At 66.5% G+C, this 55,578-nt stretch carries 57 protein-coding genes, 1 tRNA gene and 2 pseudogenes (2 of these 60 running past the window's edge); 21 read left to right on the forward strand and 39 right to left on the reverse strand.

Annotation, left to right across the window (positions count from 1 at the left end):
• Positions 1 to 602, forward strand: partial view of a hypothetical protein gene (locus F1640_RS05150; protein ID WP_194918078.1) — the 3' portion only. The gene continues 175 nt to the left of window position 1, outside the view; only the last 602 of its 777 coding nucleotides appear in the window; its start codon lies off the left edge, out of view; its stop codon occupies positions 600 to 602.
• Here the strand turns inward: F1640_RS05150 and F1640_RS05155 are convergent.
• The 8 genes from F1640_RS05155 to F1640_RS05190 all read right to left on the reverse strand — a co-directional run bounded on the left by F1640_RS05155 (position 599) and on the right by F1640_RS05190 (position 6,481).
• A complete protein-coding gene (locus F1640_RS05155) occupies positions 599 to 1,030 on the reverse strand; it encodes an META domain-containing protein (protein ID WP_124808418.1) in 432 nt (143 codons plus the stop codon). The two genes, F1640_RS05150 and F1640_RS05155, sit on opposite strands and share 4 nt — an antisense overlap.
• A gap of 56 nt (positions 1,031 to 1,086) precedes the next feature.
• Positions 1,087 to 1,887 (reverse strand): RNA methyltransferase, encoded by an 801-nt coding sequence (locus tag F1640_RS05160; protein WP_194918080.1) that lies wholly within the window; start codon positions 1,885 to 1,887, stop codon positions 1,087 to 1,089.
• 7 nt (positions 1,888 to 1,894) lie between these two features.
• Entirely contained in the window at positions 1,895 to 2,191 is a 297-nt protein-coding gene (locus F1640_RS05165) for an HPr family phosphocarrier protein (RefSeq protein WP_194918082.1), read from the reverse strand.
• Between the two features lie 3 nt (positions 2,192 to 2,194).
• Positions 2,195 to 2,599 carry a PTS sugar transporter subunit IIA gene (locus F1640_RS05170; protein WP_194921160.1) on the reverse strand — a complete coding sequence of 135 codons (405 nt, stop codon included), beginning with the start codon at positions 2,597 to 2,599 and terminating at the stop codon, positions 2,195 to 2,197.
• A gap of 123 nt (positions 2,600 to 2,722) precedes the next feature.
• Positions 2,723 to 3,655 carry an RNase adapter RapZ gene (rapZ, locus tag F1640_RS05175; RefSeq protein ID WP_194918084.1) on the reverse strand — a complete coding sequence of 311 codons (933 nt, stop codon included), beginning with the start codon at positions 3,653 to 3,655 and terminating at the stop codon, positions 2,723 to 2,725.
• A gap of 57 nt (positions 3,656 to 3,712) precedes the next feature.
• Positions 3,713 to 4,150 carry an HPr kinase/phosphorylase gene (locus F1640_RS05180; RefSeq protein WP_194918086.1) on the reverse strand — a complete coding sequence of 146 codons (438 nt, stop codon included), beginning with the start codon at positions 4,148 to 4,150 and terminating at the stop codon, positions 3,713 to 3,715.
• On the reverse strand, positions 4,147 to 5,745 hold the full coding sequence (locus F1640_RS05185) for an ATP-binding protein (RefSeq protein WP_255530265.1): 1,599 nt from the start codon (positions 5,743 to 5,745) through the stop codon (positions 4,147 to 4,149). The genes F1640_RS05180 and F1640_RS05185 overlap by 4 nt, the downstream gene beginning before the upstream one ends.
• Complete coding sequence (locus F1640_RS05190; RefSeq protein ID WP_190287166.1) at positions 5,738 to 6,481, reverse strand: response regulator transcription factor; 744 nt, start codon at positions 6,479 to 6,481, stop codon at positions 5,738 to 5,740. Before F1640_RS05190 ends, F1640_RS05185 begins: the two co-directional genes overlap by 8 nt.
• 293 nt (positions 6,482 to 6,774) lie before the next feature.
• Here F1640_RS05190 and F1640_RS05195 point away from each other — a divergent pair, with 293 nt between their 5' ends.
• The 3 genes from F1640_RS05195 to F1640_RS05205 all read left to right on the forward strand — a co-directional run bounded on the left by F1640_RS05195 (position 6,775) and on the right by F1640_RS05205 (position 10,089).
• Positions 6,775 to 8,391, forward strand: coding sequence for a phosphoenolpyruvate carboxykinase (locus tag F1640_RS05195; RefSeq protein WP_223806499.1), 1,617 nt, complete (start codon positions 6,775 to 6,777; stop codon positions 8,389 to 8,391).
• 84 nt (positions 8,392 to 8,475) lie between these two features.
• Complete coding sequence (locus tag F1640_RS05200; RefSeq protein ID WP_194918090.1) at positions 8,476 to 8,922, forward strand: hypothetical protein; 447 nt, start codon at positions 8,476 to 8,478, stop codon at positions 8,920 to 8,922.
• Between the two features lie 147 nt (positions 8,923 to 9,069).
• Positions 9,070 to 10,089, forward strand: coding sequence for an MlaA family lipoprotein (locus tag F1640_RS05205; protein WP_194918092.1), 1,020 nt, complete (start codon positions 9,070 to 9,072; stop codon positions 10,087 to 10,089).
• 6 nt (positions 10,090 to 10,095) lie between these two features.
• On the opposite strand, the gene F1640_RS05210 is transcribed toward F1640_RS05205, so the two are convergent.
• Positions 10,096 to 10,686, reverse strand: coding sequence for a J domain-containing protein (locus F1640_RS05210; protein ID WP_124808408.1), 591 nt, complete (start codon positions 10,684 to 10,686; stop codon positions 10,096 to 10,098).
• Positions 10,687 to 10,726: 40 nt separating this feature from the next.
• Between F1640_RS05210 and F1640_RS05215 the strand changes: the two genes are divergently transcribed.
• Genes F1640_RS05215 through F1640_RS05235 form a run of 5 tightly spaced genes read left to right on the forward strand, consistent with a single transcriptional unit; the run spans position 10,727 to position 14,478 of the window.
• On the forward strand, positions 10,727 to 10,999 hold the full coding sequence (locus F1640_RS05215) for a BolA family transcriptional regulator (protein ID WP_124808407.1): 273 nt from the start codon (positions 10,727 to 10,729) through the stop codon (positions 10,997 to 10,999).
• Positions 10,996 to 11,466 carry an NUDIX hydrolase gene (locus F1640_RS05220; RefSeq protein WP_124808406.1) on the forward strand — a complete coding sequence of 157 codons (471 nt, stop codon included), beginning with the start codon at positions 10,996 to 10,998 and terminating at the stop codon, positions 11,464 to 11,466. The genes F1640_RS05215 and F1640_RS05220 overlap by 4 nt, the downstream gene beginning before the upstream one ends.
• Before the next feature lie 54 nt (positions 11,467 to 11,520).
• Positions 11,521 to 12,345, forward strand: a complete 825-nt coding sequence (locus tag F1640_RS05225) for an SDR family NAD(P)-dependent oxidoreductase (RefSeq protein ID WP_194918094.1) — start codon at positions 11,521 to 11,523, stop codon at positions 12,343 to 12,345.
• A gap of 5 nt (positions 12,346 to 12,350) precedes the next feature.
• Entirely contained in the window at positions 12,351 to 13,262 is a 912-nt protein-coding gene (locus tag F1640_RS05230) for an alpha/beta fold hydrolase (RefSeq protein ID WP_194918096.1), read from the forward strand.
• Positions 13,255 to 14,478, forward strand: a complete 1,224-nt coding sequence (locus tag F1640_RS05235) for a low temperature requirement protein A (RefSeq protein WP_206694634.1) — start codon at positions 13,255 to 13,257, stop codon at positions 14,476 to 14,478. The genes F1640_RS05230 and F1640_RS05235 overlap by 8 nt, the downstream gene beginning before the upstream one ends.
• A gap of 28 nt (positions 14,479 to 14,506) precedes the next feature.
• Here the strand turns inward: F1640_RS05235 and F1640_RS05240 are convergent, their stop codons facing one another.
• On the reverse strand, positions 14,507 to 15,589 hold the full coding sequence (locus F1640_RS05240) for a DUF2332 domain-containing protein (protein WP_194918097.1): 1,083 nt from the start codon (positions 15,587 to 15,589) through the stop codon (positions 14,507 to 14,509).
• Between the two features lie 50 nt (positions 15,590 to 15,639).
• Between F1640_RS05240 and hisG the strand changes: the two genes are divergently transcribed.
• Genes hisG through nusB form a run of 3 tightly spaced genes read left to right on the forward strand, consistent with a single transcriptional unit; the run spans position 15,640 to position 18,070 of the window.
• A complete protein-coding gene (gene hisG, locus F1640_RS05245) occupies positions 15,640 to 16,323 on the forward strand; it encodes an ATP phosphoribosyltransferase (protein WP_125956671.1) in 684 nt (227 codons plus the stop codon).
• Positions 16,323 to 17,612, forward strand: coding sequence for a histidinol dehydrogenase (gene hisD, locus F1640_RS05250; RefSeq protein WP_194918099.1), 1,290 nt, complete (start codon positions 16,323 to 16,325; stop codon positions 17,610 to 17,612). The genes hisG and hisD overlap by 1 nt, the downstream gene beginning before the upstream one ends.
• Complete coding sequence (gene nusB, locus F1640_RS05255; protein WP_124808399.1) at positions 17,609 to 18,070, forward strand: transcription antitermination factor NusB; 462 nt, start codon at positions 17,609 to 17,611, stop codon at positions 18,068 to 18,070. Before hisD ends, nusB begins: the two co-directional genes overlap by 4 nt.
• 54 nt (positions 18,071 to 18,124) lie before the next feature.
• Here the strand turns inward: nusB and fghA are convergent, their stop codons facing one another.
• The 8 genes from fghA to F1640_RS05295 form a co-directional block, all read right to left on the reverse strand.
• Positions 18,125 to 18,976, reverse strand: a complete 852-nt coding sequence (gene fghA, locus F1640_RS05260) for an S-formylglutathione hydrolase (protein WP_194918101.1) — start codon at positions 18,974 to 18,976, stop codon at positions 18,125 to 18,127.
• 4 nt (positions 18,977 to 18,980) lie between these two features.
• Entirely contained in the window at positions 18,981 to 19,352 is a 372-nt protein-coding gene (locus tag F1640_RS05265; RefSeq protein ID WP_124808397.1) for a VOC family protein, read from the reverse strand.
• Positions 19,353 to 19,454: 102 nt separating this feature from the next.
• Positions 19,455 to 20,906 (reverse strand): D-alanyl-D-alanine carboxypeptidase/D-alanyl-D-alanine-endopeptidase, encoded by a 1,452-nt coding sequence (dacB, locus tag F1640_RS05270; RefSeq protein WP_194918103.1) that lies wholly within the window; start codon positions 20,904 to 20,906, stop codon positions 19,455 to 19,457.
• Positions 20,907 to 21,054: 148 nt separating this feature from the next.
• Positions 21,055 to 22,590 (reverse strand): SulP family inorganic anion transporter, encoded by a 1,536-nt coding sequence (locus tag F1640_RS05275; protein ID WP_124808396.1) that lies wholly within the window; start codon positions 22,588 to 22,590, stop codon positions 21,055 to 21,057.
• A complete protein-coding gene (locus F1640_RS05280) occupies positions 22,587 to 23,282 on the reverse strand; it encodes a carbonic anhydrase (protein ID WP_124808395.1) in 696 nt (231 codons plus the stop codon). Before F1640_RS05280 ends, F1640_RS05275 begins: the two co-directional genes overlap by 4 nt.
• Before the next feature lie 126 nt (positions 23,283 to 23,408).
• Complete coding sequence (locus F1640_RS05285) at positions 23,409 to 24,743, reverse strand: ATP-binding protein (RefSeq protein ID WP_233497838.1); 1,335 nt, start codon at positions 24,741 to 24,743, stop codon at positions 23,409 to 23,411.
• Entirely contained in the window at positions 24,740 to 25,453 is a 714-nt protein-coding gene (locus tag F1640_RS05290; RefSeq protein WP_124808394.1) for a response regulator transcription factor, read from the reverse strand. Before F1640_RS05290 ends, F1640_RS05285 begins: the two co-directional genes overlap by 4 nt.
• A gap of 146 nt (positions 25,454 to 25,599) precedes the next feature.
• A complete protein-coding gene (locus F1640_RS05295) occupies positions 25,600 to 25,875 on the reverse strand; it encodes a hypothetical protein (RefSeq protein ID WP_194918105.1) in 276 nt (91 codons plus the stop codon).
• A 161-nt stretch (positions 25,876 to 26,036) separates the two neighbouring features.
• Here F1640_RS05295 and F1640_RS05300 point away from each other — a divergent pair, with 161 nt between their 5' ends.
• A complete protein-coding gene (locus tag F1640_RS05300; protein WP_255530269.1) occupies positions 26,037 to 26,996 on the forward strand; it encodes an alpha/beta fold hydrolase in 960 nt (319 codons plus the stop codon).
• A 6-nt stretch (positions 26,997 to 27,002) separates the two neighbouring features.
• Here F1640_RS05300 and F1640_RS05305 read toward each other — a convergent pair whose 3' ends face one another.
• The 7 genes from F1640_RS05305 to F1640_RS05335 all read right to left on the reverse strand — a co-directional run bounded on the left by F1640_RS05305 (position 27,003) and on the right by F1640_RS05335 (position 36,073).
• Entirely contained in the window at positions 27,003 to 28,601 is a 1,599-nt protein-coding gene (locus F1640_RS05305; protein ID WP_255530463.1) for a sulfotransferase, read from the reverse strand.
• A gap of 304 nt (positions 28,602 to 28,905) precedes the next feature.
• A complete protein-coding gene (locus tag F1640_RS05310) occupies positions 28,906 to 30,516 on the reverse strand; it encodes an NAD(P)/FAD-dependent oxidoreductase (RefSeq protein ID WP_194918109.1) in 1,611 nt (536 codons plus the stop codon).
• A gap of 139 nt (positions 30,517 to 30,655) precedes the next feature.
• Complete coding sequence (locus tag F1640_RS05315) at positions 30,656 to 31,291, reverse strand: TetR family transcriptional regulator C-terminal domain-containing protein (RefSeq protein WP_158454022.1); 636 nt, start codon at positions 31,289 to 31,291, stop codon at positions 30,656 to 30,658.
• Between the two features lie 46 nt (positions 31,292 to 31,337).
• Positions 31,338 to 32,408 (reverse strand): APC family permease, encoded by a 1,071-nt coding sequence (locus F1640_RS05320; protein WP_194918111.1) that lies wholly within the window; start codon positions 32,406 to 32,408, stop codon positions 31,338 to 31,340.
• Positions 32,409 to 32,490: 82 nt separating this feature from the next.
• A complete protein-coding gene (locus tag F1640_RS05325) occupies positions 32,491 to 34,053 on the reverse strand; it encodes an ISL3 family transposase (RefSeq protein WP_194917272.1) in 1,563 nt (520 codons plus the stop codon).
• Between the two features lie 56 nt (positions 34,054 to 34,109).
• Positions 34,110 to 34,460, reverse strand: coding sequence for an amino acid permease (locus tag F1640_RS05330; RefSeq protein WP_194918113.1), 351 nt, complete (start codon positions 34,458 to 34,460; stop codon positions 34,110 to 34,112).
• Positions 34,460 to 36,073, reverse strand: coding sequence for an NAD(P)/FAD-dependent oxidoreductase (locus tag F1640_RS05335; RefSeq protein ID WP_194918115.1), 1,614 nt, complete (start codon positions 36,071 to 36,073; stop codon positions 34,460 to 34,462). The genes F1640_RS05330 and F1640_RS05335 overlap by 1 nt, the downstream gene beginning before the upstream one ends.
• 121 nt (positions 36,074 to 36,194) lie before the next feature.
• Here F1640_RS05335 and F1640_RS05340 point away from each other — a divergent pair, with 121 nt between their 5' ends.
• The 7 genes and pseudogenes from F1640_RS05340 (at position 36,195) to F1640_RS05370 (ending at position 42,200) form a co-directional block, all read left to right on the forward strand.
• A complete protein-coding gene (locus F1640_RS05340; protein WP_206694635.1) occupies positions 36,195 to 37,343 on the forward strand; it encodes an aromatic ring-hydroxylating dioxygenase subunit alpha in 1,149 nt (382 codons plus the stop codon).
• Positions 37,340 to 38,599, forward strand: a complete 1,260-nt coding sequence (locus tag F1640_RS05345) for a sarcosine oxidase subunit beta family protein (RefSeq protein ID WP_194918116.1) — start codon at positions 37,340 to 37,342, stop codon at positions 38,597 to 38,599. The genes F1640_RS05340 and F1640_RS05345 overlap by 4 nt, the downstream gene beginning before the upstream one ends.
• Positions 38,599 to 38,880, forward strand: coding sequence for a sarcosine oxidase subunit delta (locus F1640_RS05350; RefSeq protein WP_124808386.1), 282 nt, complete (start codon positions 38,599 to 38,601; stop codon positions 38,878 to 38,880). The genes F1640_RS05345 and F1640_RS05350 overlap by 1 nt, the downstream gene beginning before the upstream one ends.
• Positions 38,877 to 40,730 (forward strand): 2Fe-2S iron-sulfur cluster-binding protein, encoded by a 1,854-nt coding sequence (locus F1640_RS25125; RefSeq protein ID WP_255530270.1) that lies wholly within the window; start codon positions 38,877 to 38,879, stop codon positions 40,728 to 40,730. The genes F1640_RS05350 and F1640_RS25125 overlap by 4 nt, the downstream gene beginning before the upstream one ends.
• Positions 40,628 to 41,281 (forward strand): annotated as a pseudogene (locus tag F1640_RS25130) (aminomethyltransferase family protein); the annotation flags it as partial. The gene F1640_RS25125 and the pseudogene F1640_RS25130, both read left to right, overlap by 103 nt.
• 105 nt (positions 41,282 to 41,386) lie before the next feature.
• On the forward strand, positions 41,387 to 41,692 hold the full coding sequence (locus tag F1640_RS25135; protein ID WP_255530464.1) for a glycine cleavage T C-terminal barrel domain-containing protein: 306 nt from the start codon (positions 41,387 to 41,389) through the stop codon (positions 41,690 to 41,692).
• Positions 41,685 to 42,200 carry a hypothetical protein gene (locus tag F1640_RS05370; RefSeq protein WP_194918120.1) on the forward strand — a complete coding sequence of 172 codons (516 nt, stop codon included), beginning with the start codon at positions 41,685 to 41,687 and terminating at the stop codon, positions 42,198 to 42,200. Before F1640_RS25135 ends, F1640_RS05370 begins: the two co-directional genes overlap by 8 nt.
• Positions 42,201 to 42,246: 46 nt before the next feature.
• Here F1640_RS05370 and F1640_RS05375 read toward each other — a convergent pair whose 3' ends face one another.
• The 9 genes from F1640_RS05375 to F1640_RS05415 all read right to left on the reverse strand — a co-directional run bounded on the left by F1640_RS05375 (position 42,247) and on the right by F1640_RS05415 (position 51,787).
• On the reverse strand, positions 42,247 to 44,268 hold the full coding sequence (locus F1640_RS05375; protein WP_194918122.1) for a TonB-dependent receptor: 2,022 nt from the start codon (positions 44,266 to 44,268) through the stop codon (positions 42,247 to 42,249).
• 142 nt (positions 44,269 to 44,410) lie between these two features.
• Positions 44,411 to 45,250: an IS21-like element helper ATPase IstB gene (gene istB / locus F1640_RS05380; RefSeq protein ID WP_066770779.1), complete on the reverse strand. Its 840-nt coding sequence runs from the start codon at positions 45,248 to 45,250 to the stop codon at positions 44,411 to 44,413.
• On the reverse strand, positions 45,247 to 46,758 hold the full coding sequence (gene istA, locus F1640_RS05385; protein ID WP_066770782.1) for an IS21 family transposase: 1,512 nt from the start codon (positions 46,756 to 46,758) through the stop codon (positions 45,247 to 45,249). Before istA ends, istB begins: the two co-directional genes overlap by 4 nt.
• Before the next feature lie 42 nt (positions 46,759 to 46,800).
• Positions 46,801 to 47,241, reverse strand: coding sequence for a Plug domain-containing protein (locus tag F1640_RS05390; RefSeq protein WP_194918124.1), 441 nt, complete (start codon positions 47,239 to 47,241; stop codon positions 46,801 to 46,803).
• Between the two features lie 179 nt (positions 47,242 to 47,420).
• A complete protein-coding gene (locus tag F1640_RS05395; RefSeq protein ID WP_194918126.1) occupies positions 47,421 to 47,906 on the reverse strand; it encodes a MarR family winged helix-turn-helix transcriptional regulator in 486 nt (161 codons plus the stop codon).
• Between the two features lie 95 nt (positions 47,907 to 48,001).
• The gene (locus F1640_RS05400) at positions 48,002 to 49,096 is read right to left on the reverse strand and encodes a glycoside hydrolase family 76 protein (protein ID WP_194918128.1); all 1,095 of its coding nucleotides are present in this window, start codon (positions 49,094 to 49,096) and stop codon (positions 48,002 to 48,004) included.
• The gene (locus tag F1640_RS05405; protein WP_194918129.1) at positions 49,097 to 49,666 is read right to left on the reverse strand and encodes a GNAT family N-acetyltransferase; all 570 of its coding nucleotides are present in this window, start codon (positions 49,664 to 49,666) and stop codon (positions 49,097 to 49,099) included.
• Positions 49,653 to 50,825, reverse strand: a complete 1,173-nt coding sequence (locus F1640_RS05410) for an amino acid aminotransferase (RefSeq protein ID WP_125956702.1) — start codon at positions 50,823 to 50,825, stop codon at positions 49,653 to 49,655. Before F1640_RS05410 ends, F1640_RS05405 begins: the two co-directional genes overlap by 14 nt.
• 158 nt (positions 50,826 to 50,983) lie before the next feature.
• Positions 50,984 to 51,787, reverse strand: coding sequence for a DUF1134 domain-containing protein (locus tag F1640_RS05415; RefSeq protein ID WP_124808378.1), 804 nt, complete (start codon positions 51,785 to 51,787; stop codon positions 50,984 to 50,986).
• Positions 51,788 to 52,039: 252 nt separating this feature from the next.
• Between F1640_RS05415 and F1640_RS05420 the strand changes: the two genes are divergently transcribed.
• A tRNA-Ser gene (locus F1640_RS05420) sits at positions 52,040 to 52,132 on the forward strand.
• Between the two features lie 281 nt (positions 52,133 to 52,413).
• Here F1640_RS05420 and F1640_RS05425 read toward each other — a convergent pair.
• From F1640_RS05425 to F1640_RS05445, 5 genes and pseudogenes are all read right to left on the reverse strand, one after another.
• Entirely contained in the window at positions 52,414 to 52,782 is a 369-nt protein-coding gene (locus F1640_RS05425) for a PRC-barrel domain-containing protein (protein WP_124811141.1), read from the reverse strand.
• A gap of 763 nt (positions 52,783 to 53,545) precedes the next feature.
• Positions 53,546 to 53,701: pseudogene (locus F1640_RS05430) on the reverse strand (plasmid stabilization protein); the annotation flags it as partial.
• A 39-nt stretch (positions 53,702 to 53,740) separates the two neighbouring features.
• A complete protein-coding gene (locus F1640_RS05435; RefSeq protein ID WP_194918134.1) occupies positions 53,741 to 54,310 on the reverse strand; it encodes a DUF4142 domain-containing protein in 570 nt (189 codons plus the stop codon).
• 262 nt (positions 54,311 to 54,572) lie between these two features.
• Positions 54,573 to 54,983 carry a low affinity iron permease family protein gene (locus F1640_RS05440; RefSeq protein WP_124811325.1) on the reverse strand — a complete coding sequence of 137 codons (411 nt, stop codon included), beginning with the start codon at positions 54,981 to 54,983 and terminating at the stop codon, positions 54,573 to 54,575.
• Positions 54,980 to 55,578, reverse strand: the 3' portion of a protein-coding gene (locus F1640_RS05445; protein WP_194918137.1) for a PRC-barrel domain-containing protein. It continues 34 nt past the right edge of the window; only the last 599 of its 633 coding nucleotides appear in the window; the start codon falls outside the window, past its right edge — the gene reads right to left on this strand; its stop codon occupies positions 54,980 to 54,982. The genes F1640_RS05440 and F1640_RS05445 overlap by 4 nt, the downstream gene beginning before the upstream one ends.

Raw genomic sequence — 55,578 nt, forward strand, 5'->3', positions numbered from 1 at the left:
CCCCCACGCCCAGCCCGACGCCGAAAGAGGCGCGCTATGCCCCGCGCGAGGACTGCGACAAGGCGCCTGGGTGGAAAGCGTTTCGCGGCCGGCTGGCGACAGCGGTCACCGCGCGGGATGCTGGCGCACTGGCCGCGCTGGCCGATCCCAACATCCGGCTCGACTACGGCGGCGGCAGCGGCGCCGACGAATTGAAGAAGCGGCTGGCCGATCCCAAGGCGGGTCTGTGGCAGGAGCTGGACCGCATCCTGCCGCTCGGCTGTTCGATCGAAGGCGGGCTGGCGGCGATGCCCTGGTACTTCTGGAACGTGCCCGACGACGGCGATCCCTATACCACGATGCTGGCAACCGGCCCGGACGTGCCGCTGCGCGCCACGCCTTCGGCTGCCGGAGAAACCCGTGCCACGCTCGACTGGGCCATGGTGTCGATCGCGTCCGAAAGCTTCGATCCCAAGGCGCGCTTCACCCGGGTCAAGCTGATGGCCTCAGGGCAGAACGGCTATGTCGAAACAGCGAAGCTGCGCAGCGTGATTTCCTATCGCCTGATCGCGGAGCCACACGATGGCGGCTGGAAAATCACCGCGCTTATTTCGGGCGACTAGCCTTTGGATTTGGCCGTGGGCGCACCGTGCAGTTCCAGCGTGTGCCCGCCGGATTCGATCCACAGGCGATCGCCGTTGCGCCGGAAGCGCGGGGCACCGGACAGGAGAGCGTTCACCGCTTCCTCCTGCTGCCCCACCAGTCCTTCGCAGAACATCCGCGTCGAAATCAGCGGACCGGCAATCAGCCGATCCCCCTCCACCCGGTATTCGCCACCGATGCCATTGCAGCCGACGCTGGCGGAAAGGCGCGTTTCCGCAAAGCCCATCCGCGCCCGATCTGGCGCGGCGGGGGCCTTTCCGTCGATGCTGGCGATAGTCCATTGCGTGCCGACAAGGCCGGGCGCGCCACCGGCCGCCGGCGTCGTGCAGCCTCCGGCCAGCAGGCTGGCCGAAAGCGCGAAGGCGGCAAGGATCGGAACGTTGCGCATGATACCGTCTTATAGAACGGCGCGATGATCATACGATTAACGCCGATGGCGCCGTTTCACCCCTCGAGCGACGCCAACACCTCGTAGGCCAGCACTGCCCCGGCCACCGCCGCGTTCAAACTGTCGGCCCGCCCCTTCATCGGCATGGTCACGCGCAGATCGCAGGCCATTTCGTAGTCCTCGGGCAGCCCGCGCGATTCGTTCCCGACCATTACGAAGCAAGGGGCAGCGTAAGGCGCGCCGCGATAGGGCACCGCCTCCCGCAGCGACGCCGCCACGAGCTGCCCCTCACCCGCGCGCAGCCAGCCGATGAAATCGTCCCAACGCGCCTGGGCAAGCCGCTGGGTGAAGATCGCCCCCATGCTGGCGCGCACCGCTTCGACCGAGAAGGGATCGGTGCAATCGTCGAGCAGGATCAGCCCGCCCGCGCCCACCGCGTCGGCCGTGCGCAGCATGGTGCCAAGGTTGCCCGGATCGCGCATGGCCTGCGCCACCAGCCAGATCGGCGCGGCGTGGCGGTCGATCGTGGCAAGGCCGGTATCCCATTCGGCGAAGACGCCGGCCACAGCCTGCGGATTGTCCTTGCCCGTCACCTTGGCAAGCAGGTCTTCGGGCAGTTCGAGAACATCGCCCCCGGCAGCGGCGACGGTCTGTTCCAGCACATCGAGCAAGGGGTGCGGCTCGCGTCCCTGCGCCATCAGCAGGATTTCCGGCACGCGGCCGCCCTCGCGCGCGTCGGTCAGCAGGCGCAACCCCTCGGCCAGAAAGCGCTGCTCGCGCTTGCGGTGCTTCTTGTCGCGCAAGGAGCGGACGAACTTGACGGTCGGGTTGGAGAACCCGGTGATAACCTTGCGCACCGGCCGGTCAGTCCTCGCCGAAGCCGTCCTTGATCAGGCCGGACAGCTTCATCAGTACGTTGTCCGCCTCACCTTCCGGGCCGGAGACGATCACGTCGACCGTGTCTCCCTTGGCCGCGCCCAGCATCATCAGCCCCAGGATCGAGCCGCCTGCCGCCTCGGTGCCGTCCTTCGCCACCTTCACGTCCACCCCGGCGGGCAGCTTGGCCACCGCGTTCACGAACTTGGCGCTGGCGCGGGCATGAAGGCCGCGCTGGTTGACGATGGTAACGGTTTCTCGGGCGACGTAGCTCGATTCAGCCATGCTTCACGCGTCCTGTCCCAGAAATTCGGATGCGATCGTTATGTAGTTGCGGCCCGCTTCCCGCGCAGCCACCGTCGCTTCCCGAAGCCCCATGCACACCCGCGCCTTGGCAAGGCGGATCAGCATGGGAAGGTTGATGCCGGCAATCACTTCCACCTTGCCCGCCTGCATCAGCGAGATGGCCAGGTTGGACGGCGTGCCGCCGAACAGGTCGGTGAGGATGATCACGCCATCCCCGCTGTCCACTCGCCGAATCGCATCGGCGATTTCCCTGCGGCGCTTTTCCATGTCGTCATTGGGGCCGATGCATACACCGATGACATCGGATTGCCTGCCGACCACATGCTCCATGGCATGGATGAATTCCTCGGCAAGAGCGCCGTGCGTTACGAGAATCAGACCAATCATGAAACAGGATGGCTCCGAAAGACGGCCGAGCATCTTATCCTGCCCATGCTTAACGCAGGCTTTGCAGGATCACGCGATACGCGAAACCGTTGGCAATTCCATTGCACGTCTTCCAGAGCGACCTCACCCAGTCTCTCGCCGGTCGTCTTCGAGCAGGTCAGCCGCCCGTGACGCCAGATTTCTGTGCTGCAATGTGGGAGAAAATCCGGCGTCGCGCAAGGCGGAAGCGATCTGTTCGGCCATGAACACCGAACGATGGCGGCCTCCGGTGCAGCCGAAAGCAATGTTAACGTACGCTTTTCCGTGCTCCTCGAAGCGCGGAAGCAACAGCAGCAGCAGGTCGCGAATGCGGGCAAACGCCTCGTCGAACGCCGGGTCCTGGCGGATATAGTCGCCCACCGGCGCGTCCTGCCCCGTCATCGGACGCAGATCGTCGATCCAGTGCGGATTGGCCAGAAAGCGCATGTCGAAGATCAGGTCGGCCAGCGGGGGCATCCCGCGCGAAAAGCCGAAGCTTGTAATGGTCACCGTGGTCCGCGCCGGCCCCTGATCGCCGAACCGTTCGCGGATCGTGCGTTGCAGGTCGTTGGTGGTGAAGCTGGTGGTGGAAATGACCACGTCCGCCCAGCGCCGCAGCGGCTCCAGCAACTCGCGTTCGGCCGCGATGCCGGTCGCGGCCGGCTTGCCCTCGCTCATCGGATGGCGGCGGCGCGTCTCGTTGTAGCGGCGCTCCAGTTCGGTGCCGGCGCAATCGAGGAACAGGGTCGTGATCAACAGGCCGGGCCGTTCGGACAGACCCTTGACCAGTTCGATGGTCTTGGCGGGATCGAACCCGCGCGTGCGGGTATCGAAACCGATCGCCAGCGGCGTGCCGGAATCGAGCGCCGCCGAACCGCGTTCGGTTTCCAGCAGCCGGTCGAGCAGGCGGATGGGGAAATTGTCCACCGCTTCCCAGCCCATGTCCTCCAGCGTGCGCAGCGCCGTGGTCTTGCCCGCGCCAAGAACACCGGTCACCAGCAGGATGCGTTGGGGGTTATCCTCGGATTCGCGCGCCATGCCAGCCTTCTGCGCTTTCCCGGGCACTAAGGAAAGAACTCTCGAAAATCGGTTGTTTCAGAAATCGGGAAGGCCGAATTGCCGCAGCGCCACTTCGGCACGCAGCGCCAGCACCGGCGTATCGGGATAGAGCCGGATCATCGGCAGAGCGCACCCCGCCAGCACCGCGCTGTCGGCCGCCGCGACGAACCGCGGCGCGGCCGCATCGAGTCGCACCACCAGCGCCAGAGGCACGCCTCCCACCGCCGGCATCTCGACGAGGCCGAGGTTGCGGATTTCGAGCTTGCCCGCGATCCGGGGATGCGGGCTGGCGATGACACGGCCGTTCCGCGCCTCGATCAGCACGCCGTCATCGCCCACCAGCGTCGCGCCGCGATCGATCAGCGCCAGCGCCAGGCTGGATTTGCCTGCCCCCGGCGGCCCTTCGATCAACAGCCCCTGTGTTCCGATCATCACGCATGTGCCCTGATGCGTGATGGGCTGCGCATCGCTCATGCTGTTTCCTCCCGGTCGAGCGGCATTTCCAGCAGCAGACAGGCCCCGGCCGCTCCGTCAGGCCTGTCGGTGATCGTCAGGGCGCCATCGTGCGCTTCCGCGATCGTGCGGGCAATGGCCAAACCCAACCCGCTGTGCGAACCGAATGCCTCGTCGGCCGGGCGCACCGAATGGAACCGCTCGAACACTTTTTCCCGTTCGCTTTCCGGAATGCCCGGCCCTTGATCGGATACGGAAAGCCAAACGTTCGCACCTTCCCCCCCGACCGCGACATCGACCACGCCTTCGGGCGGCGAGAACGACACCGCATTGTCCAGCAGGTTTTCCAGCACACGTTCCAGCCGCACGGCATCGCCCCGTACCAGGGTTGCCCCCTCCCCGCGCGCGAAGCGGATGCGCACCGCCGCCCGGTCCGGTCTGGCGTCGCGCGCGCCCACCACCTGCGCCGCCAGATCGGCCAGGTCGAGCTGCGTGAAGGTCGCGCGGCTCAGTTCCGCGTCGATCCTGCTCGCATCGGCGATTTCCGTGATCAGGCGATCGATACGCTGGACGTCATGCGCGGCGATCGCGGCCAACTGGCGGCGCAGGTCCGGGTCCTCGATCCTTTCCATTGCCTCGATCGCGCTGCCGAGCGACGCCAGCGGATTCTTCAATTCGTGCGCCACATCGGCAGCGAAGCTCTCCACCGCGTCGATCTTCTGCCGCAAGGCGGCCGTCATGTCGGATACGGCGCGCGCCAGCAGCCCGATCTCGTCCCCCCGATCGGGCAGGCGCGGTACCACCACCTCGCGCTCTCGCCCCAGCCGCACACGCACCGCTGCGCGGACCAGCGCCCGCAACGGCTGTACGATCGTCCGCGCCAGAAACAGCGACAACTGGATGGACAGGAGCAACGCCAGGCCGATGATGATGACCAGCGTCTGTCGCGCGTCTCGCACCGCCTGCGTGATATCCAGCGCGTTGCGCGTGGTCAGCAGCATGTCCCCGTCCGATCCCACAGGCGTCGCCGCGCTGATCACCGGCGTGCGGTCGGGCGCATAGCGCAGATAGACCGCTGTTGCCCGGTGTTCGCGGGCGGCGGTGATTTCCGGCCAGTTTCCGCCATCGGGGCTGGCGGGTTCGCGATAGCTGTCCACCTTGGGCGCCCCCACGACCAGGTCCACGCCCCGGTCGAGCAGGCGGGCGGCCTTCTGGTACCACGGCTCGGTTTCCGGATCGATCAGCACGAACGACGGACCCGCCAGGGCAAAGCTGTCGGCCACCAGCGCATTGTCCGCGCCATAGAGCCGCAAGCGCAGCCGCTGCTCCGAACCGATTCGCGCGATCAGCATCCGGCGGTCGGGCAGCGCAACCGGCTCGACAGCGTCGGCGACAATTTCCGCTTCCGCCCGCGCCAGTTTGAAACGCTCCTTGAGAAGCTGCGTGCGATAGCTGTCGAGGTAGAAGAAACTGCCCGCCAGCAGCGCCAGCGCGATCACGTTCACGGCCAGGATGCGCACCGTCAGCGACGGGCCGCGCGTGCGCGTCAGGCCGATGCGCGTCAGACCAAGGCGTCCGGCGCGCTGGGGCGCCGGTTCGGCAAGGCCGTCATTCATCGGCAAAACTGTATCCCGCGCCATAAAGCGTCTCGATCGCGGCGAAGGCGGGATCGGCGGCGCGGAACTTGCGGCGCAGGCGCTTGATGTGGCTGTCGATCGTGCGGTCGTCCACGAACACGTCATCGTGATAGGCCGCGTCCATCAACTGGTTTCGCGTCTTCACCACGCCCGGCCGCATGGCCAGCGCCTCCAGGATCAGGAACTCGGTAACCGTGAGCGAAACCGGCGCGCCGTTCCATTCCACCAGGTGCCGGGCGGGGTCCATCACCAGCCTTCCGCGCCGGATCGGATCGGGAAGCGGCTCGGCCGGAGCCGTCTCGGTTGCATCGCGGCGGACGATTTCGCTGCGCCGCAAGATGGCCCGGATGCGCGCGATCAGCAGCCGCTGGCTGAAAGGTTTGGCGATGTAATCGTCTGCGCCCATGGCGAGGCCCAGCGCCTCGTCCGCCTCGTCGATCTTGCTGGTGAGGAAGATGACCGGCAGATCGCTTTTCTCGCGCAGCCGTCGCAACAGCTCCAGGCCGTCCATGCGCGGCATCTTGATGTCGAACACCGCAAGGTCAGGGGGGTTGTCGAGCAGGGCCTTGAGAGCGGCCGCCCCATCCGAATAAAGCCGCGTCACAAAGCCCTCGGCCTGCAGCCCGATGGAGACCGTCGTCAGGATATTGCGGTCGTCGTCGACCAGGGCCACGGTCGCAGCCCGATGCGGGATCGCGGTTTCGTTGCCGGACATCGCCTTCGCATAATCGCCCATCGAAGTTCCGGCAAGGCGGCGCCTGTCGATAGCCCCATCGCAGGGTCGTTACAGACGCAACCTGCCCGCCGCACAAATTGTGCATCGCAGCACCATTTATTGCAAAAAACGCAACTATCGTGCAAAAAACTGCACATTTCGCGGGATTTGACGCGATGCCGACCACGCACTATGCGCAATCGGGAATCAACGCATTCGTATTCGCAAAGCGCCGCCCGCGCAGCCCGGAAATGACCCCGGTCCCGCAGGCAGTGCAGCATGGGAGACCCAATGTGTCCGATAGCCGCCTGAACGTGCCCCTTTCGCAGCAGGGCTTCCCCGAACCGGCCGAACTCTTCGCCAATCTGGGCACGGCTCCGCTGGTCGAGCACGCCGTTCGCAATGGCGAGGGCCTGCTCGCCGCCGAAGGCCCGTTCGTGGTCGCCACCGGCAAGCACACCGGGCGTTCGGCCAAGGACAAGTTCATCGTCAAGGATGCCGAAACCGAAAACACGGTGTGGTGGGGCAAGACCAACGTTGCCATGACGCCGGAACACTTTGCCGCGCTGAAGGCTGATTTCCTGAAGGCGCTGGCCGAAAAGGACCGGCTCTACGTGGCCGACCTGTTCGGCGGTTCGCAGCCGGAACACCGCGTCAACGTGCGCGTCATCAACGAACTGGCCTGGCATAACCTGTTCATCCGCACGCTGCTGGTCCGCCCGAGCGAAAGCGAACTCGCCACGTTCGCGCCCGAATACACGATCATCGACCTGCCCAGCTTCCGTGCCGACCCCGAGCGCCACGGCAGCCGCAGCGAAACCGTGATCGCGGTCAACTTCACCGAAAAGCTGATCCTGATCGGCGGCACGGCCTATGCCGGCGAAATGAAGAAGTCGGTGTTCGGCATCCTCAACTACCTGCTGCCCGTGAAGGGCGTGATGCCGATGCACTGTTCGGCCAACATCGGCCAGGACGGCAAGACCGCCGTGTTCTTCGGCCTTTCCGGCACCGGCAAGACCACGCTTTCGGCCGACGCCAGCCGCACCCTGATCGGCGATGACGAACATGGCTGGTCCGATACCGCGGTGTTCAACTTCGAAGGCGGCTGCTATGCCAAGATGATCCGCCTTTCGGCCGAAGCCGAACCGGAAATCTTCGCCACCACCAAGCGCTTCGGCACGGTGCTGGAAAACGTGGTGATCGATCCCGACACCCGGCTGCTCGATCTCGACGACAATTCGCTGGCCGAAAACAGCCGCGGTTCCTATCCCATCGATTTCATTCCGAATGCGTCGGAAGAAAACCTGGGGCCGGTGCCCGCCAACCTGATCTTCCTGACGGCGGATGCCTATGGCGTGCTCCCGCCGATCGCGCGCCTCACCCCGGACCAGGCGATGTATCACTTCCTGTCGGGCTACACCGCGCGCGTTGCGGGCACCGAAATCGGCGTGACCGAACCGGAAGCGACCTTCTCCACCTGCTTCGGCGCACCGTTCATGCCGCGCCACCCCTCGGTCTATGGCAACCTGCTGAAGGAACGCATCGCCAAGGGCGGCGTGAAGTGCTGGCTGGTCAACACCGGCTGGTCGGGCGGCAAGGCGACGATGGAAGGCATCAAGCGCATGCCGATCAAGGCGACGCGCGCGCTGCTCAACGCCGCGCTGGACGGCAGCCTGAACGACGCCCAGTTCAGCAAGGACCCGAACTTCGGCTTCGAAGTGCCGGTTGCGGTGCCGGGCGTGGACAGCAAGCTGCTCGATCCGCGCGCAAGCTGGGCCGATGCGGAGGAATACGATCGCACGGCGCAGACGCTGGTCCGCCAGTTCATCGACAACTTCGCGCAGTTCGCCGATCACGTCGATGAAAGCGTCCGCCAGGCGGCTCCGGTCTCCGCGACCGAAGCGGCCTGAGACCTGCCGGGAACCCTGGTGCCCTGACCCGCGGGCCGGAGCCATCAGGGTTCCGGCTCCAGGGTCACCAGCACTTCCCGGACCATGCCGACCGACGATCCCACCCCGTTCCGCACCGACGCGGCCGTGCGCCGTGTCGGTCAGGGCTTGCTGGACCATTCGCTTGCCAAGGCGGAATGGACGCACGAAGCACACCTCGCGGTGTGCCTGTGGCTGTTGCGCGAACGCCCTGATATCGTTCCCGAACGCGATCTTCCCGCGATCATCAGTGCGTACAACGTCGCGGTCGGCGGCGAGAATACGGACAGCGCCGGCTATCACGAGACGCTGACCCAGCTTTACGTCACCGCCATCCGCCCGTTCGCGGCTGCCCTGCCGCCGGAGACTCCGCTGGCCGATGCCGTTCACCGCTTGCTGGAAAGCGAGATAGCGGCGCGCGACTGGCCGCTGCGGTTCTACTCGCGCGACCGCCTGTTTTCCGTCGAAGCGCGCCGCCGGTTCGTGGAGCCCGATCTCCAACACTTGGGCTAAGTCAGCACAAGTTCGGTCGAATTTGCAGCGCAGGTTCGTTGCGCTGGCATGAAACTGGTGTCAGAATGGCACCTTGCAGGTCGATCATCGGGACGGGGGCAGCCGTTGATGATACTTGCGCCTACCAACGCTCGACAGGACTGCATTTTGATCGTTCCCGTTTCCGCTACCGTGCTCCTGCTGGCCAACGCCTCGTTCGCATCTGAAACCCCGGACCCATCGGTCGAGGCTGCCGCGCCGCAGGTGCCAGGGGACGATGCCACGGCGCCCGTCGTCGTATCGACAACGGCGCAGGGAGCGACCGCGCAAGCGTCCGCCGCCCCACCCCCCAAGGCCGATCCGAACGCCATTACCGTGGAGGCAAAGCGTCGCCCCTCACCCACCGATCCGTTCGAGAACATCAACGAGAAATCGTACGAAGTGGTCCAGGGCGTTGACAAGGCCTTCGTCGCGCCCGTCGCCAGCGTCTATCGCGATGGCTTGCCCGGCCCGCTCCGCGATGGCCTGCACAACGTGCTTTACAACCTGGACGAACCGGTCGCGTTCGTGAACTTCGTGCTCCAGTTGAAGCCGCACAGCGCGCTGAAGACGCTGGGCCGCTTCATGATCAACTCCACGCTCGGCATCGGCGGCCTGTTCGACGTTGCCAAGCGCAAGCCGTTCCACCTTCCCTATCGCCACAACGGCTTCGCCAACACGATGGGCTACTACGGCATCGGCCCCGGCCCTTATGCCTTCCTGCCGATCGTGGGGCCAACCACGCTGCGCGACGGCATCGGCCTGTTCTTCGATCGCGCCTTCATCCCCACGCTGGTGCGCGGGCCATTCAAGCATCCCGCCTATTCGATCGGCGCCAGCGTGGTGCGCTCGCTCGACTACCGCGTGGAGTTCGACGATACGCTGCGCAAACTGAACATCGAAGCCAAAGACCCTTACGCCGCGACGCGGACGTATTATCTGGCGATGCGGCAGGCGGAGATCGACGCGCTGCACGGCAAGATCACGCCGGTTCCCGATCCGTCCTCGTTCGCGCCCAAGACCCCGGCAGTGCCCGCCCCAGCGCCTGCGCCAGCACCGGAAGCAAGCGCGCCGCCCGCCCCTGCCGCGACGGTGCCAGCGCCGACGGAGGCTCCCGCCGCCCCGCCAGCCGCGCCCACGCAGCCGTAAAGCGGTTCAGGCGAAGGCCCGCGTCGCCTTGAGCCGGTTGTAGGCTTCTACCACCTGCTGCAGCCGTCCTTCGTGGCTGCGGTCGCCACCGTTGCGATCGGGATGATAGCGCCGGACCAGTTCCGAATAGCGCGATCGTAGCGCCCGGCGATCGGCATCGAAAGCCAGCCCCAGCACCTCGTAAGCCGCGCGTTCTTCAGGGCCGATACCGCGCTGCGCGGCTTCCTGCGCGTTGCGGTGATCCTGACGGCGCGCCTTCGCCCGCGCCGCGATTGCCTCCAGCGGATCGGCGAAGTCCGCCCAGCGCGGCGCGGCATCGATGCCCGCATCGGGCCGGAACGCGCGGGAATGCGTGTCCCACCCGGCAAGCGGTGATTGCGCGGCCAGAATCTCGTCGGGCGTCATGCCGGCGAAGAAATCATAGCCGGCGTTGAACGCGCGGACGTGATCGAGGCAGAACCAGCGGTAATCGCCGGGGCCGTCGAAGCCCGAAGCGCGCACGCCGGGTGCGCGGAATTCTCCCGGCTGGTCGCAGCCGGGGGCATTGCAAAGGCGCCCTGCATTGTGGACGCGGCCGTGAAACTTGTCTTGCCTCATTGGGCTTTCACATGGTGCCTGACGCGCTAAAACGGAAGACATGACAGGACCGATCGCACAGGAAATCGAACAGAGGCTGAAAGAAGCCTTCCTTCCGCTACGGCTTGCGGTGATCAACGACAGCGCCAGCCACCATGGCCATGCTGGACACGACGGGTCGGGCGAATCGCATTTCACCGTCGAGATCGAAAGCGCGGCCTTTGCCGGCGTTTCCCGGCTGGAGCGCCAGCGCATGGTCAACCGCGCGCTGGGCGATCTGCCGGGGCAACGCGTCCACGCGCTGGCCATCAAGGCCCGGGCGCCCGGCGAATGACGGCAAGCGCCACGGCGCGGCGCATCCGCAGGGCGGCGCGCATCCTGCTGTTCGATACCGATGACCGGCTGTTGCTGTTCCGCTTTACGCCCGAAGGCCGCAGCCCATTCTGGGCCACGCCGGGTGGCGAATGCGATCCGGGCGAGGACTGGGCCGACGCGGCCCGGCGCGAACTGCTGGAGGAAACCGGCATCGTCGCCGATCCCGGCCCGGTGATCGCCGCGCGCGGCAACGATTTCGTGACCTTCGACGGCGAACCCGTCACGGCGGACGAGCGCTATTTCCGCATCCGCGTGTCCGCTGCCGCGATCGATACCAGCGGCCATACGGAACTGGAGCGCCGGCTGATGTGCGAGCACCGCTGGTTCGACAGGGCCGAGCTTGCCGCTTGGCCCGAACGGATATTCCCGCCCGAACTGCTCGATCTGCTTGACCGCGACGGCGCCAGCGGGGAACCATCGGCCTGACAAAGCCGCGCCATGCAGAATCGCGGGATCGGATAACGAGAGGAAGCGGAGAGGATGACGTTCAACGGACAAACCGTGTGGATCACAGGCGCATCCTCCGGCATCGGCGCCGCGATGGCGCGGGCGCTGGCGAAGGACGGCGCGCATCTGATCCTGTCCGGCCGTAACGCCGCCGCGCTTGAAGAAGTGGCGGCCGATTGCGGGAATGCGTTGGTGCTGCCTTTCGATGTCGGCGATGCGGACGCGCGCGATGCGGCCGTGGCCGCCGCGTGGGAATGGGCGCTGGCAAGAAGCGGCGGCGTGGACATGCTGGTCAACAATGCCGGGCTCAGCCAGCGTTCGCTGGCCGTTGATACCGCGTTTTCGGTCTATGAACATATCGTGGGCATCGACCTGCTGGCCCCCATCGCGCTGACGCAAGCCCTGCTGCCGCGCATGGCGGAGCGGGGCGAAGGTCGTTTTGTCATGATGTCGAGCGTCGCCGGAAAGGTCGGCGTGCCGATGCGGACAGCCTATTGTGCCGCCAAGTTCGGCCTGATCGGCTATGCCGACGCCTTGCGCGCCGAAACCGCGCACCTGGGGCTGAAGGTTCACGTCATTGCGCCGGGTTCGGTCCGCACCAACGTATCGCGCAACGCGATGACCGCCGATGGCAGTCTGCGCGGTGCCAGCGATCACGCGATCGAGAACGGCATCGCGCCGGAAGAGGCCGTTGCCGAGATGCTGGCGGCAATCCTGCGCGATGAACGCGAAATCGTGATCGCGCGCGGGATCGAGCAGCAGATGGGCGAGCTGCGCCGCACGCCCGACGCGCTGTTTGACCAGGTCGCCGCGATGATGGCCGCCGGTTACGCGGAAAAGATGCAACGGGAGGGGTAACGAGCATGGAACAGCAGCGGATCACGCTTGCCAACGGAATCGAATTGGACGTGGCGGACGTGGGGCCAAGGGATGCCCCGGTCCTGATCTTCCTGCACGGCTTTCCCGAATCGCACCGCACCTGGCGCCACCAGGTTGCGCATCTTTCGGCGCGCTATCGCTGCATCGCGCCCGACCAGCGCGGTTATCGCGGATCGTCCAAGCCCGAAGGCGTCGAAAACTACACGCCGGACAAGCTGATCGGCGACATCTTCCTGCTGGCGGACGCGCTGGGCGTCGACAAGTTCACCGTGCTCGGCCACGACTGGGGCGGCGCGATCGCCTGGGGCGTGGCGCTGATGGGCCAGGGCACGCGCGTGACGCGCGCGGTGATCGCCAACGCCCCGCACCCCGGTGTGTTCCAGAAGCTGCTCTATCTCGATCCCGTCCAACGCGCGGCCAGCCAATACATGCGCGCCTTCCGCGATCGGGCGAACGACGCGCTGGTGCGCGAACATGGCCTTGCCGCGCTGCTGATGAAGGCGCTCGACTGGAAGCGGTCGCCAGTGATGGAGCCGGAAGAACGCGATGCATTGATGCGGGACTGGCAGGATGCCGACGCGAGCATCGCGATGCTCAACTGGTATCGCGGCAGCCCCATCGACGTGCCCCCGCTCGACGCGCCCTATGCGCTGCCAGACGGCTTCACGCCGCCGCCGCTGCCACCGCTCAACATCCCGACGCTGGTGATCTGGGCGCTCGACGATCTGGCACTGCCGCCCGCCAATCTCGAAGGGCTGGAGTCCGGTATCCCCGATCTGACGATCGAAAGGATTCCCGATTGCGGGCACTTCGTGCCATGGGAAGCGCCCGAGGAAGTGAACGCGGCGATCGACAGCTTCTTCGCCCGTACCGAATTCAAGAGGTCCGATGGCTGAACAGCACGAGCAAGCCCACTCCGGCAAGCGCCCGCTGATGCGCAATCATGGCGGTGGGCACGCCCCGGTAAGCAACCTCGAACTGTTCTTCGATCTCGTTTACGTCTTCGCGATCACGCAGCTTTCGCACACCTTGCTGCACCATCTTTCGTGGATGGGGCTGCTGGAAGCGGCCTGCCTGTTCCTGGCGGTGTGGTGGGCGTGGATCTACACCGCCTGGGTCACCAACTGGACCGATCCGGAACGCGGGCCGGTGCGGTTGATGCTGATCGCGGTAATGCTGGGCAGCCTGCTGGTTTCGGTCGCCCTGCCCGATGCGTTTGGCGAAACCGGCCTGCTGTTCGCGGCGAGCTACGTCGCCGTCCAGCTCGGGCGCTCGCTGATGACGATCGCGATCATGCATGGCGAGGACCGCGGGGCCGCGCGCAACATGGTACGCATAGCGTTCTGGTTCGCCTTGCCCGCGCCGCTGTGGATCGCAGGGGCGCTGGCCGATCCGCACGGCACGCGGATCGCGCTGTGGTTCGCCGCGCTGCTGATCGAATATCTGGGACCGGTGATGTGGTTCCGCACGCCCGGACTGGGCCGTTCGACTCCGGGCGACTGGAACATCTCGGGCAGCCACATGGCCGAACGCGGCGGGCTGATCGTCATCATCGCGCTGGGCGAAGGCATTGTCGTGACCGGCGCGAACTTCGCCGAGGCTACCCATGATCCCGCGCATGTGCTGGCGTTTCTGCTCGCCTTCGTGGGTTCCGTGCTGATGTGGTGGATCTATTTCGACACGGGTGCGCAGCGCGGGGCGGAGCACATCGAGCACCACGCCGAAGCGGGCAAGGTCGCGCGCGCGGCCTACACCTACCTGCACATGCCAATCGTGGCCGGAATCGTCGTCAGCGCCGTGGCCGACGCGCTGCTGCTCGAAGAACCGGCTGGTCACACGGAGCCGGGACTGGTGCTGACGCAATGCGGCGGGCTTCTGGTCTATCTGCTCGGCAACGGCCTGTTCAAACGCTTCTCCAGCCCGCTCAGGGTCTTCCCGCCGTCGCATCTGGCAGGCTGCTTTCTGCTCGCCGTGGCGGGCCTGTGGGCATGGCTGATGCATCCTCTGGCGCTGGCCTTCGTCGGCGTGAGCGTCCTCGTGCTTGCCGTGGTGGCGGTGTGGGAATGGGGCTCCTATCACGGCGGCTGGAAAAGCCGGTTCGCGCGGGGCTGAACCCGGTCACCGGCTTTCGCCAGCCGCTTCAGCCGCGCCAGTCGATCGACGTCCCGTGCGGATGCGCCCGCGCCAGCATGCGCGGGGCGCCGTCGCCCGGCCAATAGCGCACGACGAGTTCGTGCAGGTGAATTTCGCGGTTGGCCTCGAGTGCTATCCACGCCAGCGCCCTCTCCGCCGAAGCGCGCGCACCGGCCGCCTCCATGGCGGCGGTAACGCGCTCCTGCTGGTCGCCGGGCACATATTGCCAGACGATCGAATGCATCAGCACGCGCGTGGTGCCCGCTGCTTGCGGCCTGGCGAGTTCCGCCTCGACGAAATCGGCGGCGTTCATCTTCACCAGATCGGGCGGAGCGGCGCGCGCGGCATCGATGGCCGCTTCCAGCCGCTGGAAACGCTCGGTCATTTCCGGCCAGACGAACGCCTTGAGCCGCAGGGCCTGCGCCGGGTCCGCCAGATCGACCGGGGCGACGTCGCAGCCGCGCGTGGACGCGATCTCGATGGCGCGCGCCGGCGGTGGCGCGCCCTGCCATACGGGGGCGATCCGCAACGCGCCCGGCTCCGGCCCCACGTTCACGCCGCCCAGCGCATAGTGGTAGCGCGCCAGCATCAGATTGATCCCGCCGCTCGATCCGATTTCCAGGCACTGGAAGCGCGGCGGCAGGCCTTGTTCGGCCAGCCACAGCATCGCCGCGACGAAATTGGCGGAGCGCCCTGCCTCGTTGGTCTGCGGCGGTCCGTCGAGCCAGGGCTGAAGGTCCGCGTCATGCGCGACGATCACCCCTGCAATGATCGCCGCGTCGTCGATGTCCTGCGCCCCGGCATAGAGTGCGGCCAGCGCAGGCGCGCGGCCGGACAGGTGCAGCCCATGAAGCGCGCCCGCCACGCGCAACGGCAGCGCATCGGCCAGCGGCGCGCCCTGCCACCCGCGAATCCGGTCGAGCAGCGGCCCGCGTTCCCCGCGCTCCAGCAGTTGCGCCACTGCGGCGCAGACCCGCGCGGTCACCGGCGCGTCGGCATTCAGGCAATAGGAGACCTGGTTGGCGAAGGCGGTGGCGATGGCATCCATGCCCGTCGCCTGCATATCGACGAATTCATATTTGCCTGTCATCGCCAGCTCTCCTTGCCCTTTGCGCCCGCTCGCCATATGGGCGGCCGGTTATGACTCCAGCCGCACCGACCGCTTCGCAGCTCGTCTTCGCCCTGCCCAAGGGCCGCATCCTCGATGAAGCGTTGCCCCTGCTCGCGCAAGCCGGGGTGGTGCCCGAGGCGGAGTTCCATGACAAGAACTCCCGCGCGCTGAGCTTCGCGACGAACCAGCCGGACGTGAAGATCATCCGCGTCCGCGCCTTCGACGTGGCGACGTTCGTGGCGCATGGCGCGGCGCAGGCCGGCATCGTCGGGTCCGACGTGATCGATGAGTTCGACTATGCCGATCTTTACGCGCCGGTCGATCTCGACATCGGGCATTGCCGGCTTTCCGTGGCCGAGCCGGTCGCGGTGGACGGGGCGGCGGACGTGGCCCGCGAAAGCCATGCCCGCGTCGCCACCAAGTATCCCAACCTCACGCGGCGGCACTTCGAGAAGCTGGGCGTGCAGGCCGAAGTGGTGAAGCTCAACGGCGCGATGGAGCTGGCGCCCTCGCTGGGGCTGGCCAGCCGCATCGTGGACCTCGTTTCCACCGGCCGCACGCTGAAGGACAACGGCCTTGTCGAAACCAGCCGGATCATGCCGGTTTCGGCGCGGCTGATCGTCAACCGCGCCGCGCTGAAGACCGACAGCGCCCGGCTGGGCGGCCTGATCGATGCGTTTCGCGCGCTGGTGGCGGAAAGGAAGGCGGCCTGATGCTCCGGCTCAAGTCCAGCGATCCCGATTTCGGCAGGGCCTTCACCCGGCTGGTCAAGGACCGGCGCGAAAGCGACGAGAACGTCGCGCGCGACGTGCAGACGATCATCGAGGACGTGCGCCTGCGCGGCGATGCGGCGCTGGCCGAATATACCGAGCGGTTCGACAACCACCTGCCCGGCGATGACGACTGGCGCATCGCGCCCGAGGCGTGCCGCGACGCGTTCGAGACGCTGGCGCCAGACTTGCGCGCCGCGCTGGAACTGGCCGCCCAGCGCATCCGCACCTACCACGAGGCACAACGGCCGCAGGATCGCGACTACGTCGATGATGCCGGCATCCGGCTCGGCGCGAAGTGGCGGGCGGTAGATGGCGCGGGGCTTTACGTGCCGGGCGGCCGCGCCGCCTATCCATCGTCCCTGCTGATGAACGCCATTCCCGCCAAGGTCGCGGGCGTGGAGCGGCTAGTCATCGCCACGCCCACCCCCAAGGGCGAGATCAATCCGCTGGTGCTGGCCGCCGCGCACCTTGCCGGGGTGGACGAGGTCTGGCGCGTGGGCGGCGCGCAGGCCATCGCCGCGCTGGCCTATGGCACCGCGCGCATCCGGCCCGTGGACGTCATCACCGGCCCCGGCAATGCCTGGGTGGCCGAAGCCAAGCGTCAGCTCTACGGCGTGGTCGGGATCGACATGGTGGCCGGCCCATCCGAAATCCTCGTGATCGCCGACGCGAAGAATGATCCGCAGTGGATCGCCGCCGATCTGCTCAGCCAGGCCGAGCACGACCCTGCCGCGCAATCGATCCTGATTACCGACGATGCGAAGTTCGCCGACATGGTGGCCGACATGGTGGGGGTGGAGATCGCCATGCTGCCCAAGGCCAAGGTCGCCAAGGCCAGCTGGGACGCGCACGGCGTTATCATCGTCGTCGATTCGCTGGACGAGGCCCCCGCCCTCGCCAATCGCCTTGCCGCCGAACACGTCGAGATCGCGACTGACGATCCCGAAGCGCTGTTCGCCCAGATTCGCCATGCCGGCTCCGTCTTCCTCGGACGTAACACGCCCGAGGCCATCGGCGATTACGTCGCCGGCCCCAACCATGTCCTGCCCACCGGGCGCCGCGCGCGCTTCTCGTCGGGCCTTTCTGTTCTGGATTTCATGAAACGCACCAGCTTCATTGCGGTGAGTGACGCCGGTCTCGATGCCGTCGGCCACGCCGCCATTCAACTTGCCAACGCCGAAGGGCTGACCGCCCATGCCCGCTCGATCGAACTGAGGCTCGGCATATGACCGTCCGCAACGGCCGCGCGCCGGGCCAGGCCCGTTCCGCCGCTCGCCTGGCGGCGGTGCAGGCGCTCTATCAGCTTGAGATGGAAAAGCCCGAGCTGCGGCTGCTGCTGGACGAATTCCACCAGCACCGGCTGGGCGCGGAGATCGAGGACGTCGAGTATCTCGCTGCCGACGTGAGCTTTTTCGACGATATCGTGAAGGGCGTGGACGCCCGCCGCGACGAGATCGACGGCCTGCTCACCGCGCGTCTCGCACAGGGCTGGTCGCTCTCGCGGCTGGATCGCACGATGCACCAGGTGCTGCGCGCCGGCACCTACGAGCTGCTGGCCCGGCGCGACGTGAACGTCGGCACGGTCATCACCGAATACGTCGATGTCGCCCACGCCTTTTTCGAGGAGCGCGAGGCGAAGTTCGTCAACGGCCTGCTCGATGCCGTGGCGAAAGACGTGCGCCAATAGGCCCGGATGGCCCTGTCCTCCTCCCGTTACGGAAGGGGGACAGGATAGCGCGACCTAAAGCCGTTCCGCGTGCCAGCGCACGTGGTCTTCCATGAAGGTGGAAATGAAGTTGTAGCTGTGGTCGTAGCCTGGCTGCATCCGCAGCGTGAGCGCCACGTCCGCCGCCTTGCAGGCCGCCTCGAACAGTTCGGGCCGAAGCTGTTCGGCGAGGAACTGGTCCGCACCGCCCTGATCAACGAGAATGTCGCCCGCCGGACGCCTGCCGTCCTCGACCAGCGCGGTCGCATCGTGCGCGCGCCACGCGGCCCTGTCCTCACCCAGATAGCCGCCCAGCGCCTTGTGGCCCCACGGCACTTGCCCCGGCGCGACAATCGGCGCGAAGGCCGACAGCGACTTGAACTTGTCCGGATAGGTCAGGCCCAGCGTCAGCGCCCCATGGCCGCCCATCGAATGCCCGGTAATGCCCATGCGATCGAGATCGACAGGGAAGTTCGCCGCCAGCAGCGCCGGCAGCTCCTCGGCGACGTAATCCCACATCCGGTAATGCGGCGCGAACGGCGCCTGCGTGGCGTTGACGTAGAAGCCCGCACCCAGCCCGAAATCATAAGCGCCCGCGGGATCGTCGGCCACGCCCTCGCCACGCGGCGAGGTATCGGGTGCAACGAAGACGATGCCGCGTTCGGCGCAGGCCTTGCGGTATTCGCCCTTGTCGGTGACGTTCGCATGCGTGCAGGTCAGCCCCGAAAGGTAGATCAACACCGGCAGCTTGGCGCCCGCCACTGCTTCTGCCTGCGGGGGCAGGAAGACCGAAAAGGTCATTCCCGTCCCCGTCGCGGTCGAAGCGTGCGCATAGACACCCAGCGTGCCGCCGTGCGCCTTGCTCGTCGAAACCGTCTCAAGCGTCATCCGGTCAGCCCAGAACGTGCAGCGCGCACAGCTTGTTGCCGTCCGGATCGCGCAGATAGGCGAGGTAGTACGGGCTGCCTTCGCGCGGTCCCGGCGGGTCTTCGCACGCCGTGCCGCCATTGGCCACGCCAGCGGCATGCCATGCATTCGCCTGGTCCGGCGTCATCCCGAAACCGACGGTCCCGCCGTTGGCGAAGCAGGCAGGCTTCCCATCGATCGGAAGGGTCAGGATGAAGATGCCCCCGTTGTGCTGGTAGATGAGCCGGCCCTTGGGGTCGGTCACGCCTTCCGGCCCGCCGAACGCGGCGAACGTGGCGTCGTAGAACTTCTTGGAGCGGGCAATGTCATTGCTGCCCAACATCACGTGCGTGAACATGCGTATCTCTCCCTTCGCGATAGCCGGAAACGCTTAGAGGGCGTCGGCTCCCGAGGGTCAAGTGCTCTCTTGCGCCCGTCAGTTCAGGCATCAGTTCAGGCGTCAGTTCTGGGCCGCGATCAGTTGCACGGCGCGGTCCAGCGCGGGCAAGGCGGATACGCCATCGGGCACGTCGTTGGCATAGATCGAGAAGATCAGTTCCTGCCCGCTCGCCGCCCGAAGAAAGCCTGAAAGCGCGTTGCTGGCGTTGAGGGAACCGGTCTTGGCGAAGATCGCGCCCTGCAGCGGCGTTGCGGCGAAACGGTTCTTCAGGGTGCCATCCACGCCGCCCACCGGCAGCGTCGCGCGCCACGCCGCGCCCCAGGGCTGGCCGGCGGCCCAGCGCAACGTCAGCAGCGTCGCGCGCGGGCTGGCGCGGTTGTAGGTCGACATGCCCGAGCCATCGAAAAAGTCGTAGCCGGCGCGCGGCACCTCGGCCTGCGCCAGCACGCCGCGCAGCGCGGCAAGTCCATCGGCCACCGACCCGCTTCCCGATAGCCTGCCGATCCGCCGCAGCAACAGTTCGGCGTGGAGGTTCTGGCTGTCCTTGTTGATCCGCATCACGTCGGCGGCAAGCGCCGGCGGGGAAAGGCGTGCCAGGAACACGGGTTCCGGCGCCGCGGGCACAGGCCGGGTGCCTCGCTGGCGGGGATCGTCAAGCGGCGTGGCCGGGCGATGGCGCACGCGGACGGCGCCGGTCACTTTCACGCCGCGCGCTTCCAGCAGGGCACGCAACCGGCTGGCGGCATAGTGCGCGGGATCGTCGATCCCGACGCGATAGCGCCAGGACACGCCCGCCGGGATCGTGCCAACCAGCCGCAATTCGTCTCCGTTCGGCGCGCGGTCGAAGGCCAGCGCCCGCGTACCTCCTTCCAGAGTCACGGCTTCGTTGCGCAGGCGATAATAGGGCAGCGTCGCCTGCGGCGTCTGCCCGCCGGCCGCGCCCTGGACCACCAGTTCCAGCGCGTTGTCGTCCAGCGAGAGCGCGGAGATACCGGTGCCGGATTCGGTCACCTGGTTGTTCCAGCTCATGCCGCTGCTCCAGCGCTCGTCCGGGAACCAGCGATCGTCGCCGATCACGTCGCGGACCTTGCGCGTCCGCGCGGCGACCGCATCGGCCAACGTGGCGAGGCAATCCTCCGCACAATCGGGCGCGGAAGACAGGCGGGCATCGCCGTGTCCATAGAGCGCCACGTCGCCGCCCGCTTCCAGCGCCACCGCCGCGCCACCTTGCGCATCCGGCGCGTCGATGCCCGGCAGCAGGGCATAGGCCGCGATCGTGGTGAACAGCTTGGTGTTGGATGCGGGGATGAAACGCGCGTCCGGGTTGATCGCCACGATCTCGCGCCCATCCGCCGTCGTGACCAGCAGGCCGAAGCGCGTGCCGGCGGGCGCGGTGGCGAGAACCTGCTCCACCTGATCTTGCAAGCTGGCGGCCTGCGCGGCCGGGGGCGCGGCGAAAGCGGCGGGAACCGGGATAGCGGCGCAGGCCAGCGCGAGGACAAGACACGGCATGCGCGGGATCATCCGGCAATGATGCCGCGCGACCTGCCACTTGTCGATGACCTTGAATGCAGCGCGGCACGCGCGGCTGGAACAGACAAAAAAGACGGGGCGCGTTCTCCCGGAACACGCCCCGCAAGCAACTGCCACCACGGGGATTTCAGGCGGCGGCAGCGATAAGGCGGCGGATGTCCTCCGAACCTTCGACATGAACCGGCGCGCCGGTCTTGCGCCGACGGGCAAGCCATTCGCTCATCGTTTCGGCGGTCGTGTGGTCCATGCCCTTCAGGCCATCGAGGTCGAGCCGGACCGGACGGTTGGCCGGCAGGCGCTCCAGCGCGCCCGTCAGCTTGGTCAGGCTCAGGAACGTGGCCGTGCCTTCCAGCGCGACATGCGATTCATGCTCGTCGTGGCTCTCGTCCACCTTGAGCTTGAGGTTGCGGCGATAGGGCACCAGTTCGAGCAGCGACATGGCGAGGCCAACCAGAACACCCGTCAGCAGGTCGGTCGCGACCACGAGCACGAAGGTGACGACCCAGATCGCCGCCGGCAGCAGGCCGTGCGCATGGAACAGGTGGCGCACATGATCGAGGCTCACCAGCTTCCAGCCGGTCACCACCAGCACCGCGCCCAGCGCCGCCATCGGCACCTCGCGCAGCAGCCAGGGCAGCAGCGCCACGAAGCCGAGAATCCAGATGCCGTGCAAGACGGTGGACATCCGGGTCTTCGCGCCGGCCTGCACGTTGGCGGAACTGCGGACGATCACACCGGTCATCGGCAGCGCACCGAACACGCCGCACAGGAAGTTGCCCACGCCCTGCGCGCGCAGTTCCTTGTTGTAATCGGTGCGCACGCCATCGTGCATCCGGTCGACCGCCGCCGCCGACAGCAGCGTTTCCGCGCTGGCGATGAAGGCGATGGCCACCGCGGTGACAATCAGGCCGGGATTGGCCAGCACGCCGAAGACGCCGGTATCGGGCAAGGCGAACGCCGCCGCGATCGATTCCGGCACCTGGATGCGCGCCACGTCCAGCTGGAAGAAGTAGGCGACCAGCGTGGCCGTGACCACGCCCAGCAGCGCCGCCGGCACCAGATTGAGCGAAGCCGGACGCAGCTTTTCCCAGGCGATCATCACGCCGATGGTGAGCAGGCCGATCATCAGCGCGAATTCGGTGGCGCGCAGGCTCCACGGTTCAAGGCCCAGGACGCGGCCGGGAATGGCAGCCAGGTTCTCCATGCCGTTGGACAGCGGCTTGGCGTCGAACAGGATGTGGAACTGCCCGACCACGATCAGCGCGCCGATCCCGGCGAGCATCCCGTGGACCACCGCCGGCGAAATGGCGCGGAACAACCCGCCCATGCGCACGACGCCCGCCAGGAACTGGACCAGACCCGCGATCACCAGCACCGGCCCCAGCGCGGACATGCCGTAATCGCGCACGAATTCGAACACGATCACGGCAAGGCCCGCCGCCGGGCCACTTACCTGCAGGGGCGACCCCGCCAGCATACCCACGACGATGCCGCCGATGATCCCGGTCACCAGTCCCTTTTCGGGCGGCACGCCGGATGCGATCGCGATGCCCATGCACAGGGGCATCGCGACCAGGAACACGACGATCGACGCGGTGAAATCGCGCGCGATGTGCGCGAACGGCCCCCGCCCCACCGTCTGGCTTTCCGCCATCTGGCTCATTCGGCAGCCTCCGCCAGCGGGCCTTCGGCAGAAATGCGGCGCGCGGCCGGCAGGGCGACGGGAAGCGGCTGATCCTCGCGCATCGGCACGAACTGGCCGGTCACGCCGTCCAGCCCCAGCACCTGGCCCGCGTGGATGTCCACGAACCAGCCGTGGAGCGCCATTTCGCCCCGCGCGATCGCGGCGGCGACCGACGGGTGGGTGCGCAAGTGATTGATCTGCGCGATCACGTTCTCAAGACTCAGCGCGCGCACCCGCTCCGTCCCGTGAAGGTGCGGCGAGCCGGTGCTGACAATGTGCTCCGCGGCCGCGCCGTGGCGCAACCAGGCCGCGACGTTGGGCATCCCGTCGAGCATCGAGGGATCGGAGAGCGCCTTCATCGCGCCGCAGTCCGAATGGCCGCAGACGATGATGTCGCTGACGCCCAGCGCGGCCACGGCATATTCGACGGTCGAGGAAACGCCGCCGTTCATCGTCGCGAACGGGGGAACGATGTTGCCGGCATTGCGGCACACGAACAGTTCGCCCGGTTCCGCCTGGAGAATATGCTCCGGCACGATGCGCGAATCCGCGCAGGAAATCATCAGGGCCTTGGGCGACTGGCCGTGATGCGCCAGCTTGTGGAACAGTTCGCCCTTGTCGGGGAACACGGTCTTTTCGAAACTGAAGACCCGGCCGATAAGCTCGTTCACGGTCAACTCCTGCAAAACAGAGGATGCCCGGCTCTTTGCACTCCGGGCTTGTCCCCAAGCTAAGCGGGTGGTTTTTCCGTTGTTCCGCAGGACTGTAAGAAATTGTTGCTCCGCAGCAACGGCGGCTCAATCGGGCACGCGTGGCAGACGGATGGTCGCGCGAAGGCCGCCTTGCGGGGCATTGCGCAAATGCAGCCGGCCGTTTTCGGACCGAATTGCGCGGTGGACGATGGGCAAGCCCAACCCCATCCCTGGCGTATCGCGCGAACGGGCGTTATCCAGGCGCACGAAGGGCTGGAGCACTTCTTCCAGTTGATCGTCCGGAATGCCGGGGCCATCATCGGCCACCTCGATCTCGATAAGATCGCCCCGGTCGCGCACCGCGACGCGGACGTTGCCGCCATAGTGCAGCGCGTTCTCGATCAGGTTGGAAACGGAACGGCGCACGGCCACCGGGCGCGCCACCATGTCCAGACTGTCCGGCCCGGCATAGACCGCATCCGCGCCCCGGTCCGATGCGGCATCGACCAGTGTCTGCACCATGGCCGCCACATCGATGCGCTGCTGCGCGGTGCGATCGTCCCCCGATTCCACGAAGACCTGCAACGACGCGAGCAGATCGCGCATCTCGTCGATATCGCGGCTCATTTCCTGATGGGCCGCCGGATCGATCCCGGCATTGTCCAGCCGCAATTGCAACCGCGCCAGCGGCGTGCGCAGATCGTGGCCGATCGCCAGCAGGGTCTGCGATCCACGCGCCAGCAGCTCGTGGATGCGCAATTGCATGGCGTTGAACGCGTGGATCAGCTCGCGCACTTCGGCCGGGCCGGTCTCGGGCAACGACTGCGGCTGCGCCGAGCCGACCCGGCGCGTTGCCTGCACCAGCGTGGCCAGCGGCCGCAGCGTGGTGCGGAACAGGAACCAGGCCAGCAACGCCAGCAAGGCCGTGGGCAGCACCGTCTGCCCCACCCGCCCCAGGTTGAGTGTCCAGGCGGATCGGCTGAACGTGCGGAAGGTGAGGTAGGAGCGGTCGGACAGCGTCATCGAACCGCCGATGTCCCCTTGCCCGCGCAAGGGCAGCAGGTGCATCCGCAGATCAACCTTGCCCAGGTCCGGTTCGAACGCCAGCACCTGCGCGCGCAGGCGGGTCAGGCTGACCGTGGTCGGCAGCGTGTCGGGCTGGGCGGACCAGCGGACGCTGAACCGCTCGGTGCTCAGTTCGCGCGCCACAACGCTGCGGTTGGCCGGCTCGGTCCGTTCGATCACGCGATAGGCGATGGTCAGGTGCTCTGCCATGCGCGCGGCATCATCCTCGCGCAGCGCGAAATCGTTGGCGCGATCGAGCACGATCGAATTGGCCACGAAATCGATCGTCGCCACCAGCAGCAGAATCGCGAGCAGCCGGCCGGGCAATCCCATGCCGCCTCCAAACTTCTGCAGGAAGCGGCGAAAACCGTTCAAGCGCGCTCCACCTCGGCGCTCAGCATATAGCCGATGCCCCGCACGGTCACGATCGGCGCCTGCCCGCCGGCGGCGGACAGCTTGCGGCGAAGGCGGCTGACCAGCACGTCCACGCTGCGGTCGGAGCTATCGGCCAGGCGCGTGCGCGACAGTTCGATCAAGCGCTCCCGCCCGATCACGCGCTGCGGCTGGCCGAGGAAAGCCGCAAGCAGATCGAACTCCGCGCCGGTGAGGTCGACGATTGCGCCCGAGGGCGAGCGCAGTTCGCGCCGGGCGACCGAGAGCGTCCAGCCCAGGAAGCGGATCTCGCTGGACCGTGGCTCCGCCGCGTCATCCGTGGGGGCGCCATGGCGGCGCAGCACCGCGCCGATCCGCGCGATCAGTTCACGCGTGCCGAAGGGCTTGGCCAGGTAATCGTCCGCGCCCAGTTCCAGCCCCAGCACGCGATCCTCTTCGCTGCCCCGCGCGCTGACGAATATGACCGGCACTTCGCTGGTCTTGCGCAGGCGGCGCAGCAAATCGATGCCGCTGGTGCCCGGCAACATGATGTCCAGCACCACGAGGTCAGCCGGCTCGTTTTCCAGCAGCACCCACATTTCGGCGCCGGTCGCGGCGGCGCGGACATGGTAGCCATGTTCGCGCAACGCGCGCGACGTCAACGTGCGCAAGGGCGCATCGTCCTCAACCAGTACGATCGAAGGGGCGGTCATCGGAAGGTATCAACACTCTTCATTGCCGGGGACAATAGGGATTGCGGGTCCGCGCCGCAATCATCGCCGTGCGCCAGTTATAGCGGCAGCTGTGCAGCCATGTTCCCGCGTCGCGCCGCAGCGCGGGCGGGAACATGGTGCAAACGTCAGTGCGCTGCGTGCCCGGCCGGCACATTTGCGGCCAGACGGCGGGCATCAAGATCGCGCGCGCGATGCGCGGCGCAGGCCACGTCCTTGCCGGGAAGCGGATTGCACACCCGCGTCACCGTGGGCGTCGCGTCGGCGACGCGCTTGGCGGAAGGCGCCGCAGCAGGCGCACCGCAGACTATCGCGCGCCCTCCGGCCTGCGCCGCGCAGCCCGGCTGGGCCGAAGGCGAGGAAACAGCGGCGGAGGCCATGGCAACCAGAGTCATAACGATCATCTCAAAACTCCCGAAATACTGATGATTCCGGGCTAACGCATGCGCCATTTCCTGATCCGCTCGCGAATGTGAGGAAGTATTGCTGCCGACACAAAGGCGCGTGAAATCGCACCTGCACCGCCTGTTTCGGGGCTTTCACCATTTCGCTTGCGCTGGAACACATGGCCGATAGGCTGCTTGCCATGGCCTCGCTCGTCACCGCTTCGCTCGCCACCGCTGCCGCCGTCGTTGGCGGTCTGGTCGGCTGGACCGCTTTCAGCAGCGCACGCGTTTCGCGAATGATTCCGCGGGCGGGAAAAATCGCGGAAGTGGAAGGCGCGCGCCTCCATTACGTCGAACGCGGAACCGGGCGGCCGATCGTGCTGATCCACGGTCTGGGCGGACAGTTGCACAATTTCACGCATTCGCTGGTCTCGCGGCTGGAGAGCGATTTCCGCGTCATCGCGATCGACCGACCGGGCTACGGCTATTCCGAATACAGCGATGACGGACTTCCGACCCTGCAAAGGCAGGCGCGCATCGTCGCCAGCTTCATCCGCACGCTAGGCCTCGAAAAGCCGCTGGTGGTCGGGCATTCGCTGGGCGGCGCGCTTGCCCTGCAACTGGCACAGGAGTTCCCCGATCTGATCTCGGGCCTCGTGCTGATATGCCCGCTGACCCAGCCCATCAGCGAGGTGCCGGACGTGTTCAAGGGCCTCGTCATCCCCTCGCCCGTCGCCCGCAGGATCGTGTCGTGGACGCTGGCGGTGCCGATCGGTCAGCTTCGCGGCGAACAGACATTGGCCGCCGTTTTCGCGCCGGAGACGCCGCCCGCGGATTTCGTCACGGCAGGCGGCGGCGCGCTCGGCCTGCGTCCGTCGGCGGTGTGGAGCACCTCCAGCGAGGCGAGCGGCGTTGGCGACGAGATGGCCGCGCTCGCCGCGCGCTATTCCGAAACACGCACGCCCACGGGAATCCTCTTCGCGCAACAGGACGCGATTCTCGATCCCACGCTGCATGGCGAACGCACGGCCGCGGCGCTGCCCGACGCCACGTTGCGGCTGATCCCCGGCGGCCACATGATCCCGGTCACCGCGCCAGACGCCGTCGCCGCGTTCATCCGCGAACGCGCGGCGGTCTGACCTTTTTCACATCGGGTAGGGATAACGCTCCAGCACAGGCCCCAACGCGTCCCTGAGCGGCCCGAGCCAGGCTTCGTAATGGCGGTGCTGGTCCAGCCCCTCGCGGAAGATCGGCCGGCGCACCTGTTCGGAACTGGCCGTACGCACCGCGCGCGCGTTTTCGTGAAAGCGCAGGCACGCCGGCTCGAACGGCAGCCCCACATGATCGAGCACGCGGCGCACCTCGCCCTCGGTATCGGCGACCATCGCTTCGTAGTGAACGCGGTGAACCCGGCCCGGCAGCACCGCGTCGACATGGTCCATCAGCGCGACGTAATCGGCGTAATAGCGACCCATTTCGGCGAGGTCGTAGGAGAACGCCTGGCCGCTCGCGAAGTGCTGCTTGAAGTTGGAAAAGCAGCAGGCAATCGGATGGCGGCGCGCATCGATGATCGTGGCATTGGGCAGGATCAGGTGGATCAGCGGCACGTGCAGCCAGTTGTTGGGCATCTTGTCGATGAACAATGGCCGCCCAGTCCGGCGATGGACACGGGTACGTTCGAGGTATTCGGCCCCCATCGCCGCCAGACGCGCGGGATCGAGCGCGAGCAGGCCGGCAGGATAATCGTCGCGATCCGCGCCGGCATGATTGCCGGCAATGGCGCGGATGTCCGGCAGTTCCTGCGTGCCTTCGACAGTGGAATGCGATGACAGGATCTGCTCGATCAGCGTCGATCCCGCGCGTGGCATGCCCAGCACGAATATCGGATCGCGCGCCGGATCGCCCTGCCCCGACCGCGCGGCGAACACATCGGGCGTCAGCATCGCGCGCATCCGCTCCACGCGCCGCGTCGCCGGCACGTGCTCGATCGCGCTGCGGCGCAGGCGGTTGCCCTCGGCATAGTGCGCGAAAGAGGGTTCGTAGGCGCGGGCATCTTCCTGCGCCTTGCCCAGCGCGAAATGCAGATGGAAGCGATCCTCGGCCGATAGGTCGTCGCGCGCGAGCGCGGCTTCCATCGCGGCGATATCCTCGGCCCCGAAGCGCACGGTCTTGAGGTTGGCCAGGCTCCACCACGCCTCGCCCAGCCGGGGTTCCAGATCGATCGCCCGGCGATAGGCGGCCACGCTGTCGTCCTGCCGGCCCACCGTCTTCAGGCTGTGCCCATAGCTGGTCCAGATGCGCGGCTGGTCCGGGCGAGCCGCCAGAACATCCTCGAACAGATCGACGGCCGCGTCCGTCTCTCCGATCATGGTCAGCGCGGCGGCCTTGAGGTTGCCGTAGGCGGGGTGCCCCGGCTCGGCTTCCAGCAAACGTTCGATCTGCTCCAGCGCCTGCGCGAAACGCTGCTGGCGATAGTGGACAAGCGCAAGGTTGAAGCGCGCTGGAGCGAACGTGGGGGCGATCTCCAGCGCATGTTCCAGAAGCGTGCGCGCATCGTCGTAGCGGCCGATCCGCCCCGCCACTTCGGCCAGCATCCGCAGCGCCGCTATATCGCGGTCATCCTCGCGCAAGTGCGCCTTGAGCAGGCGTTCGGCGATGGGGATGTCATTGGCGACCAGCGCCTGCGCCGCCTGCTGGAGACGGGGATGGTGGACCGAGGCGCGCAGTTCCGCCGCCTGCGCCATGCCCACGCCCGCGAAATCCCCGGCCTGCGCCAGTTGCGCCGCCAACAGACGCCAAACATCGGGCCTCAGCGGGTCTTTCGACAACGCTTGCCGCAGCGCCGCGATCGAGGGACCGACCTTCCCCTGCGCCGCCAGCGCCTCGCCCAGCACGGCCAGCGTCGCCGCGTGGCCCGGCACGACACGCAGGATTTCGGCTGCCTGGCGCGCGGCCAGCGACGGCGCGCGGCCGAGAAGCTCCCGGGCGTGGGCCAGGGCCTCCTCGACCGAGGGCGTCGTCGGCGCCGCGCTCACGCCGGCCGATGCCTCATGCCGCGCGGGTCAGGCGCCGCCACAGGCTTTTCTCGCCGAGAATCTCGCGCGCGGCGTTGTGGCCGGGCGCACCGGTCACCCCGCCGCCGGGATGGGTGCCGGCACCGCACAGGTACAGGCCCTTGAGCGGCCCGCGATAGGCGCCGTTGCCCAGGAACGGGCGGGCCGACCACAGCTGATCGAGCGACATGTTGCCGTGCATGATGTCCCCACCCGTCAGGCCGAACTTGCGTTCGAGATCGAGCGGCGAATGAATCTGCCGCGCGATGACCGATGCCTTGAAGCCCGGCGCCCAGCGTTCGACCGTATCGATGATAAGGTCCGCCGCTTGCTCGCGCGCGTCGTCCCAGCTGCGGCCATCGGGCAGTTCGGGAGCGAATTGCTGGCAAAACAGGCTGGCGACATGCTGCCCCGGAGGCGCGAGACTGTCGTCCACGGTCGAGGGGATCAGCATTTCGACGATCGGCTCGCGCGCCATGCCGGTCAGCTTGGCGTCGATATAGGCGCGGTCCATGTAATCCAGCGTCGGCGCGATGATGATGCCCGACTGGTGGTGCTCGCCCGGTTCCGGCAGGCAGGCGAAGCGCGGCAATTCCGACAGCGCCACGTTCATCCGGAAGGTGCCCGAACCGACCTTGAAGCCCTTCACGCGGCGGCGGAACTCGGGCTCGAGATCCTCGGACGCGATCAACTGGTCATAGAGCAGGCGCGGGCCGACGTTGGAGACCACAGCGCCGCCCATCACTTCGGCGCCGCCTTCCAGCTTCACGCCCACCGCACGGCCGTTGTCGACCAGCACGCGCGCCACCGGCGCTTCCAGCGTGATCTCGACGCCGGCTGCCTCGCACGCCGCGCGCATCGCCTGCGTGATCGCGCCCATGCCGCCGATGGCGTGGCCCCAGGCCCCCTTCTTGCCGTTCACCTCGCCGAAGACGTGGTGCAGCAGGACATAGGCGGAACCGGGCGTATCCGGGCTGGCGAAGTTGCCGACCACCGCGTCGAAGCCGAACGCGGCCTTGACCGCTTCGCTTTCGAACCAGGAATCGAGGAACGTCCGCGCGGACTTGGTGAACAGGTCCAGCACGTCGCGCTGCTGCGACAGGCTGAGCTTGGCCAAACCACGGCCCTGCCGTGCCGCGGAAATCAGGGTGTGCAACCCCTCGCCCATATTGGGCGGCGATTTCAGGGCCAGATCGCGCAGCACGTCGGCCACGGTATCCAGCGCCTCGTAATAGCCCGGCAGGGCATCGGCATCGTGCTTGGAAAAGCGGCGGAATTCGGCCTGGGTGCGCTCCAGCCCACCACCCAGCTTCAGGTAGCCGCCATCGGGCTGGGGCAGGAAGTTGGAAATCGGCCGCTCCACGATGCGCAGGCCGCGTTCGGCCAGCCGCATGTCGGCAATGACCTTGGGCTGCAGCAGGCTGACGGTGTAGCTCGCCACCGAATTGCGGAAGCCGGGATGGAACTCCTCGGTCACGGCCGCGCCGCCCACGATCGGGCGGCGTTCCAGCACGCGCACCGATTTGCCCGCACGGGCCAGATAGTAGGCGCAAACAAGGCCATTGTGGCCGCCGCCGATGATTACGGCGTCATACTGCTTGGTCATAGTGCGGCTCCATAAGCGAGGCCCCATACCACATCAGGGCCTGCGTTCCCCAACAGCGGCGCGCCGGCTATTCCGACGCGCCCCGCATCTTGTTGTACATTCGTACAACAACGTTTCCGGCAACGCAAGCAGGCATCTTTCACGCGCAAAAAAGGCGTTTGGCCGTCACCTCGCACAGCGCGATGCAGCGATCTTTGGGGGTGCGCTCCTCCGACAGATAGAATTCGATCCACAGGCCATCGAGCACGGCCGAAAGGACCGCGATCGAATCGACGATGGGCACGGCCTGTCCGGCCCCCGGCAATTGTCGGACGATTCGCTCCATCAGCGCGCGCTGGCGGGCGTTGAAGCGGGCGCTGACGATGGCGAAGTCCTCGCGCCCGCGCGCGAGTTGCCAGAACGCCATCCACGCGCCGATCACGTCCGCGCTGGCCCATTCCTTAGAGAAAGCGGCCTGAAAAAAGCGCGAGAGCGCGGCCCACGGGGTCGTCCCGATCTCCCCCACCTGTTCCTCCAGATGGGTGATAAGCTGATCGCACAGCAGTTCGTACGTCTCGAACAGGAGATTGTCGGGCTTCTGGAAATAGTGCCGCAGCAAGCCGTGCGAGACGCCCGCCTGCCGGCAGATTTCGCGCCCGGTCGCGCCGCGCGGACCCAGCCGCGCAAGGCAGCTTACGGTAATCGCCAACAGGTCCTGCCGCCGCACGGTGGGTGGCTGACGCTTGGCGCGCGGCTTGCGCGGCGGACGTTCGGCAATGGCGGCGGCTTCGGTCATTCTGGTCCCCGGACGGCGGAGGCTGGATACCCCCGGCACGATCGCTTCAGGAGATAGGCGCATCGACCGCATCGGGGAAGCCTTCCGCACGGCGGGCGCTGCGCTTGCCGAGGCCGTAGATCAGCGCGCCCGTGCCCAGCAGAACCGCCGTCATGCCCGCGATCTTGATCACCGCCAGCAGCTTGTCGGGCTCGTCCGGCGCCGGAAAGGCGGCCAGCACCAGCGCGACAAGCGTGGTGGCAAGGCCGATGGAGGCCACCGCGATCGAGGTCACCTTGCCGCCGGGCAGGCGCGTCACCTCGGGGCCGGCCGGCTCGCGCTGCAGCCGGATCACCGACAGGAACACGCCCATGAACGGCAGGAACGCGGCGATGATGCCCATGCTAACCAGCACGTCGTATGCGCCCTTCACGCCCGTTCCCGCTTGCCCCAGGATGCAGAACACCGCCCCCAGCCCTCCTTGCAGCAGCAGCGCCACGTAAGGCGTGCCCCAGCGCGGGTGAACCCGGGCGAAGACGGGGGGCAGCATCCGGTCGATGCCCACCGCGAAGGGAATGCGCGCGCAGGCGGAAAGGAAGCCGCTGGCCGCGCCCAGATTGCCGATGGTAATGAGCAGTGCCAGCGGCACGACAATCCAGCCCACGCCCAGCCGCTCCGCTCCTGCCGCGCCAGCCTGCACCAGCCCTTGCAGGCTGCTGACCTGCCCCGCCGGCATCAGCACCAGCACCGCGACGGTGCCGAGAATATAGCAGCCGACGATCACCAGCCCGGCGATCGGCAGCGCGCGCGGGATCGTGCGGCGCGGGTCCTTGATCTCGCCGCTCATGAACGAGGCGGTTTCCGCGCCCGAGAGGGCGAAGGCAATCGCCGCCCAGAAGATCATGTGCTGCACATCGAACGTCGGCACCAGCGAGGCAGCGGGAAACGACGTCACCGGGCCGAAGCGCCAGCCCACCACTGCGGCGAGGCCGATCACCATCAGCACCGGCAGCCACATGCCGATCGCCCCCATGTTGTGCAGCCACTTGCCGAATTTCAGGCCCACGATGTTGAGCCAGGTGATGAAGGCCAGCGCGATCAGCGAGAAGCCGACGAAGAACAGGGGGCTGTTGTGCAAGTGCAGCAGCCGGTTCCCGCCGATATAGAGCGCGTTGCCGGCATCGAAATAGGGGTCTGACTCAAATTCCGTGCAATCCAGGTCACGCTGGCGCCATAACTCTGGCTTTGAGAAGGTCGATTTTGGCGCGCCCGTACATCTGGCGCTTGATGGCCTTGAGGCGGTTGACTTTGCCCTCGACTTGACCGCTGGACCACGGCGTCGAGATCGCGGCGGCAACGGCGTCCTTGTCGGCTTCGACGCCGGCAGCGAACCCAGCAAGCTTGGTCTCGGCCGCCATGGCGATCCAAGGATCGAGCCGGGCCTTGTCCTTTGAGCGCATCATGGCGTGGAAGCAATCGAGAGCCTCGCGTGCGCTGATTAGCGCTGGCACGGCCTTTTCGATCACCGCGTTTATCAGGGCGGTCTGCGCTGATCCGGTGTCGCGCTCGGTGGTCATGCTGCGCGCGATGGTCCGTGCACTCAGCCCCGCACCGCCGGTGTGGCCAAGTTTTTCGTCGCGACGACGACGGGTCGCCCATTCGCTGACTACGCGCAGCGAACCGCCAAAACCGGAAGCCTTCAGCCGCCGCCACAGTTCAGCCCCAATCCGGCAGCCTGCATTCCACTCCGCCTCGAGGGTCAGCGACCAGACATCGAGCGAACTCTGGCGCGTGCGGAAGGTGTCGTGACGCTGGCCGCGCAGGACCTTGCGGATGGTCTTGCGCGACACGCCGGTCGTGCGTGCCATGACCCTGATCGGCACGCCTTGCCCGGCCAGATCGATAATCTGGCGGTTGAGGGCCTCGCGCAATTGGTAGCCATCCCACTGGATGCGCTCGGCACGGGTCAGGGTCGCCGGATCGACCGGCCCCGTCGGCGCCAGCGCGCGCCGCAAACATGGCATTTCCGAACGCACTGCCGCCAGAAATGCTGCCGAGGCGTTCTCGAACAGGTGCCAGCGGTCGGCCACCTGCTGTGCCTGCGGCGCCGCCTCGCTTGCGGCCGCACCATAACCCGGACCACGGTCGCGACAGATGATTTCGACTTGCGGGTTCTGGCGCAGCCAGGCGATGACCGTGTCGCGCTGACGATCGGGAAGCAGGTCGATCACCTCGCGTCGTTCGAGATCGACCACGATGCTCCCGTAGCTGTGGCCGCGGCGCCAAGCGAAGTCGTCGATGCCAACCACCCGCGCAGGTGGCGGCGGCACGGAGGCAGGATCGCTGCGTCTCAGAACTCGAAGCATCGTGTCGCGCGACCAAGGCGCCGACAGACGCGCCATCATGCGCGAGCCCGGCCTACCACCCAGCGCGACCGCCACCGCGCGCACTAGCGCGTCGCAACGACCCACCCTGCGGCCATATCGCCGGCCAACCGGCGGCGCCAGCGGCTCGCTGAACGTGCGCCTTGGACAAAGGGTATGCGTGCACCGAAACCGTCGAACCGACAGTCTCAGCCTGACGATGCTGCCGCTGACCGGCAAATCCGAAAGCATGCGGTCATATCGACTGTGGAGAGACGTCGATGGCATCGCGCAATCCGGGCAATCCGCTCCCACGGCCGCCAATCGGCCCGACATCTCGACGATTCCGTCGATCACAGTCCGGCTTTCCACGATTAATCCCGGTAACTGCAGGCTACTGTCCCATGCTTTCGAGGCCATCGACGTGTGCTCCTTGCTGACCCCCAATCCAGTTGGCCGCACACAGCGCAGAAATGTCAAATCTGCACGGAATTTGAGTCAGACCCGAAATAGAACACGCTGGGGAAGTAGGGCAGGTTCGAGGTGAAGTAGCTCCAGCCCGCCATAAAGCCGGCGAACGGACCGAACGCCTGCCGGGTCCAGACATAGAGCCCGCCTTCCTGCGGATAGCGCGAGGAAAGCTCCACCACCGCCATGACCAGCGGGAAATAGAAGCCCAGCAACGCGCCCAGCCACACCACGATGGAGCTTGGCCCCATCGCCGCCGCCGTTGCGATCCAGCGCAGGCTGACGCCGGTAACGATATAGAACAGCGCGAGGTCCGCGACACCCATCACCTTGGGCGGGTTGTGCGCGCCGCCCGCCATCAGCGTTGGCGCCGCCGCTTGCGGTCCCGCAGGACCTGCATCGCCGCGTTGTGCCCCGGCGCCCCGGTCACCCCGCCGCCGGGATGCGCGCCGGCCCCGCAGAGGTAGAGCCCTTCCACCGGCGTGCGGTATTGCGACCAGCGCGGCACCGGGCGCATCGAGAAGAGCGCGCCGGGATGCAGATCGCCGTGGAAGATGTTGCCTTCGGTCAGGCCATAGGTCCGCTCGAGGTCAAGCGGGGTGAGCACGGTGCGGCCGATGATCTTCTCGGGCAGATCGGGCATGTGCCGCGTGATCTGCCGGATGATCGAATCCGCAAAGGCCTCGCGATGATCGTCCCACGTCCCTTCGCGCAGCTTGTAGGGCACGAACTGGATGAAGCAGGTCATCATGTGGTGGCCCGGCGGGCACAGGCTGTCGTCGACCAGACTGGGGATCACGCAATCGATCCACAGGTGTTCGGGAATGTCGCCGAAGCGGGCGATGTCGGCGCAGCGCTGCGCGCCTTCCAGCGTCGGCGCGATCGACAGCAGCGACCGTTCCAGCGGCGAGGCATCGGGGGCGCGGCCGATCACGGTCGGCTCCCCCGAAAGCGCCAGGTTGAGCTTGGCCGCCGGGCCGCCCATCTTGATCGCGGCAATGTCGGCGCGGAAATCCGCCGGCAGGTGTGCGGCATCGACCAGGCCCAGGAACGTGCGCTTGGGATCGGCGTTCGACAGCACCACATCGGCCCGGAAGGAGCGGCCGTCCGCCAGTGTGACTCCAGTCGCGCGGCCCTGTTCGACGTCGATCCGGGTGACCGGCGCATCGGTCAGGATGTCCGCGCCGAAGCCGCGCGCCGCCGCCGCGATGGCGCCGGTGATCGCGCCCATGCCGCCCATCACGTGCCCGTTGAAGCCCTGCACGCTATGATCGCCGCCCGACAGCAGGTGGAACAGCATCCCCACGGCCGAACCCGGCTCGTAAGGGCCGCCGTGCTTGCCATAGACGCTGTTGGCAAGGATCATCCGCTTGGTCTCCTCCGCCTCGAAATGGCGGTCGAGGAAATCGCCGAGCGATCCGGTGAGGAAAGTGACCATCTCCCCCATCTCGACGCCGTTGATCTTGCGGAAGCGCCGGGCCAGACGCAAGCCTTCGCGCAGCTTGTCGAGCCCCTTGGCCGCCAGATCCGGCGGCGGTTCGAGAAAGAACGGTTGAAGATAGGCGGCCAATGCCTTGAGTTTGCGGTCAACTTCCAGAAACGCCGCGCCGTCGCTGGCAGAAAAGCGGGCGATTTCCCGCGCCGTGCGTTCGGGGTCGGCCCACCAGCGGATGATCTGCCCATCGCCCAGCGGCACCGTCAGGATCGGATCGCAAGCGACCATGCGCAGGCCATGCGATCCCAGATCGAGATCGCGGATGACCGTGGGCATCAGCATCGAGGCGATGTAGGAGGTGAACGACACGCGGTGACCGGGAATCACCTCCTCGGTCACGCAAGCGCCGCCGACGATCGGCCGCCGTTCCACCACCAGCACCGACCGCCCGGCTCGCGCGAGATAGGCGGCCGCCGTCAGTCCGTTATGGCCGCCGCCCACGACGATGGCATCGTATATCCGGTCCTGCGTGGCCATGTGCGTTGCGCCCCTTGGTGCGTTGCGTCGGCACCCTTCCCGCGATGCCATCGACACATGGCTTGCCCGAAAGAATTTTATGAGGCAAGTGTCTAATAACGACAGCGGGGAATCGACGATCATGAGCCAGCCGCAGGGGGACGCCACGATGGAACGCTCGCTCGACAGCGCCGCCTATCTCACGCCCGAAGCCTTCGCGCTCGACAAGGAGACGATCTTCGCGCGTGAATGGTTCTGCGCCGCGCGCGAGGAAGACCTGCCCGAAGCCGGATCGCACCTGGTGCTGGACGTGGCGGGCGAGAACATCCTGCTGGTGCGCGGGCGCGACGGCGCGCTCCACGCGCATTACAACGTCTGCCGGCATCGCGGCGCGCGGCTGTGCGATGCGGGGAACGATGCGCGCTGGGGCGTGACGCTCGACGCCGGGGTGATCGCGCGCAACATGATCCGCTGCCCCTATCACGGCTGGTCCTATGGGCTGGACGGCCGGCTGCTGGCCGCACCGCATCTTCAGGACGCGCCCGGCTTCAACAAGGCGGACTACGCGCTCTATCCCGTGGGCGTCGCCACCTGGGGCGGCTTCGTGTTCGTGAACCTGAAGCCGGACACCGCGCCCGATTTCGCGGCCGGCGTTGCCACCGCATCGCGCCGGCTGGCCAACTATCCGCTGGCGGACCTGCACACCGGCCACACCATCCGCTACGAGGTGGCCGCGAACTGGAAGATCGTGCTCGAAAACTATAACGAGTGCTACCATTGCCCGGCCGTCCACCCCGAACTGTGCGACGTGGTGCCGGCGTTCCGCGAACGCGGCGGCATCGATCTGGACTGGGAAGCGGGCATCCCGCACCGCCCGGGCGCGGTCACCTATACCGCCAGCGGCACCACCACGCGCGCGCCCTTCCCCGGCCTTTCGGAAGAGGAGAAGGTCCGCCACAAGGGGGAACTGCTCTACCCCAACGTGATGCTCAGCGTGTCGATGGACCACGCCGCCGCCTTCTTGCTCTGGCCCGTCGCCGCCGATCGGACCGTGATCGAATGCCGCTTCCTGTTCCATCCCGACGAGATGGCGCGTGCCGGTTTCGATCCCTCCGACGCAGTCGATTTCTGGGATCTGGTCAACCGGCAGGATTGGGCGGTGTGTGAGCGCGTCCAGTCCGGCATTGCCGCCGGGGTCCACACGCACGGCTACTATTCGCCGATCGAGGACTACAGCCTCGACATCCGCCGCTATGTCGCCGATCGCCAGGGCGGGCACCGGCCCGGATGAAAGGCCGCTATTCGGCCCTCGCGATCGCGCGCCACGCGCTGACCGGCAACCGGCACTGGCCGGAAGCCTGGCGCTCGCCCGAACCGCGCGCGGCCTATGACGTGGTGATCGTGGGCGGCGGTGGCCATGGGCTGGCTACCGCCTATTACCTTGCCAAGCAGCACGGCATCACCAACGTGGCCGTGCTGGAAGCGGGTTGGATCGGCGGCGGCAATACCGGCCGCAACACCACGATCGTCCGTTCGGATTACTACTATCCCGAAAGCGCGGCATTCTTCGACCATTCCGTCAGCCTCTACGAAGGCCTTTCGCGCGAGCTGAACTTCAACATCATGTTCAGCCAGCGCGGGCAGCTGGTGGTCGCCCACAGCCGGCACGAACTGGATTTCCAGCGCCGGCTGGTCAACGCCATGGCCCTGAACGGCGTGGACATGCGGATGCTCTCGCGCGAGGAATGCTATGCGCGCTGCCCGATCCTCAACACCCGCACCGATGCGCGCTATCCGATCCTGGGCGGAATGTGGCAGGGCCGCGCGGGCACCGTGCGGCATGACGCGGTGGTCTGGGGCTATGCCCGCGCCGCCGACCGGCTGGGCGTCGACATCATCCAGCAGTGCGCGGTCACCGGCATCCGCCGCGATCCCGCCAGCGGCGCGGTGACCGGCGTGGAAACCACGCGCGGCCTGATCGGCGCGGGGCGCGTGGGGGTGGCGGTCGCCGGGCATTCGAGCGTACTGGCCGACATGGCGGGCTTCCGCCTGCCGCTGCGCAGCTATGCCCTGCAGGCCTTCGTGTCGGAGCCGTTGAAGCCGGTGCTGCATACCATCGCCTCGTCCAACGTGCTGGGGGTCTATGTTAGCCAGTCCGACAAGGGCGGGCTGGTGATCGGCGGCAACGCCGATGCCTATGCCTCCTATGCCCAGCGCGGCAACCTGCCGACGATGGAAGCGGCGCTGGCCTCGCTGATCGAGCTGATCCCGTCGTTCAGCCGCGTGCGGCTGCTGCGCCAATGGGCCGGCATCGTCGATTACGCCTATGACAGTTCGCCGGTGCTGGGCAAAAGCCCGGTGCCGGGCCTGTTCCTGAACAGCGGCTGGGGCGGTGGCGGGTTCAAGGCCATTCCCGCAAGCGGCGAGACGTTCGCCCACACCGTCGCTACCGGCGATCCGCACCCGTTGATCCGCGCCTTCTCGCTCGACCGCTTCCGCGATCTCGCGCTTGTCGACGAAGCCGCCGCCGCCGGGATCGCCCACTGATGCTACGGATCGATTGCCCATGGTGCGGTCCGCGCGACGAGGACGAGTTCGTCAACGGTGGTGATGCCCATATCGACCGGCCCGAACCGCCCGAGCAGGTCTCGCCCGAGGACTGGGCGGCATACCTGTTCTTCCACACCAACCCCAAGGGCGTGCTGGCCGAACGCTGGGTCCACAGCTTCGGTTGCCGGCGCTGGTTCCACGCGCTGCGCGATACGGTGAGCCACCGCATTCTCGCCACCTATCGCCCCGATGCGCCCCGGCCGGACGGCGTGGCATGAGCGGGTTCCGGCTTCCCCGGGGCGGCGACGGGATCGACCGTAGCCAGCCGCTGACCTTCCGTTACAACGGGCGCACGCTGCAGGGCTTTGCCGGCGATACGCTGGCCTCGGCGCTGCTGGCAAACGGCGTGTCCATTGTCGGGCGCGGCTTCAAGTACCACCGCCCGCGCGGCGTGATCGGCACGGGCTTTGCCGAAACCAACGCGCTGGTGCAGCTGGGCGAAGGCGCGGCGCTGACGCCCAACGTGCCGGCCACGCTGGTCCCGCTGCGCGAAGGGCTGGTGGCGTCCAGCCCCACCGGCTGGCCCTCTACGCGCTTCGACCTGGGCCGGCTCAACGACCGGCTGGCCGCGCTGCTGAGCGCGGGCTTCTACTACAAGACCTTCATCTGGCCGAACTGGCACTGGTTCGAACCGTTCATCCGCCGCGCGGCCGGCTTCGGCACCGCCCCGGCGCTGCCCGACCCGGACCGCTACGAAGCCCGCGAACGCCACGTCGACGTGCTGGTTATCGGCGGCGGGCCGGCGGGCCTCGCGGCCGCCGAAGCGGCCCATGCGGCGGGCGCCAAGGTCCTGCTGGTGGAAGCCGACACGCGCCTGTCCGGCCCCTTGCCGCCGGGCGTGGAGGCCCTCACCCGCACCACCGCGCTCGGCTATTACGACGCCAACTTCGTGACCGCCGTGGAAGAGATCGACGCCGGCGCTTTGCGGCAGCGGCTGTGGAAGCTGCGCGCCGCGCAGGTGGTGATCGCGACCGGCGCATTCGAGCGGCCCATGCTGTTCGCCAACAACGATCTTCCCGGCGTGATGATGGCGAGTGCGGTACAGACGTATATCGCGCGCTATGGCGTGGCGCCGGGCAAGGCCGTGCTGTTCGCGACCGCCGAGGACGCCGCCTATGCGGCGGCTTTCGCCGCGCAGGAGGCTGGCCTTGCCGTCCGGGCGATCGTCGATCTGCGTCCCGCGCCGCCGCTGGCAGAGCAGGCGCGCGCGCGCGCGATACCCGTCCATGCCGGCAGCCACGTGCGCGCCGCCCGGGGATGGTCCCGCGTGCGTGGCGCGGTGATCGATGGGCCGGACGGAGCACAGCGGATCGGCTGCGACCTGATCGCCGTTTCGGGCGGATGGTCGCCCGCCGTCCAGCTGTTCAGCCAGTCCGGCGGCCGCACGCGCCACGATCCCGCGCTAGGCGGCTTCGTGTCCGACAAGGCCGCGCAACCCACGCACGTCTGCGGCCTTGCTGCCGGCCTGCGCGACCTTGACGAAGCGGTGGCCAGCGGACGCGCCGCCGGGCTTGCCGCCGCGCGGGGAGACGCGCCCGCCGCCCCCCTTCCCCTCGCCGGCCCGCCCGCGCCGTCCTTGCCGCCGGGCGACAACTCCAAGCGCGTGTTCGTGGACCTGCAGACCGACGTGACGCTGGCCGATCTCGAACAGGCCACGCGCGAGAACTATCGCTCGGTCGAACACGTCAAGCGTTACACCGTGTGGGGCATGGGCGTGGACCAGGGGCGGCTCAGCAGCACCAACGGCGTTGCCGCGCTGGCGCAGTTGCGTGGCGACGATCCGGCGGCGCTCGGCACCACGAAATACCGCCCGCCCTTCGCCCCGGTCGCCATCGCCGCGCTGGCCGCCGACCGCCCCAACGGCGCGCTGTTCCGCCCGTGGCAGCATCTGCCGGCGCACGACTGGCACGTCGATCGGGGGCGGCGTTCGAGGACTTCGGCCATCTGCGCCCGTCGCACTACCCCCTTGCCGGCGAGAGCATGGAGGCGGCGGCCCACCGCGAAGCGTTGGCCGTGCGCGGCAACGTGGGCGTCATGGACAGTTCCTCGTTCGGCAAGATCGAGCTGAAAGGACCGGAGGCCGGCCGCTTCCTCGACCTGATCTCGCTCGGCCGCCCCAGCACGATTCCGGTCGGGCGCGCGCGCTACAACCTGCTGTGCGACGAGCTCGGCGTGCTGCTCGACGATGGCGTGATCGCCCGCCTGGCCGACGATCACTTCCTGCTCAACGCCAGCAGCGGCCATGCCGCGCGCGTGCGCGGCTGGATCGAGGACTGGCACCAGTGCCAGTGGCCGCTCGATCTGGTGACGCGCGACGCGACCGAGGAATGGGCGGTGCTGACCGTCGCGGGGCCGAAGGCGCGCGACGTGGTGCTCGCGGCGGGCTGCGCCCTTCCCCCGGCCTCGGCCGATTTCCCGCACCTGTCCGTCGCCGAAACCTCGCTCGATGGCCACCGTGTCCGCATCCAGCGGGTCAGCTTCACCGGCGAACTCAGCTACGAGATCGCGATCGCCGCGCCACAGGCCGGAATGCTGGCCGACCGTCTGTGGGAAGCCGGGCAGGCGTTCGGCATGGTGCCGTTCGGTCTGGAGGCGCTCGACATCCTGCGCATCGAAAAGGGCTTCATCCACGTCGGCACGGATACCGACGGCGCGACGATCCCGGCCGACATCGGCTGGGGCAAGCCCGGCCAGCGCGAGGGTGATTACCTTGGCAAGCGGTCGCTGCTCCATCCGTCCGCCACCAAGGCCGGCCGCCGCCAGCTTGTCGGGCTGGAGCCGCTGGAGCGGCAGGAACCGTTGCCCGTGGGTGCCCATGTCGTGGGCGGCTCGCCGCATCCCAGCCAGGGCTTCGTCACCAGCAGCTGCTTCAGCCCCACGCTCGACCGTGCGATCGCGCTGGGGCTGCTTGCCGACGGGCGCCAGCGCCATGGCGAAACAGTAACGGTATGGTCGGAAGGGCGCGCCTTCCCGGCCCGCGTGGTGGCGCCGCGCTTCCTCGATCCCGAAGGAGCCCGGCTCCATGTCTGAACCGGTGGCCACGGAGGCCGTGCATTTCCGCGTCGACAGTACGCCCGCTCTCGCCCGGCTTACGTTCGATCCGGACCGCGATTCCGCGCTGACGCGCGCGATCACCGCCGTGCTGGAAGCGCCGCTTCCCGCACCGACCGTGCCCGTTGCCACGCAAGCCGGCGGCGCCCTGCTGATCTGGCAAGGGCCGCATGACTTCCTGATCGAAACGCCCGGCGCGCTCCTGCCGGCGCTGGAACAGGCCGTGGCGGGCAAGTCCGCGCTGGTGGGCGACGCCGGCGCCGGGCTGGTCTCCTTCACGCTTTCGGGATCGGGTGTGGCCGCACGGCTCGACCATGACCGGCCCGACGCCGGTCTGTGCTCGCGCGTGATGCGCTTCGCCGCGCTGCGCGTGACGGCGGTGTGGCGGGATGACACCGTCCGCCTCCACGTGGACCGCTCGCATGCGGCCTATGTCAGGCAATGGCTGCTGGACCGCTGGGATGCGGTGGAGATGCCGGCGAGTTAGCGACCGCCCCTCGACGGATCGAGAGCGCGGCCGCCATCCCCCTCCGTCAGAAGTGGTGTCCGAACTTGATCCCGAACAGTTGCGGCTTCACCGGATAGACACGGTAGTAAGCCCCGCAGAACGACGGCGCGCAGGCCGTGTTGCGGCTCAGTTCCCCGCGCGCGTCGAAGGCGTTCTGGATGTATATCTGGAACGTCATGTCGCCCAGTTGCCCGCCCACGGCGAAATCCGCCGTGGTGAAAGCCGGCGTCGGCCCGACCGCCGCATATTCGGCATCGGTCAGGAACGTCCGCGAATTGCTCTGATGCAGCACCGATCCCTGTACGTAGGCGTCGATCGAACCCAGCCGGAAGTTGTAGCGCGCGGTGGCCGATCCCTTGAACTTCGGCTGGATCGGCAGGCGCGTGCCCCGCGCCGCCGCCGGCACAACGCCCGGCACGCACACGCTGTTGCCCGCCGCATCGAACTGGCAGAAGTCCGTGGTCAGCTTGGCATCGACATACGTCCCCGAACCGGAAAGCTGGAATCCGCCCATCCGCCAGTCGAAGTTGCCCTCGATCCCGTGCACGCGCGCGTCACCGGCGTTGTAGATGTTGGTGACGCCCGCCTGCCCGACCGGACTGAGGCCGAACTGCAGCTTCTTCCACTTCTCGATGAACACGGCCCCGCCGATCGTCAGCTTGCGATCGAACCAGCTTGTCTTCCAGCCGATCTCGAAGTTGTCGAGCGTATCGGACTTGTAGGGCAGGATACCGGTCCTGCGGTTGAGGCCACCGGGGCGATAGCCCGTGGAATAGGTGGCATAGACCATCTTGTTCGGCGCGAACTTCCACGAAAGCGTGGCTTTGTGCGTCTCCCCGGAATCGACGAACTTGCCGTTGATGTTGGTACAGGGCCGGTCGGTTGAGGTCGTCGGCACGCAATTCGGATCTGCGGCATTGAAGGCGAAGCCCGAAAAGCCGATCTGCGTGTTCTTGGTGATGAAACCCCGGATGCCGACGTCGAGCGTCAGGTTGGGCACAATGTCCCACGCGACATCGGCAAAGGCGGCGTAATCGCGGTCCACGCGGTTGGTGCGCGTCCGGAACGTCGAATCCCCGAACCCCGGAATCGGCCTGGGATAAAAGAACCCGTCCTGTGGGATCCGCGAGATGCCGGGAATGATATAATCCGCCTCGATGTAGTCGGTCTGCCGTTCGAAGAACAGGCCGGCCGTCAACCGCAACGGCTCCTTGGCGGGCGAGGAAATGCGCAGCTCGTGCGTCATCTTGGTATAGCGATCGGCCAGTACCTGATAGGTCGTGGGATCGAGGAAGCCGCCGTTCCCTGTCGGGAAATAGGTGTAGTAGAAGCCGCCCTGATGCGAGCCGCCGTCATAGGCGACGGTGTAATAGCTGTAGTCGGTCTGGTTGCTGGTATGGCGTTCGAAATAGCCGCCGGCATAGGTCACGTCCCAGTCGGACAGCTTGCCCTCGATGGTCAGCGCGGCCTGATACCAGCTATCCTTGTTGAGATCGGGCGTGAAATCGTGAACCTGCAGGTCGCCGGCACGCGGATCGTAGAGGAAGGCACCGTGCGCGACCTGACGCTGATAGGTAATGCCCGGCATCACCGTCCAGTCATCGTCCAGATCAATCTTCAGCGCGGCCCGGCCGCCCCAGGTATCGACGTCGTTGAAGTCCTTCTTGACATACTTCGCGTTGTTGATGGTGACGTTGGTCGTCGGGTCATCATCGTTCAGAGTGTAGGTCCGCGTCGCCGGCGTGTTGTCGATATAGCCGCCGTCGTGCTCGTAGAACCCGACCAGGCGGATCGCCGCACGCTCGCCCAGCGGGATGTTGACGAACGCTTCGGCGGTGCCGCCCACCGCGCCCTTGCCAAACTTGTTGAGATCAAGGTCATAACCCGCTGAAAACTTTGACGCATCGGGCTTATTGGTAATCAGGCGAAGCGTGCCTGAAAGCGAACTTGCGCCGTAAAGCGTGCCTTGTGGGCCGGACAACGCCTCGACCCGCTCGATGTCATAGACATGGAAATCGACGTTGTTGGCGATCGTGGTCAGCGGCACTTCATCGAGATAGAGGCCGCTCTGTCAACGGCGGAGCAAAAACCGGCCACTGTGGCGGAGTAAAAGTAGGCCACTGATGTTGCGGCAGGTGCAAAGCAAAGGGCCCCGATCGGGGCCCTTTGCTTTTGGCCGTTTTGATGGGTCAGTTTTCGTCGACGGTGGCCTGGTTTTGCTCCGCCCCGCTGGCAGTGGCGCGACGGCGACTGGCTGACTGCTTTAGGCGGTAACTGTCACCATTCATGGTCAGGATGCTGACGTGGTGGGTCAAACGATCCAGCAATGCGCCGGTCAGGCGCTCGGACCCAAGCACCTGCGTCCAGTCCTCAAACGGCAGGTTGGAGGTAACGATGGTGGAGCCGCGTTCGTAGCGCTGGGAGAAGGTCTCGAACAACAGCTCCGCGCCGGTGGGCGAGAGCGGGACGTAACCCAGTTCGTCGATGATCAGCAGCTTCACTGCAGCCAACTCGCGCTGCATCTTGAGCAGCCGCTTCTCGTCGCGGGCTTCCAGTAACTGGTTCACCAGCGCCGCGGCGGTGGTGAAGGTCACGGTGAAGCCCTTCTGGCAGGCGGCCAGCCCCAGGGCGAGCGCCACATGGGTTTTGCCCGTCCCGCTATTGCCCAGCGCAATGATATTCTCGCGCCGCAGGATATATTCGCAGCGCGCCAGATCCAGCGTCAGCATCTTGTTGAGGCTGGGGATGGCGGTGAAGTCGAAGGTATCGAAGCTTTTGACGGCCGGGAACCGGGCAGCACGGATCCGGCGTTCGACAGTGCGCCGCTCACGGTCGATCAGTTCCAGTTCGATCAGGCGCAGTAGATAGCGGGGATGATCGACACCATCACGCGCGCACTCCCGGGCTACTTTCTCATATTCGCGCAAAACGGTCGGCAGTTTGAGTTGCTTGAGGTGGTGGGCCAGCAGCACCTGTGGCGCACCAGCGGTGGTGCCGGTGGGCAGGTTGTCATCGGGCGCCCGGCTCATGCTGCCATCTCCTTCGAGACCTGGGGCATCAGAGCCGCATAATCAGCCGCCTGCGTGACCTTCACATCCAGCCTTGGCAGGTGGGGATAGGTCGTCAGGTCAAGCCTGGCGGGCCGCCGTTCCATCCTGGCCAGTGCGATCTGCTTCACCGCATCAAAGCTGATCGCGCCCATGTGGATCGCCTGAGTGACAGCATGGGTCACCACGGCCATGGGCATCGCTTCCAGCAAGCGCAAGACCTGGATATACTCGCGCTTGCCCTTGCGGCCCATGCGTCCCTCCAGCAATTGCCGCAGGTGGGCAAAGACATCGGGCAAGGCCCAATTCTGCAGTGCAGCCGCCTGATCGAGAGCATTCGGCTTTGTCTCGATCAGCGCCAGATAATGCAGCGGATCGGCCACAAAATCGCCGCTGCCATAACTGCGCACATGGCGGGCGATCTCCTCGGCGCCGGACAGGATCACCACCTCGTCCACGAAGCCCTTCACCACCACATCCTGGAACCCAAACCTTGTGGGCACCGAGTAATCATTGCCGCGATACCGCACCAGCGCCGTCGATGACACACGGGCGCTGCGCCTCTCGCATGGCTCCAATGGCACCGGCGGTAGTGGGCGTAGCGCCGCAACGTCAGCAACCATGCGCTCACCGATGGTCTGGGCATGGCGGCCAGCACGTTCGCCTTGCCGCGCATGACAGCGCTCCAAAAGAGCCGCGTTCAGTGCGTCATAGCTCGCCGCCTGCGGCTTGGGCGTCATGAAGTTGCGGCGCGCGTATTTGACCAGCCCTTCGACCTTGCCCTTGTCATTCCCCTTGCCGGGTCGGCCGAAGCGGTCAGAAAACAGGTAGTGGCTGACCAGCTCGCTGAAGGCACGTGTGCGCTCACGCTTGCCGTCCCCCAGAATCTTGGCCACCGCAATCGTCGTGTTGTCGTAGAGGATCGACTGGGGAATGCCGCCAAAGAAGTCGAAGGCCGATACATGCCCATCCAGAAATGCCTCGGTCGTCTCGCGCGGGAAAGCCTTCACGAAACAGGCATCGGACTGCGGCAAATCCATGCACAGGAAGTGGATCTTCTGCTCCACACCGCCAATCACGCCCACCGCTTCGCCAAAATCCACCTGCGCATGCCCCGGTGGGTGCGCCAGCGGCACAAATGTCTCGCGGCCACGCACCCGGCTCAGCCGGACATAGTCCTTCACCACCGTGTAGCCGCCGCCATAGCCATATTCATCGCGCAGCCGCTCGAAGATCCGCTTCGCCGTGTGTCGCTGCTTGACCGGCGCCGTCCGGTCACCTTCCAAAATCGCGTCAACCACCGGCAGCAAAGGCCCCAGCTTCGGCTTCTCCACCGGCTTCGTGCGCGTATAGCCAGGTGGCAGTGAAAATCGGCAGATCTTGCCAATCGTCTCCCGGCTTAATCCAAATACCCGCGCGGCCTCTCGCTGGCTGCGCCCCTGCACAAACACAAACTGCCGAACACTCGCGTAAACTTCCACGGCATACATCCCGGCCGCCCTCAAAAGGGCAGCCTTACCACTGGCCGGTTTTTACTCCGCCACGCTCAGCACTTCGCTGGCGTTCCAGTGGCTGGTTTTGTCACCGCCCTGCACACCGCTCGCCGGGGCGGAGCCGCCGTGCAGCCCGTCACCACCGCTGGTCACGCCACGGAAGTATATCTGGCTCTGGCTGGGACCGAACGACTGGAAGCTGACGCTGGGAAGCAGCTTCGCGTAATCGTCGAAGCTCTGCACCTGGCGCTGGTCCAGCTCGGTATTGCCGAGCGCCTGGATGCTGATCGGCACGTCCTGCAGGCGTTCGCTGCGCTTGGTGGCCGTAACCACGATATCGACCGGCTGGTTGGGGTCCGCCGCCTGCTGCGCGTGCGCAACCCCGCTTCCCGCCAGCCCTGTTCCCGCCAGCGCGGTCGACCCCAGCAAGGCCCCCGCGCGCCACCACAAACCCGAAACACGACCGTCGCTACGCCGCATGGCCAGCTCCCCATTGCCCTGTCGCAATCACGTTATGCTTATCGAATTTGTTGGGGAGGTTTTCATGCAATTAGACAATCGTCAAGCACTTATTCTCCAACTGTCTAGGATAGAGCACAACTGTCGAGGATGGTGCGCGCGGATCACCCTAGACTCCGCGCCATCCGCCGGCCCGGCATTCATGCCTTGTCGAATTCGCCCAGCAAACGGTCTCCGATGCGGACGAGCAGGGCGTCCAGCGTGGCCCTTTCCTCCGTCGAAAGGTCTTCCAGAAGGTGTTCGTGGAACGCGGTGCGCTTGCCCAGCACATCGCGATAGACCCGTTCGCCCTCCGCCGTCAGCGTCAGGATCGGCGCGCGCCCATCGCGGGGGTTATCCTTGCGCACCACCAGCCCTAACTCTTCGAGCGCGCTCACCGCGCGGCTGACCTCCGCACGATCGACCCAGGCAAGCGTCGCGATATCGCGCACCGTGCCGCCGCCCGGCATCAAACCCAACCGGGCAAGCACGCGCCATTGGGCATAGGACAGATCGGTCTGCTGCGAGAGGGTGCGGATCGTGACGCGATCCATGATCTTGGCCAGAAGACTGATACGGAACGTCGGGAAATCGAGCTGGTCGATCTTCCATCCGGTCAATCCGGCATCCTGACTGTCCTCGCTCATGCCATCTCCGCCGCATCGGTCCGCGAACACCGGCTGGCCTGACCGCCGGATCGAAGCGTCAGTGTGTTGCGAAGCGGTGACTTGTCAACGCGTTCTCAAAGGTGGGGGCCGCCGGGATCAGCGGAAGCGCCTGCCACCAGCAGGATGTTGAGGCCGGATACCTGCGACGCCGCACCGGCTGCCGACGCGGGATCGGACCAGTCGCTTCCGATCGCGCGCATGCCGGCATCGCTGGCTTGCCATACGGCTTCGGCATTGGCCTGGCTCCAGCGCAGCAGTTCCACATGGTCCGGGCCGGCCGGCATGTCGTCGAGCAGATGGCCCAGATGATAAGCGAACACGCCCTTGAACATGAAGCCGTCCGAACCGATCGAGGGAACCGGTTCGCGCAGAATGCCGCCGGGCGTGGAGAGCAGGCGCGTGGCCGTGAGGGCCGTTCGCACCGCGAGATCGCGATAGGCCGGATCGCCGGTGATCGTGGTCAGATCGGTCAGCCCACCGATCAGCACGCCCTGGTTGTAAGTGAAATAGGGTTGCCCGTTGTTGCGACAGGAGGCGTTCAGGCCATCATTGACCAGCCCGTCGCGTCCGATCATCGACGACTGGCTGATCCAGGACCAGATACGCAAGGCCCACTCGCGATACGCCTGTTGTCCGGTCGCCAGATACAATTGCGTGGAGGCATAGAGCAGCAGTTCGTTGGTGATGGCGTTCTTGTACGATCGCGCGGGGTCCCACCATAACCCGCCCTGGCAACGATCATCCCAATAGGTCGTGACGAGCCGGCGATAGGTATCGCTGGCATAGTCGAGCAACGCCGGATCGTGATCGCCGTTCCACGCGTGAACGCTGGCGATCACCGCCCACAGCGCATCATCGTTGAGCGCAAGGCCGGCCCTGTTGCGCACAGCGGCATCCACCCTGCCGCGCCACGCGCGATCGCCCGTGCGCCGTTCGTAATCGATCAGCGCGTCCACGATCACGAACCGCTGCCAGGGTTCGCTTGCGCCCCAGCCCGCGGGCTGGCCCCATTGCTGGTCCAGATAGGCCGCCACCGTTCGGGCACGCGTCGACCACGGCGCATCCTCCGCATGAAGCGGCACGGCACACCCCGCGCCAAGGGCCACGATGCCCAGGCGGATCGCGAGCGACAGCAGCCGGCGCCTGCCTTTCACGGCACGGCCGGGCATTCAGGCCAGCGGACCGCTGGCGAAGCTATCGCGGGTGACCTCGTAGATCACGTGCAGCACCATCGCGCCGCCGCGCTCGACCACGTCAGTTTCGTCCGTCAGCCGGCCGCCGATCGCCTCGCAGGCCTTGCGTGAGCGGATGTTGTCCGCGCCGATATGAAATACCACGCGCTGCACGCCGGTGAAGGCCTGCGCCAGCATCAGCCGCTTCATCTCGCGATTGTACGCGCCGCCCCAGCATTTGCGCGCCAGAAAGGTCCAGCCGATCTCGACTTGCGAACGCGCCGCGTCCAGTCCCTGAAAGCGGGAGGAACCGACGATATCGCCGCTTGCCCGGTCCATAGCGACGAGCGTTCCGCCCTGCTCCACCGCGTCGGCCATGAAGGCGCGAAACACCGGCTCCTGCCACCGGTCATGCGCCGGATGCACTTCCCAGATCAGCGGATCGGACGCGACGGCGTATAGCGCTTCGTAGTCTTCGGGCCGGTAGGGGCGCAGAAGGATGCGTTCCCCCTCCAGCACCGCCTGCCGGTCGAACAGCTCCGTCCCGGCCGGATCAGGCCGCGACATCACCGAGCGCTTCGATGAACTTCTCGATATTGCCATTGGTCAGCCCGGCAATGTTGATGCGCCCGGAACCGGCCATGTACACGCCATGCTTTTCGCGGATGGCCAGGATCTGCTCGCCGTTGAGCGGCAGCATCGAGAACAGCCCGTGCTGCGTGCCGAGCGGCGCCATGTTGACCGTGCCGACCTGTTGCGCGGCGGCGAGGCGATCGCGCACCCAGCGCATCCGGTCGCGCATCTCGTCAAGTTCGGCGAGCCACAGCTTCGTCAGCTCGGCATCTTCCAGCACCAGCCGCACGGCGGCCGCGCCGTGATCCGGCGGCATCGACCAGCTTGCCCGCGCGATCGTCGCGCCGTTCGACATCGCCTTGGCCAGCGCATCGGCATCCGACGTCACCGCATAGAACGCGCCGACGCGATCGCGGTAAAGGCCGAAGTTCTTGTCGCAGCTGTAGGCCACCAGCGCTTCCGGCACCGTCGCCAGCACCTTGCGCAGACCATAGGCATCGGCCTCCATGCCCGCGCCAAGGCCCTGGTAGGCCAGATCAAGGATCGGCAGCACGCCCTGTGCCTGCAGCAGCGGCGCGATCTCGTCCCACTGCGCATCGGTATAGTCGACGCCGGTGGGGTTGTGGCAGCAACCGTGCAGCAGCACGGCGTCGCCCGGTTCCGCGTGTGCCAGCGCCGCCTTGAGCGCATCGAGATCGGCCGCGCCATCGGCGGTCATGTGCGGGAAAGTCTTCAGTTCCAGGCCGATCGCGTTCACGATCTGGGCGTGGTTGGGCCACGAAGGCGTGCCCATCCACAGGCGCTTGATGCCGGCGCGCTTGGCCACTTCCACCGCCAGCCGCACCGCGCCGGTGCCGCCGGGCGCCTGCATGCCTTCCACCCGCGCACGATCGAAGTCCGCGCCGAAAACATAGGGGATCAGCGCATGGACGAAGCCCATGTCGCCTTCAGGGCCGAGATAGGCCTTGGAATCCTGCGTATCGAGCAGCCGCTTCTCGGCGGCCTTGATCGCTGCGAAAACCGGAGTCGCGCCATCGGACGTGCGATAGACACCCACGCCCAGATCGATCTTGTCCGCGCGCGGATCGGCATTGTGCAGCTTGATCAGCGCAAGCAATGCATCGGCGGGCTGGGGAGCAAGATTTTCGAGCATGGGGTGTGTCCTGAAAGCTGCGGAAAACGCGGCGGCTCCATGCCGCCGCTATGCCTTCGGGGCAACCCCTGATTTGGCCTTTGGCCTGATTTGTCGACCAAAGAGGAGCCCGTCCAGCTCGCAGGCCGTTTCCGGTCAGGCGCCCCGCCGGACCCGCGTCAGAACGGCAGCCAGTTCTGCTTGTGCGAGAACTTCATGTAACCGGCGTTCACGCCCAGGCGCAGGCCAACGCCCATGCGCACCGGAATCAGCACCACATCGCCCCGGCGCAGATAACTGACGTTGAACCCACCGACGAGGTAAGCCTGCCCCTCGCCCGCGCCGAAGCGGTGATAGAGATCCTCGCTGTCGTAGAGGTTGTAAACCAGCACGAACGTGTTGCCGGCATTGGCGCCGGCATCGAAGCCGATCGACGGACCTGTCCAGTAGACCGGCCGTTCGCCCTCCACCTTGTGGTGCAACGTGCCGGAACCGTACCGCAGGCCGACCACCAGCGCCCCGCCGGCCTCGCGTCCGGTAATGTACCCGTTGGGTTCGCCCTGCTTGCCCAGAATATCGCGGATCATCAGCGCCAGCCCCTTGGCGCCCTTGCCGAACACGCCTTCCGCTGCGCCGATAAGATCGTCTTCGTGATAGGTATTGCCCGGCGCGGCCTGCGCGCTGGCCGGCGGCGGCACGGGCGCCGCGGTCGTCGTCGCGGGCAAAGACGGATCGGACGCCGGTGCCGGCACGGTGGACGGGGCTGGCAGGGCCGGCGTGGTGCCCACCTCTTGCCCGACGGGCGTGGCATAGGTTCCCGAAGACGGCGTGACCGGGGTGGCACGCGCCGCCGCCGCGCCGTGCGACAAATCGCCGTCGATCGCCGAATTGGGATCGATCGTCTGCACCTGCGCCACTGCGGCTTGCCCCGCGACAAGCGCCAGCCCGGCGGCGGCCTGCATAATCCGGCGGTAGATATTCATACGTCCATCCCGATCCTGTTCATGCCCGGCCCCCGGCCGCAGCCGCCACGGTCAACCTTCAAGCACAGAATCCAGTCGTCGCTCCGCGACAATGAACGGGCGATGAGTCGAGTCGGAAATACGCCGGACCGACGAAAACAGGCGACGGTTGCCGCTTTTCCACCTTCCGGTTCAGGAATTGCAGGCGGCCGCCGGTCCCCCCTTGCCGCCTTGTTGAACCGCCGCTATAGGCCGCCCTCGCCGCTGCGATCCGGAGACGTGGGTGAGTGGCTGAAACCAACGGTTTGCTAAACCGTCGTACTGGTAAATCCGGTACCGAGGGTTCGAATCCCTCCGTCTCCGCCATTCCATTCTCCAAAGCAGCAATTTCCCCGGCTACAATGTCAGAGCTTTTAAGCGGCTCATGCCGCCGCTCTGGTGTGCGATTTCATGGAACTCCGCGCGAATCGCGAGGTGGATGGCATCGGGCTCGTCACCGATAGCGACCTTGGGTGCCCCGCGCGCAGAGCACGGCCTTTGCCAGGCAGGCATGGCGGCGCGCCGCCGCACCGATAAGACGCGAAATCCTCGCCGTACGGCCAGCGGCCGCCCGGCGCGGTATCTGGGAAATACCGCGCCGGAGCAGGTCAGAACGAGTAGGGCACGCCGTAGTATCCGTAGAGATCGCGGCCGTAGGATTGGTCGAACACCGGTTCGCTGTTCTCGTCGTAACGCGGAGCGTTCTCGAGCAAATCCTTCGAGATATCGACTTGATAGCCACCCTTGTCGGTGTCGTAGGTCAGCATGTCCCAGGGGATGGGATAATAGTCGCTTCCGATCCCCAGAAATCCGCCGAACCGCAACGCGGCGTATTCGACCTGGCCGGACCGCTTGTTGACCATGAAGTTGTAGATCGACCCGAGGTTATTGCCCTCGCTATCGTAAACCGAAGTTCCCTCGACCTTGTTCGAGGAAATGATATCGCTGGTCTCGTCGAGTTCAATTTGGTTTTCCATGGCAATTTCTCCATAAGAGCCAAATATTTAAACTCTTCAAGTGCGGTATTTATCCCTCTCTATCGCCATATCGTTGCTTGCGTCAGACCAGTTGCATTTCCTGTTTTCATACCGAAATCGCACCGGTGATCCATATTGCCGAAAGAGCAATTATCGCCAGAAAAAGACTGATCCCCAGCACCCAGCGTACTATGTTTGGGCTCGATCCGCTGCGAACCTCTTCTGTATTCAGATGAACCTCATCCCCGCGCTTTCGCATGGTAATCTCCTCGATATCGCATTTCCTTTGGAAAGACGTGAAATCGATACGTGCGGATAAAAGTTAAGTTCCCCGTTTCGCTTTTCCGCATCACGGCGCACTCCCGTTTCGTTTCGCCGCGCGATGCAAACATAAGCAGGAATTGAAGGAACCTTAGCGCAGGGCCGGGTTTGAAATTGCAACAAGCACGCCGAGCGCAGGAGGCCAGAATGGCGACAGTCCCGGAAACCCCACCCGACACCGATATCCCGGAATCTCCCCCGGAAACGGCGCCCGCTCAGGTTCCGGGCGAAGTACCCAACGAACAACCGGACAGGATAGACCCGGGCGTCCAGCCGCCAGAGGCCCCTCCTCCGGCGCAGCCATAACAAGCGCCCAGCCGCCGATGCGATGATCCGGCTGGTTCACGGGGGTCGCCTGCGTGAACCAGCCGGCCCGCGCACCGGGCATGCCCGGTGCGTCACCATGGCGGACGCGTCAGTCCGCCCCCTTGTGTTTCGCTCGAGACTTTTGCCCGCCACCGGTCTGCTTGTTCACCGTTGCCCAGGCACGCCGTTCGGCCTCCTCGCGATCCGTTCCGCGCTCTTCGTACCCCTCTTCGATGTGGCGGGCCTGGCGCTTCTGCTTGTCGGTATAGCTCGATTTGTCACCCTGGGGCATGATCCTCTCCTCCGAGACTGCCGGACGTGCCGGCAATGCTCATTTGACGCTGATAGTGCTGAGCCTGTCGCTATAGTGCTGCACGACCGTGGCGATGCGGCCAGCGGTAGCCTTGAGATCCGGAACCGTGCCGTTGGCCGCGTAATCCGTGTGAAGACTCAAGGCCATTGCATGGGCCGTGCGTTGCGCGTTCAGATAGACCCGGTCCGCGTCGGCGCCGGAGGTCTTGCGGATCGCATCGATCTGCCCTTGCTGATCGGGATCGAGAGATGCCGGCGGCACTTCCAGACCAGCTTTCCTGGCCGCCGCCTTCAGTTCATCCGAAGACTTCTGGTGGTCCGCGACCATCATGTTCGCGAACGCCTTGACGTCAGCGTTGCCGGTCTTCTCCAGGATCGCTTTCGAACTGTCGATCTCGAACCGGTCGCCTGCCGCCGCCCTTGCCAGATAATCGGCGGTATCGACCACCGCCGCCGCGGCCGGCACGCCGCTTTCGGCGGGCGTGGTGGTTGCCGCCATATCGTCGGCCGGTTCGGTGGTGACGACGGCGGGCTTGTCGCACGCGGCCAACGCAAGCGCGGGAACGAGTGCAAGGATAAGTCGTGTCATGGAAAACTCCTGGTTTCGAGAAAGGACACCGGCCCAGCGCATTGAGGACGAGAGGAGGTCGGACCGATGGTATTGCTGCTGTCAGCCATGTCTCTTCCCTTTCATCAGCATGCCCGCCGTGGCGCGCACGCCCCGTGCGGCGCGCCTCTCGTGGGAAGGAAAGGATGCGAAGGCTCCGTTATGTCCCCAAACCTGTCACAGGTAAGCGAACCGGTGGCCGGTCCTTCGTCAGGAGCGTCTGGACGGCCTGCGGCGTCCGCCGCTAGGTCCGCTTGAGCAGATGGTCGACGGTATCTTCGGTCGTCGCCTGTTTCCCATCGCGCAATCCGCACTCGCGTTCCAGTGCATCGCGCAGGGCGGTGATTTCCTCATCCGTCAGGTGTTCGATGCCCACGAACCCCTCGCGCGCCTTGTCCAGCGCGCGCAGCAGTTCGTCCAGCTTGGCCTGCATGGCGCTCGCATCGCGATTTTGGCTGTTCTGGATCAGGAACACCATCAGGAACGTCACGATTGTGGTGCCCGTGTTGATGATGAGCTGCCACGTGTCGGACCAGCCAAACACCGGCCCCGAAACACCCCATACGATGATGGTGCCCAGCGCTATCGCAAAGGCCACGGGACGCCCCATGGCGGCGGAGATGGCGGACGACCATCGGGTGAAGAACTTGCTCATTGTTCCCCTTTCGCAGATGGACGCGGATCGCCCTCTATCTCGGGAATGCCGGACCGCGCGTGACGGGCATCCAACGGCCAGCGATCGGCCTCGATGGCCGGTAACGCTTCGAAGGCAGCGCGCGGGATGGAAGCGATCACCTTCCCCTCCGCATAGGCCAGACGGTCAGCCGGGAAGCGGCGCAGGACTTCCCCCACGCCGGCGACACCTCCATCGGAAACCACCAGGTAGGCAATGCTGCCATCCTCGACGCTGCCCATGGCATCGATCACGGGACCGAGCGCCGTGCCACCCCTGTCCACGACGGAAGCGCTGAGCAGATCCTGAAAGGAAAACAGGCTGGCATCGGATCGCGACGCGCTGGCCTTTGCCGCGCGCCGGGCCGCTTCCGCGTACCGCGCGCGCCCTAGCCACCGCCACACGCCGATCACATCGACCACGAGGAGAAATACGTTGGTGAGCAACAGCCCCGTCTGATCGGCCTGCAGGGCAACGATGCACCAGGCGCACGCGCCGACGGCAAACACGGCGAATCCCGCGCCCGTCAGGCGCGGGCCCAGGTTGGCCGCCGTCATGACCGCGGCAACCATCGTCG

This window comes from Novosphingobium sp. NBM11, from assembly GCF_015390225.1.
GTDB lineage: Bacteria > Pseudomonadota > Alphaproteobacteria > Sphingomonadales > Sphingomonadaceae > Novosphingobium.

Bases quoted from the DNA above. Each gene is read 5' to 3' on its own strand.
- F1640_RS05155 (WP_124808418.1), bottom strand. From the start codon at position 1,030: ATGCGCAACGTTCCGATCCTTGCCGCCTTCGCGCTTTCGGCCAGCCTG.
- F1640_RS05165 (WP_194918082.1), bottom strand. From the start codon at position 2,191: ATGGCTGAATCGAGCTACGTCGCCCGAGAAACCGTTACCATCGTCAAC.
- F1640_RS05170 (WP_194921160.1), bottom strand. From the start codon at position 2,599: ATGATTGGTCTGATTCTCGTAACGCACGGCGCTCTTGCCGAGGAATTC.
- rapZ (WP_194918084.1), bottom strand. From the start codon at position 3,655: ATGGCGCGCGAATCCGAGGATAACCCCCAACGCATCCTGCTGGTGACC.
- F1640_RS05180 (WP_194918086.1), bottom strand. From the start codon at position 4,150: ATGAGCGATGCGCAGCCCATCACGCATCAGGGCACATGCGTGATGATC.
- F1640_RS05185 (WP_255530265.1), bottom strand. From the start codon at position 5,745: ATGAATGACGGCCTTGCCGAACCGGCGCCCCAGCGCGCCGGACGCCTT.
- F1640_RS05190 (WP_190287166.1), bottom strand. From the start codon at position 6,481: ATGTCCGGCAACGAAACCGCGATCCCGCATCGGGCTGCGACCGTGGCC.
- F1640_RS05200 (WP_194918090.1), top strand. From the start codon at position 8,476: ATGCCGACCGACGATCCCACCCCGTTCCGCACCGACGCGGCCGTGCGC.
- F1640_RS05210 (WP_124808408.1), bottom strand. From the start codon at position 10,686: ATGAGGCAAGACAAGTTTCACGGCCGCGTCCACAATGCAGGGCGCCTT.
- F1640_RS05215 (WP_124808407.1), top strand. From the start codon at position 10,727: ATGACAGGACCGATCGCACAGGAAATCGAACAGAGGCTGAAAGAAGCC.
- F1640_RS05220 (WP_124808406.1), top strand. From the start codon at position 10,996: ATGACGGCAAGCGCCACGGCGCGGCGCATCCGCAGGGCGGCGCGCATC.
- F1640_RS05225 (WP_194918094.1), top strand. From the start codon at position 11,521: ATGACGTTCAACGGACAAACCGTGTGGATCACAGGCGCATCCTCCGGC.
- F1640_RS05230 (WP_194918096.1), top strand. From the start codon at position 12,351: ATGGAACAGCAGCGGATCACGCTTGCCAACGGAATCGAATTGGACGTG.
- F1640_RS05235 (WP_206694634.1), top strand. From the start codon at position 13,255: ATGGCTGAACAGCACGAGCAAGCCCACTCCGGCAAGCGCCCGCTGATG.
- F1640_RS05240 (WP_194918097.1), bottom strand. From the start codon at position 15,589: ATGACAGGCAAATATGAATTCGTCGATATGCAGGCGACGGGCATGGAT.
- hisG (WP_125956671.1), top strand. From the start codon at position 15,640: ATGACTCCAGCCGCACCGACCGCTTCGCAGCTCGTCTTCGCCCTGCCC.
- hisD (WP_194918099.1), top strand. From the start codon at position 16,323: ATGCTCCGGCTCAAGTCCAGCGATCCCGATTTCGGCAGGGCCTTCACC.
- nusB (WP_124808399.1), top strand. From the start codon at position 17,609: ATGACCGTCCGCAACGGCCGCGCGCCGGGCCAGGCCCGTTCCGCCGCT.
- fghA (WP_194918101.1), bottom strand. From the start codon at position 18,976: ATGACGCTTGAGACGGTTTCGACGAGCAAGGCGCACGGCGGCACGCTG.
- F1640_RS05265 (WP_124808397.1), bottom strand. From the start codon at position 19,352: ATGTTCACGCACGTGATGTTGGGCAGCAATGACATTGCCCGCTCCAAG.
- dacB (WP_194918103.1), bottom strand. From the start codon at position 20,906: ATGCCGTGTCTTGTCCTCGCGCTGGCCTGCGCCGCTATCCCGGTTCCC.
- F1640_RS05275 (WP_124808396.1), bottom strand. From the start codon at position 22,590: ATGAGCCAGATGGCGGAAAGCCAGACGGTGGGGCGGGGGCCGTTCGCG.
- F1640_RS05290 (WP_124808394.1), bottom strand. From the start codon at position 25,453: ATGACCGCCCCTTCGATCGTACTGGTTGAGGACGATGCGCCCTTGCGC.
- F1640_RS05295 (WP_194918105.1), bottom strand. From the start codon at position 25,875: ATGATCGTTATGACTCTGGTTGCCATGGCCTCCGCCGCTGTTTCCTCG.
- F1640_RS05300 (WP_255530269.1), top strand. From the start codon at position 26,037: ATGGCCGATAGGCTGCTTGCCATGGCCTCGCTCGTCACCGCTTCGCTC.
- F1640_RS05305 (WP_255530463.1), bottom strand. From the start codon at position 28,601: ATGGCGCAGGCGGCGGAACTGCGCGCCTCGGTCCACCATCCCCGTCTC.
- F1640_RS05310 (WP_194918109.1), bottom strand. From the start codon at position 30,516: ATGACCAAGCAGTATGACGCCGTAATCATCGGCGGCGGCCACAATGGC.
- F1640_RS05315 (WP_158454022.1), bottom strand. From the start codon at position 31,291: ATGACCGAAGCCGCCGCCATTGCCGAACGTCCGCCGCGCAAGCCGCGC.
- F1640_RS05325 (WP_194917272.1), bottom strand. From the start codon at position 34,053: ATGGCCTCGAAAGCATGGGACAGTAGCCTGCAGTTACCGGGATTAATC.
- F1640_RS05330 (WP_194918113.1), bottom strand. From the start codon at position 34,460: ATGGCGGGCGGCGCGCACAACCCGCCCAAGGTGATGGGTGTCGCGGAC.
- F1640_RS05335 (WP_194918115.1), bottom strand. From the start codon at position 36,073: ATGGCCACGCAGGACCGGATATACGATGCCATCGTCGTGGGCGGCGGC.
- F1640_RS05340 (WP_206694635.1), top strand. From the start codon at position 36,195: ATGAGCCAGCCGCAGGGGGACGCCACGATGGAACGCTCGCTCGACAGC.
- F1640_RS05345 (WP_194918116.1), top strand. From the start codon at position 37,340: ATGAAAGGCCGCTATTCGGCCCTCGCGATCGCGCGCCACGCGCTGACC.
- F1640_RS05350 (WP_124808386.1), top strand. From the start codon at position 38,599: ATGCTACGGATCGATTGCCCATGGTGCGGTCCGCGCGACGAGGACGAG.
- F1640_RS25125 (WP_255530270.1), top strand. From the start codon at position 38,877: ATGAGCGGGTTCCGGCTTCCCCGGGGCGGCGACGGGATCGACCGTAGC.
- F1640_RS05370 (WP_194918120.1), top strand. From the start codon at position 41,685: ATGTCTGAACCGGTGGCCACGGAGGCCGTGCATTTCCGCGTCGACAGT.
- istB (WP_066770779.1), bottom strand. From the start codon at position 45,250: ATGAGCCGGGCGCCCGATGACAACCTGCCCACCGGCACCACCGCTGGT.
- istA (WP_066770782.1), bottom strand. From the start codon at position 46,758: ATGTATGCCGTGGAAGTTTACGCGAGTGTTCGGCAGTTTGTGTTTGTG.
- F1640_RS05390 (WP_194918124.1), bottom strand. From the start codon at position 47,241: ATGCGGCGTAGCGACGGTCGTGTTTCGGGTTTGTGGTGGCGCGCGGGG.
- F1640_RS05395 (WP_194918126.1), bottom strand. From the start codon at position 47,906: ATGAGCGAGGACAGTCAGGATGCCGGATTGACCGGATGGAAGATCGAC.
- F1640_RS05400 (WP_194918128.1), bottom strand. From the start codon at position 49,096: ATGCCCGGCCGTGCCGTGAAAGGCAGGCGCCGGCTGCTGTCGCTCGCG.
- F1640_RS05405 (WP_194918129.1), bottom strand. From the start codon at position 49,666: ATGTCGCGGCCTGATCCGGCCGGGACGGAGCTGTTCGACCGGCAGGCG.
- F1640_RS05410 (WP_125956702.1), bottom strand. From the start codon at position 50,825: ATGCTCGAAAATCTTGCTCCCCAGCCCGCCGATGCATTGCTTGCGCTG.
- F1640_RS05415 (WP_124808378.1), bottom strand. From the start codon at position 51,787: ATGAATATCTACCGCCGGATTATGCAGGCCGCCGCCGGGCTGGCGCTT.
- F1640_RS05425 (WP_124811141.1), bottom strand. From the start codon at position 52,782: ATGGAAAACCAAATTGAACTCGACGAGACCAGCGATATCATTTCCTCG.
- F1640_RS05435 (WP_194918134.1), bottom strand. From the start codon at position 54,310: ATGACACGACTTATCCTTGCACTCGTTCCCGCGCTTGCGTTGGCCGCG.
- F1640_RS05440 (WP_124811325.1), bottom strand. From the start codon at position 54,983: ATGAGCAAGTTCTTCACCCGATGGTCGTCCGCCATCTCCGCCGCCATG.